Source organism: Butyrivibrio proteoclasticus, from assembly GCF_900115735.1.
Taxonomy (GTDB): domain Bacteria; phylum Bacillota; class Clostridia; order Lachnospirales; family Lachnospiraceae; genus Butyrivibrio; species Butyrivibrio proteoclasticus_B.
Window position 1 is genome coordinate 115343 of the sequence record NZ_FOXO01000005.1, and the last position, 57671, is coordinate 173013.

47 protein-coding genes and 2 pseudogenes (1 of these 49 cut by a window edge) are annotated in these 57671 nt (G+C 39.5%); 21 read left to right on the top strand and 28 right to left on the bottom strand.

Translation table 11 applies throughout. The features are described from left to right. On the top strand, positions 1-12362 hold the 3' portion of the coding sequence (locus BM146_RS04745) for a hypothetical protein (protein ID WP_074885112.1). The gene continues 3367 nt to the left of window position 1, outside the view; only the last 12362 of its 15729 coding nucleotides appear in the window; its start codon lies beyond the left edge, outside the window; its stop codon occupies positions 12360-12362. Between the two features lie 42 nt (positions 12363-12404). Here BM146_RS04745 and BM146_RS04750 read toward each other — a convergent pair whose 3' ends face one another. Further along, positions 12405-13004: a response regulator gene (locus BM146_RS04750; protein WP_074885115.1), complete on the bottom strand. Its 600-nt coding sequence runs from the start codon at positions 13002-13004 to the stop codon at positions 12405-12407. Between the two features lie 269 nt (positions 13005-13273). Here BM146_RS04750 and BM146_RS04755 point away from each other — a divergent pair, with 269 nt between their 5' ends. After that, the gene (locus BM146_RS04755; protein WP_242949341.1) at positions 13274-14851 is read left to right on the top strand and encodes a GH25 family lysozyme; all 1578 of its coding nucleotides are present in this window, start codon (positions 13274-13276) and stop codon (positions 14849-14851) included. Between the two features lie 118 nt (positions 14852-14969). After that, positions 14970-15215, top strand: a complete 246-nt coding sequence (locus tag BM146_RS04760) for a hypothetical protein (protein WP_074885117.1) — start codon at positions 14970-14972, stop codon at positions 15213-15215. Positions 15216-15242: 27 nt separating this feature from the next. Here BM146_RS04760 and BM146_RS04765 read toward each other — a convergent pair whose 3' ends face one another. Further along, complete coding sequence (locus BM146_RS04765; protein ID WP_074885120.1) at positions 15243-15899, bottom strand: Crp/Fnr family transcriptional regulator; 657 nt, start codon at positions 15897-15899, stop codon at positions 15243-15245. A gap of 444 nt (positions 15900-16343) precedes the next feature. Here BM146_RS04765 and BM146_RS04770 point away from each other — a divergent pair, with 444 nt between their 5' ends. The 15 genes from BM146_RS04770 (at position 16344) to BM146_RS20480 (ending at position 30805) form a co-directional block, all read left to right on the top strand. After that, positions 16344-17432, top strand: a complete 1089-nt coding sequence (locus tag BM146_RS04770) for an MFS transporter (protein ID WP_074885123.1) — start codon at positions 16344-16346, stop codon at positions 17430-17432. A 141-nt stretch (positions 17433-17573) separates the two neighbouring features. Beyond that, complete coding sequence (locus BM146_RS04775; protein ID WP_074885126.1) at positions 17574-18809, top strand: endo-1,4-beta-xylanase; 1236 nt, start codon at positions 17574-17576, stop codon at positions 18807-18809. Between the two features lie 283 nt (positions 18810-19092). Then, positions 19093-20304, top strand: a complete 1212-nt coding sequence (locus BM146_RS04780; protein WP_074885128.1) for a DUF819 family protein — start codon at positions 19093-19095, stop codon at positions 20302-20304. A gap of 1 nt (position 20305) precedes the next feature. Then, the gene (locus tag BM146_RS04785) at positions 20306-20947 is read left to right on the top strand and encodes a M15 family metallopeptidase (protein ID WP_083413398.1); all 642 of its coding nucleotides are present in this window, start codon (positions 20306-20308) and stop codon (positions 20945-20947) included. A gap of 78 nt (positions 20948-21025) precedes the next feature. Then, a complete protein-coding gene (locus tag BM146_RS04790; protein WP_074885131.1) occupies positions 21026-21418 on the top strand; it encodes a flavodoxin family protein in 393 nt (130 codons plus the stop codon). 643 nt (positions 21419-22061) lie between these two features. Further along, positions 22062-23069 (top strand): LacI family DNA-binding transcriptional regulator, encoded by a 1008-nt coding sequence (locus BM146_RS04795; protein WP_074885135.1) that lies wholly within the window; start codon positions 22062-22064, stop codon positions 23067-23069. A 14-nt stretch (positions 23070-23083) separates the two neighbouring features. After that, a complete protein-coding gene (locus tag BM146_RS04800) occupies positions 23084-24820 on the top strand; it encodes a glycoside hydrolase family 13 protein (protein WP_083413400.1) in 1737 nt (578 codons plus the stop codon). 13 nt (positions 24821-24833) lie between these two features. After that, the gene (locus BM146_RS04805; protein ID WP_074885141.1) at positions 24834-26171 is read left to right on the top strand and encodes an extracellular solute-binding protein; all 1338 of its coding nucleotides are present in this window, start codon (positions 24834-24836) and stop codon (positions 26169-26171) included. Between the two features lie 21 nt (positions 26172-26192). After that, a complete protein-coding gene (locus BM146_RS04810; RefSeq protein ID WP_074885144.1) occupies positions 26193-27077 on the top strand; it encodes a carbohydrate ABC transporter permease in 885 nt (294 codons plus the stop codon). Positions 27078-27086: 9 nt separating this feature from the next. Further along, positions 27087-27926, top strand: coding sequence for a carbohydrate ABC transporter permease (locus BM146_RS04815; RefSeq protein ID WP_074885147.1), 840 nt, complete (start codon positions 27087-27089; stop codon positions 27924-27926). Positions 27927-28115: 189 nt separating this feature from the next. Beyond that, positions 28116-28316, top strand: coding sequence for a hypothetical protein (locus tag BM146_RS04820; protein ID WP_074885150.1), 201 nt, complete (start codon positions 28116-28118; stop codon positions 28314-28316). 43 nt (positions 28317-28359) lie between these two features. After that, positions 28360-28851 (top strand): histidine-type phosphatase, encoded by a 492-nt coding sequence (locus BM146_RS04825; protein WP_330391736.1) that lies wholly within the window; start codon positions 28360-28362, stop codon positions 28849-28851. Between the two features lie 544 nt (positions 28852-29395). Further along, entirely contained in the window at positions 29396-29602 is a 207-nt protein-coding gene (locus tag BM146_RS04830) for a hypothetical protein (RefSeq protein WP_074885158.1), read from the top strand. Positions 29603-29854: 252 nt separating this feature from the next. Next, on the top strand, positions 29855-30535 hold the full coding sequence (locus tag BM146_RS04835; RefSeq protein ID WP_083413401.1) for a toll/interleukin-1 receptor domain-containing protein: 681 nt from the start codon (positions 29855-29857) through the stop codon (positions 30533-30535). 33 nt (positions 30536-30568) lie between these two features. Continuing rightward, complete coding sequence (locus BM146_RS20480; RefSeq protein WP_074885289.1) at positions 30569-30805, top strand: zinc-ribbon domain-containing protein; 237 nt, start codon at positions 30569-30571, stop codon at positions 30803-30805. 84 nt (positions 30806-30889) lie between these two features. On the opposite strand, the gene BM146_RS04845 is transcribed toward BM146_RS20480, so the two are convergent. From BM146_RS04845 to BM146_RS04915, 15 genes are all read right to left on the bottom strand, one after another. Continuing rightward, the gene (locus tag BM146_RS04845) at positions 30890-31942 is read right to left on the bottom strand and encodes a tyrosine-type recombinase/integrase (protein WP_074885164.1); all 1053 of its coding nucleotides are present in this window, start codon (positions 31940-31942) and stop codon (positions 30890-30892) included. A gap of 335 nt (positions 31943-32277) precedes the next feature. Continuing rightward, a complete protein-coding gene (locus BM146_RS04850) occupies positions 32278-32625 on the bottom strand; it encodes a type II toxin-antitoxin system HicB family antitoxin (protein WP_074885167.1) in 348 nt (115 codons plus the stop codon). After that, on the bottom strand, positions 32622-32882 hold the full coding sequence (locus tag BM146_RS04855) for a type II toxin-antitoxin system HicA family toxin (protein ID WP_074885170.1): 261 nt from the start codon (positions 32880-32882) through the stop codon (positions 32622-32624). Before BM146_RS04855 ends, BM146_RS04850 begins: the two co-directional genes overlap by 4 nt. Before the next feature lie 141 nt (positions 32883-33023). After that, the gene (locus BM146_RS04860; protein WP_074885173.1) at positions 33024-33749 is read right to left on the bottom strand and encodes a response regulator transcription factor; all 726 of its coding nucleotides are present in this window, start codon (positions 33747-33749) and stop codon (positions 33024-33026) included. 5 nt (positions 33750-33754) lie between these two features. Continuing rightward, positions 33755-35221 (bottom strand): sensor histidine kinase, encoded by a 1467-nt coding sequence (locus BM146_RS04865; RefSeq protein ID WP_074885176.1) that lies wholly within the window; start codon positions 35219-35221, stop codon positions 33755-33757. 105 nt (positions 35222-35326) lie between these two features. Then, positions 35327-36238 carry a carbohydrate ABC transporter permease gene (locus BM146_RS04870; RefSeq protein WP_074885179.1) on the bottom strand — a complete coding sequence of 304 codons (912 nt, stop codon included), beginning with the start codon at positions 36236-36238 and terminating at the stop codon, positions 35327-35329. A gap of 13 nt (positions 36239-36251) precedes the next feature. Then, a complete protein-coding gene (locus BM146_RS04875) occupies positions 36252-37187 on the bottom strand; it encodes an ABC transporter permease (protein WP_074885182.1) in 936 nt (311 codons plus the stop codon). Positions 37188-37200: 13 nt separating this feature from the next. Continuing rightward, positions 37201-37446 carry a DUF6171 family protein gene (locus BM146_RS20485; RefSeq protein ID WP_074885186.1) on the bottom strand — a complete coding sequence of 82 codons (246 nt, stop codon included), beginning with the start codon at positions 37444-37446 and terminating at the stop codon, positions 37201-37203. Continuing rightward, positions 37446-38924, bottom strand: coding sequence for an alpha-N-arabinofuranosidase (locus BM146_RS04885; RefSeq protein WP_074885190.1), 1479 nt, complete (start codon positions 38922-38924; stop codon positions 37446-37448). Before BM146_RS04885 ends, BM146_RS20485 begins: the two co-directional genes overlap by 1 nt. 19 nt (positions 38925-38943) lie before the next feature. Beyond that, positions 38944-40668, bottom strand: coding sequence for a type 2 periplasmic-binding domain-containing protein (locus BM146_RS04890; protein WP_074885193.1), 1725 nt, complete (start codon positions 40666-40668; stop codon positions 38944-38946). Positions 40669-41013: 345 nt separating this feature from the next. Continuing rightward, entirely contained in the window at positions 41014-41574 is a 561-nt protein-coding gene (locus BM146_RS04895) for an NAD(P)H-dependent oxidoreductase (protein ID WP_074885196.1), read from the bottom strand. 29 nt (positions 41575-41603) lie between these two features. Beyond that, on the bottom strand, positions 41604-43706 hold the full coding sequence (locus BM146_RS04900; protein ID WP_074885199.1) for a heavy metal translocating P-type ATPase: 2103 nt from the start codon (positions 43704-43706) through the stop codon (positions 41604-41606). A 6-nt stretch (positions 43707-43712) separates the two neighbouring features. Next, entirely contained in the window at positions 43713-43964 is a 252-nt protein-coding gene (locus BM146_RS04905) for a DUF6110 family protein (RefSeq protein WP_177201592.1), read from the bottom strand. A 147-nt stretch (positions 43965-44111) separates the two neighbouring features. Further along, positions 44112-44645 carry an SGNH/GDSL hydrolase family protein gene (locus BM146_RS04910; protein WP_074885203.1) on the bottom strand — a complete coding sequence of 178 codons (534 nt, stop codon included), beginning with the start codon at positions 44643-44645 and terminating at the stop codon, positions 44112-44114. 74 nt (positions 44646-44719) lie between these two features. Further along, positions 44720-45562, bottom strand: coding sequence for a hypothetical protein (locus BM146_RS04915; RefSeq protein WP_074885205.1), 843 nt, complete (start codon positions 45560-45562; stop codon positions 44720-44722). Between the two features lie 1176 nt (positions 45563-46738). Between BM146_RS04915 and BM146_RS19360 the strand changes: the two genes are divergently transcribed. Further along, positions 46739-46876 (top strand): hypothetical protein, encoded by a 138-nt coding sequence (locus tag BM146_RS19360; protein ID WP_177201593.1) that lies wholly within the window; start codon positions 46739-46741, stop codon positions 46874-46876. A gap of 251 nt (positions 46877-47127) precedes the next feature. Beyond that, a complete protein-coding gene (locus BM146_RS04920) occupies positions 47128-47346 on the top strand; it encodes a hypothetical protein (RefSeq protein WP_074885207.1) in 219 nt (72 codons plus the stop codon). 170 nt (positions 47347-47516) lie between these two features. Here the strand turns inward: BM146_RS04920 and BM146_RS04925 are convergent, their stop codons facing one another. The 4 genes from BM146_RS04925 to BM146_RS04940 all read right to left on the bottom strand — a co-directional run bounded on the left by BM146_RS04925 (position 47517) and on the right by BM146_RS04940 (position 50535). Next, the gene (locus BM146_RS04925; protein WP_074885211.1) at positions 47517-48188 is read right to left on the bottom strand and encodes an HAD family hydrolase; all 672 of its coding nucleotides are present in this window, start codon (positions 48186-48188) and stop codon (positions 47517-47519) included. A gap of 69 nt (positions 48189-48257) precedes the next feature. After that, positions 48258-48977 carry a sulfite exporter TauE/SafE family protein gene (locus tag BM146_RS04930; protein ID WP_074885214.1) on the bottom strand — a complete coding sequence of 240 codons (720 nt, stop codon included), beginning with the start codon at positions 48975-48977 and terminating at the stop codon, positions 48258-48260. A 168-nt stretch (positions 48978-49145) separates the two neighbouring features. Further along, positions 49146-50108, bottom strand: a complete 963-nt coding sequence (locus tag BM146_RS04935) for a DNA/RNA non-specific endonuclease (protein WP_074885217.1) — start codon at positions 50106-50108, stop codon at positions 49146-49148. A 241-nt stretch (positions 50109-50349) separates the two neighbouring features. Next, positions 50350-50535, bottom strand: coding sequence for a hypothetical protein (locus tag BM146_RS04940; RefSeq protein WP_074885220.1), 186 nt, complete (start codon positions 50533-50535; stop codon positions 50350-50352). Positions 50536-51287: 752 nt separating this feature from the next. Between BM146_RS04940 and BM146_RS04945 the strand changes: the two genes are divergently transcribed. Then, positions 51288-52994, top strand: coding sequence for a hypothetical protein (locus tag BM146_RS04945; protein ID WP_074885223.1), 1707 nt, complete (start codon positions 51288-51290; stop codon positions 52992-52994). Here BM146_RS04945 and BM146_RS20385 read toward each other — a convergent pair. The 7 genes and pseudogenes from BM146_RS20385 to BM146_RS04975 form a co-directional block, all read right to left on the bottom strand. After that, a pseudogene (locus BM146_RS20385) lies at positions 52970-53077 on the bottom strand (arsenate reductase family protein); the annotation flags it as partial. The gene BM146_RS04945 and the pseudogene BM146_RS20385 sit on opposite strands and share 25 nt — an antisense overlap. Positions 53078-53771: 694 nt before the next feature. Continuing rightward, entirely contained in the window at positions 53772-54320 is a 549-nt protein-coding gene (locus tag BM146_RS04955) for a GNAT family N-acetyltransferase (RefSeq protein ID WP_074885226.1), read from the bottom strand. Between the two features lie 908 nt (positions 54321-55228). Beyond that, a pseudogene (locus BM146_RS20490) lies at positions 55229-55306 on the bottom strand (DUF523 domain-containing protein); the annotation flags it as partial. A gap of 27 nt (positions 55307-55333) precedes the next feature. Beyond that, complete coding sequence (locus BM146_RS04960; RefSeq protein ID WP_074885229.1) at positions 55334-55711, bottom strand: zinc ribbon domain-containing protein; 378 nt, start codon at positions 55709-55711, stop codon at positions 55334-55336. A gap of 89 nt (positions 55712-55800) precedes the next feature. Next, positions 55801-56103, bottom strand: a complete 303-nt coding sequence (locus tag BM146_RS04965; RefSeq protein ID WP_074885292.1) for a Dabb family protein — start codon at positions 56101-56103, stop codon at positions 55801-55803. Positions 56104-56172: 69 nt separating this feature from the next. Next, positions 56173-56484, bottom strand: coding sequence for a hypothetical protein (locus BM146_RS04970; RefSeq protein ID WP_029231752.1), 312 nt, complete (start codon positions 56482-56484; stop codon positions 56173-56175). Between the two features lie 503 nt (positions 56485-56987). Continuing rightward, the gene (locus BM146_RS04975; RefSeq protein ID WP_074885232.1) at positions 56988-57329 is read right to left on the bottom strand and encodes an HAD family hydrolase; all 342 of its coding nucleotides are present in this window, start codon (positions 57327-57329) and stop codon (positions 56988-56990) included. Between the last annotated feature and the right edge of the window lie 342 nt (positions 57330-57671).

Genomic DNA, 57671 nt, shown 5'->3' on the forward strand with positions numbered 1-57671 from the left:
GATTCCCTGTACTTATATATACAGAAGCGATAGCAGGAATTTCAGATGCAAAGGATGGTTTTGGTGTCGGCGGAGCAGTCGCTGTTGATGTTGCAACAATTAAGAACAGAGCAATTGTAGGATCCAAGGCATCGTTTGATATTCAGGGAGAAGAATCAAGCATTAATGTAAAAGCTAATTCTGCTGAAACTATTAAGACAAAAACAAAATCAAATGTGAAAATCAAAGGCGACAATGCCAAACTTGGGGTTGGACCAGCAATCTCAGTGGCTGTAAATGGTATTGATGTTGTGGCCGCTGTTGGAGATACCAATGCAAGCGTATCATGCAGCAATGCGGATAGCATTTCTGTTACTGTAGATCATAAATTGGACGAAGCAGTAGAGGCAACTTCAGGTGCAGAGAGTGCTCTGGCAGTTTCACCTTCTGTAACTGTTGACGTATCAGGCGTGCATGCGGAGAGTTATACATATCTAAAGCCTTCAGATTCTGCTGTTACAATGATAGTTCTTCCCGGTAACTTTACGCAGGATGCAAAGAGTAGTGTAGAGCGTACTTTGTCTGCAGATGCAAGTGCAAAAGCGTCGAATTCATCAGGAACAACTACAGGAAGCGGAACTTTAATTGTCAGTGTATTAAATGACAGTACAGTGTCTACAGCTAAGAGCAGCTTAAAAGCAAACAATATCAGCGTTACAGCTACAGGAAAGAGCAATCTTAAGAAAGGTTTGTCAAGAGCAAGTTCACATGGTTCAAAACCTGCCAAAAAAGAAGAAGGCGGCTCTGATGGCGATGGCTCTGAAGAAGGAGATGCGGATAAACAAGCCGATGAAGCCATTGATGGTGCAAAGAAGCTTTCGGATAAAGTAGATTCTGAGAATGTCAATACAAGTACTGTTTCAGAACTTACAAATAACAGACAAAAGGGTCAGACTACCGAAGGAAATGTAAGTGTAGCTGCAGCTTTTGTTGTAAATATCTTTAAGAATGTTACCAAAGCAGAACTTATAGGTGACTTTATTTCAGCAACTACCTCTGAAGATGATGATAAAAACGGAAAGATTAAGGTCATTTCTACAAATGAAACTAATTCATATATTTTTGCAGATTCATCAGCTGTAGCTGCAAAGTGTGGTAGTGATGGTAAAGTTCAGCCTGGTGATGGAACAGGAGTAGGAGTTTCTGTTGCGATAGGTGTGATCACGGTTGAAAATAAGGCTGTTATATCCACAAAAAATGATCTTGAGGCCGGGGCAGTAACTGTTAAGGCTATTACTCACGGCACTAAGAAAGAAAAGGATGCCGAAGGAAAAGAAAAGGAAGTAAATAGCGAGAATACAATAAAGACGTACTCTGTTTCCGGAGCAGGCGCACCGGGAGTCGGAGTTGCAGGAAGCATTGCTATTTCCATATTATCAGGAAATACCGAGGCTTATATATGGTGCGAAAATAACGGTGTTCCTGTGAAGCTTACTGCTTCTGAAGGTAACGTAGAAGTTAATGCGAACATTATGCAAAATGAAGAAACAATAGCAACAGCTTCTATGAAGAAGAGTGGAGAACCTGATAAGAATGATTCGGATGAAGATAAGGAATCTAAAGAAGCAGATGAGGACAGCAAACAGGTTGAGGATCAGGAAAACGGCGAGCAGGTTGCTGAAGTAGATGATAACGACGAAAGTAACAAGGGCGGAGAAGATAAGTCATCAACTGAAAATGAAGCACCTGAGAAGGACGAAAATAATAACGCGAAGAACCCTAAGGACAAGGGAAAGTCAGAATCTTCATATACTGCTGTGGGTGTAGGTGCCTCTTTTGCCATGAATATTTCCAGCCAAAAAGCTTTGACTGAAATAAGAGCTAAGGAAATAAAAACAGAAGAGTTAACAATTGAAGCTAAAGAAGAGTTAAAACGAAACACCTATTCAGTAGCAGGAAATGATCCGTTATCTAAAGGAGCATCTGATGTTAAAGCCAATAAGGCAGTAGATGCATCTATAGCTCTTATGATATCAAAGGATCAGACGAAGACCATTATTGATAAGTATAATGCATTAATGGTTAAAGCCAGTGGAGATGTATCAATAAGTTCGACCCATAATTCAACAACTGTTACTAAGTCAAGCGGCTTTGCTATTGGCAATCAGTCAGCGATAGGAGCTTCTATTGCTCTTAATATTGCAAAGGCAGATGTTGTTACCTCTTTTGACGGAAATATCGAAGCTGAAGGAGAGATAACCATTGAATCTAATATAGAAGATAACGACCGCAGCGTATCTATGGCGACAGCTATGGGAACCAAGAATGACAAGGCAAAAGAGGACAGTGGTGATCAGCCTGAAAGTCGAAATGACAATAATGATACTGCAAAAACAGTTGTAAAGGAATTGAATGAAAACAAATCAGAAAAAGCAACCGGTGATGCGAAAGCTTCAAAAGCTTTTTCTACAAACGTTTTGAAAACTCAGGGGGCAAAGACTGAGTCTACTAAGGATGACTCTGAAGTAGGCAAAGCAATAAAAGAAGCTGAAGATACTGCAAATGAAGAGGCTACAAATAAAGACAAAGCCGGGGCAGGAAAGATTGAAGATGGAGTAACTGATCAGGAAGAGACGGCGGTAAATGTAGCTGCAGCGGTTGGTATAAATATTGTAATTCATAAGGCTAACACTAATGTTGCAGGACGTATAGTATCTCTTGGTGGAAAAGACATCTCAATAAAAGCATCAGGAAATGAACAGTTCTCTACTCTTGGAACTGCACTTACAATGACGCAGCTCCCGGCCAAGGGTGCTGTTGCTGTTGGTGTTGCAATTGCTATAAACAAAAATGAAGCAATTGTTAATCTTGGAAAGAAGGATAGTGTATTTATCGTTGGTACTTCCAGTGAAGACAAGAGAAGCAATATAACAATATCATCAGAGCTGGAGCAGAATAATGATAACTCTTATATGGCAACTCAGGCTGTGGCAGGAAGTATTGCTAAGAAGGCAGGAACTGATAAAACAAATATAGCTGCCGCAGGAGCTATAGCTATCCTTATTTCAAATTCACAGACTAAGGTCAGTACAAAGTCAAGAATTGAGGTAAATGGCAAAGCTATCGAGATAACCGCCCACGATAATTACAAATTGCAGATAAGGGCCGGTAGCCTTAACTATGCTAAAAAAGCAAATGCAGGTGTTGGTGCAGCATTTGGAATGCTCTATATTAATGACCAGATTAGCGTGGGATTGTTAAGTAATTCAACAATTGATGGGGCTAGTCTAAAAATTGAGGCTCGCAGGGATTATGAAGAGAACCAGATAAAAAAGCTTCTTGGATATATTGGCAAGGCAATGGATCTTTACAGCTCATATACTGACAATAAGGTTGTAAAAGAAAGCGTAAATGAAGATGGTTCAAAGGAAGTTAAACTTACTAATCCTGATCTTAAGAGCATGGATACAGGAAACATTGCGCTTAACGCCATCAATATATTTATTAATGATACATATCATATAGAATCGTTCTCCGGTTCTTATGCTGGAGGAGAAGGAACATTAAATGCTTCGGGAGCAGTGGCTCTTGCGTTTCTTAGATCAAGTGTAGATGTTTCTCTTGGAAGAAAAATAACTATAAATATTCATAAGATTGATGACAAGACTAAGTCAGGTGTTAGCATAAATGCCATTGACACAGCAAATTCTGCACTGTATTCGATAGGTGTGGCAGGAGGCTCTGCAAAGACAAATGCGGGAGCTTCCATAGCAGTTATTATTGATAACGGCAGAACTAGCACATCTATAGCTGACTCAAGCACAATTAATATTTCAAACGATGGAGGTTTTACTTTTTCAGCCAGGACAACACAAAATAATCTTGTTGTAACAGTGGCAGCTGCAGTTACCAATAAAGACAATGGCGTTGGTGGTAATGTCAACGTATTTGTAAGTAAGCATGATACAGAGGCAGCTCTTTCAACGCGCACCACAGTTATAGCAGATAAGGATGTTAATGTAACGGCCGATTATGACAGTAATGCACTTTTGATAGCTGCAAGCGCGCAGGGAAGCAAGAAGACAGCAGCAGGTGGAGTTATAAGTGTTGGCATATACAATGCTGCTACAAAGACCCTTGTAGGCAGGCGCGGGTCAGTTACTATTACTTCAAATAAGGGAAGTGTCAATATTAAGGCGCATGCAGCAGAAAAACTTCTTGCAATTGTTGCAAGTGCTTCTGCGGCAGTAAGCGCAAAAGCGGGAGTCGCAGCTGTTATAAGTGTACTTATAGGAAAGTCAGTTACCAGAGTAGAAACCGGTACGGCTAAAATAACAGCTAATGCAGGAGATGTAAATATAACAGCAGACAACACCTCAATTATGCGATATATTGATGCTGCTTTGGCAATTGCAGGTGGAGGTGTAGCAGCAGGTGGAGTTGTTTCTGTTATAGTACTCAAGAGAACAATTGAAACAATCATTGGCGACGGAAGTAAGATTACAACTGCCGGAAATGTACTTATCAGTGCAAATGCAGTTGATGAGCTTCTGGAGGTTTTGGCAAATGGTGGAGCCGGCAGGAACTCTTTCGGCGGAATAATTTCCGTTACTGTACAAAACAATACTGTAAAAGCTATGTTAGGTGAAATCACCAGCATAAATGCAAAAGGATCTGTAGGAATATCGGCATATCTTGATGCAGTTAATTATCTGATAGCCGGAGGTCTTAATGTTGGAACAAATAACTCAGTAGGTGGAATTATAAATACTGTTGTTATAACAAATACTATAGAGTCTTCAGTAGGAAACTATACAGATATTTACAGTGGCGGAGCCAAGGCACTGGTAATGCCATCAGTTTCAAATGGAAGTGATAATAGAAAAAGAAAGATACGAGGTGTGAGTGTTGATGCAGGCGAGAATGCGAAATCAAGAATCATAGGCATCAGTGGTGCAGGAAGCGGAAATATAGCACTCACAGGTGTTATCAACACTGTTGTTTCCAATAGTAAGGTGCGTGCACATGCAAGAAGTACCGGTACTAGTATTAAGGCAAAATCAGAAGGCGGAGCCAAAGATGCGGAGGTTCCTCTGGCCATAGAGGTTGTGGCATATTCTAATACGGATGTAGTAGATGCAGCAGGATCTCTTTCTGCAAGCGGTAATGTTGGCGTTGGTGTGTCTGTAGTAGTATTTACATATGCAGCTGAAGTATCAGCCATACTTGAATGTAAACAAGCTGAATCCGATGGAAATATAAGAGTTGAGGCATTTAAGAATGACAGACTGTTCCTTGTAGCAATAAGTCTTGCAGGATCAGGGTCAGTTGCAGTATCTGCAGCACCGGATATTCTTGTTTATAAGAATGTCGTTAAAGCGAGTGTTCCTTTAGGAACGCTTACAGCAGTTTCGGACGTAATAGTTAAATCCACTGCTACATCGGATATAAACATGATAGCAGCTGTTGTTTCAGGAAGCGGAACAGCTGCAGTATCACTGGCGGGAGATGTTATATACTTCTATAACGACAATCAGGCAATCCTTGGCTCAAATGCAAAGGGTGATGTAAATGCTAAGAATATCTATGTTTTGGCTATAACATCCGAAAAGCTTAATGCAGATGCAGCAGGGCTGGCTGGTAGCGGCGCAGCAGCAGTAGGCGGCGCAGCAGACATTGTAATAACTAATGTAATATCTAAAGCGATATTGGATGTAAAGACAGCTACAGCAGAGTATATTGAAGTATATGCATCCGATGATTATAACTTCCTTGCCATAGTAGGAACACTTGCAGGAAGCGGAGCAGCCGGTATTGGGGTGAGTGTACTTGTATCTGTATCACATAACACAATACTTGCGCAGATAGGACCGAATGCACAGATAACAGCTACAAATGATGTTATAGTTAAGGCCATTTCGAACAGGCAGATTCAGAGCTTTGTTGCTAGTATCGGCATTGGCGGCGGAGCAGGTATTGGCGGAAGTGTAGCAGTTATTGTTGCAGGAAAGGGAATTGATAAGGATTCTTCTGAAACAGTAACAAAAGCAAATCCTGAGAAACTTGTGACTGAAGCCTTTGCTAATTCAGATAATAGAGCTCAGAAGGCTGTTTCAGTAAGCGAGCTTAGAAGTGAACTTAACAGTTCTATATCTCCAAACAAGGGATCTGCAAAAGAACTGGCGGCTAAGGGCGGAGAAAATGGTAATTATGACAGCTACGGAAATGGTAATAAAAAGCTTTCTAATGATCTTGTAAGTCAGACATCATCTAATCTAAAGTCAGGACTAAGCGACAGTACTGACACAACTATGGCAATAGTTGGAGAGAATGCAAAGATCAAAGCTAATTCTGTAGAGGTTCATGCAAAAGAAAACGTCAGTGCAATGGGCGTAATTGCCGGTGCAGGTGGTGGAACAGCAGGAGTAGGAGCGAGCGTTGCAGTTGTTATTATAGGATCTAATGTAAAAGCAATTACGGCTAAGAATTCCAATATAACAACTACCGGAATAGTCAGGATCATTGCCGAACTTACTCATGAAAAGAAAGAATGGAATAACGATCTTACATACAGTCCTGCAGGTTCATCCAGCAAGTCCAACATGAAGGACGTAATCAATAAGAAAGAATCAGTAGAAAAAGAGTCAACCGGTTCTTCTAAGGCTTCAAATGAGTATGGAATTCTTTTGATTACAGGCGCTGTTGGTGCCGGAGTGGCCGGAGTAGGTGTAAATGTCGTTTATTTCAATAACACAGCGGATGTAGAAGCAATTACACAGGGAGTATTCAATTATACCAATTCAACGAAGAGTTCTGTTGAAATAACAGCTGACGCTGATATGGGAAATATTGGAGTGTTCTCTGTAACTCTTGGAGCAGGAGCAGTAGGTGTTGCAACAAGTGTTGCTATAGCAAATGCAGAAACAAAAGTAAGAGCAGCGTTTGACCCTGATAAGGACCAGGCTGAAAGCAATTTACAGAAGGCAGATCTTGTAGTTGACGCTAAAGCAATAGCAAATCTGACAACAGTAAATGCAGCTATAGGAGCTGGTGCAGTAGGTGTTGCAGCAATAGTTGCAATAGCAAATAATAGAATTGATTCTTCAGCTTATATTGGAAAATATGCAAAGATAACTACAAGTAACGATGGAAGAGTTACTGTTAATTCAGAAGTTAATGGTAATGTCAATGCATATATGGGTAATCTTACAGCCGGAGCAGTAGCTGTCGGAGTATCTGTAATAATTGCCAATAATAAGGCTGACAACAACGCTTATGTTGGTATAAAGGAATCTGAAAGTCAGCAGGGAACAAATGGTGCATATATCAATACAGGATATTTGGATGTAACTGCTACTTCAAAGGGCGATATCTATGTTGTTGGAGCATCAGTTGCAGCAGGTGCAGTAGCAGCAAATGGCACAGTCACCCTCGGAATACAGAATGTTACCAATGTTGCGTCTATAAAGAATATCGATCTTAGGGCTTCAATGGACTTGGCTGCTACAGCAAGGATGGATGGAAGTGTAAGATTGAATGTAGCTTCACTTAGTGCAGGATTTATAGGAGCCGGTGCAGTAGTAGCAGAGTCCCTTATTACATCAACCAATAAGGCATATATAGGTGGAGACGGTGAAATTCATGCCGGAGCTGTGCGTGTAAGAGCAGGTGGAGCGAAGAGCGATGATCTTTCAGATGAGTACAGCACAACCGCAGTTACAACTGTAGCAACAGGAGCGGCTGGAGCTATAGCAGGTGCATTTAACTATGCATATGCAGAAAATAATGCAAATAATATAGCTATCCTTGCTCCAAATGGGAAAGTTGAGGCGGTATCCGTAAGTGCTCAGGCTCGCGGAACAGCAACGGCACTAGCAGTAGCAGCAAATGTCTCGGTTGGTGGAGCAGCAATAAATGCTACATCATCCAGAGCAGAGCTTACGGGACTTAGCAAGGCTGAGATTGTGACCGGACCAAACTCTGAATTTAAGACAGAAACAATATATGTATCAGCAAATCATAATACCTCAACTACAAAAGCGGGAAGTATCTCCTTTGACGTAAAGGGAACAAAGATTAAGGTTGATCCAAAAGCAGCAGCTGAGGCATGGTTATTCTCAGGAGCAGCGGGAATTGCTGCTAAAAATGTAAATAAGGCATACGCAAAAGCTGATAATACAGTAATTGCTAATGCAGAGTTTAACGGAAAGAAATTAGAAATTCAGGCTTACAGTGCAGCCGGAACAGTAGTAAGAGTCAACGCAGCAAGTACCGCTTATGCAAAATCTACAAATATGGTAACTGCAGGCATAAGTGTTGGATTAGCTGAGGTTGAAGCGATAGCTGCCGGAAACTTCAAGGCTACATTTGTAAATAAGGCACTTGATAGCATAGTTAGATTTTATACCTTCATAATTGCAACAACATTTACAACACAAGCAACAAGCGAGTTAGAGCCTTCCAAATCCGGAGTTTCTTCATCTGTAGGCAGTGCTGAGGCTAACAGTGCAGTAGCTAAGGCCACAACAGTAGCTGAAGCATCCGGAAAAGGAAATATTACTCAAGTTAGAGACAAACTCACAATTAACAGCACAGGTACTGTAAATGCTAGTGCAAGAATATTCGGAGCAATAATAAATATATCCGGTGCAAGTCTTGCAGCTAACTTCGTTAACTCTGAAGTTAGTGTGAAAAACAAAGCTTTCTATGAAGGTATTGGTGGAAGTGTTACTGCCAGAAATATGGATGTTATTGCCAAACTTACAGATGTTACATCATATGCTCAGGGTGGCCCAAGCTCATCAGGACTTAACTTAACGCTTTTGGGAGCTGGCATTACAAAGATAACTGCGACATCAGACATAACTAATGAGGCATATTTAGTAGATGCTAATTTGTCAATTGAAGAGAGTTTGAAGGTGCTGGCAAATACCGGAAATCTGAATGATGCAGGCAATACGATGCAATCAAAGGCGGTTCATGTTTCAGCAATTGCAGATGCTCCTGATTACAGTGTAGGTGCTGCATCTGCTCAAGGTGTAATTGCTTATACAGATGAAAGCAGCAATATTTTTGCAGGAATCAGAGGTAAAGGTGTGATTTCAGCAGGAAGTATTGTTATTACTGCGGCAGAAAACAGTGAAGTTACTTCAAAAGGAAGTGCTCCAAAGGTTAGCGTTACGCTTTCATCCGGTGACAGTATAATCGTAATTACAGAGGCGGGCAAAAAGAAGGCAAGAGAAGTTTTAGTAAAGCTTGAAAATGGAACAATTATAAATACATCAGCTAAGAATTTTGAAGCTTACGCGCTTTCTGATCTTAGTATAGCTGCAAAGCTTAATCCTATGACTAATATAGGTGGCATTAAGCTTGGTTCTTATCATCTTGCTACAGATGTTGGCAAGTCAAGAACTGCAGTTGAAATAGGTTGTGATATTGATTCTTACAACGGAATCATAATTACAGCAAAAGATAACATAAATTCTATAATAGACAGAGTAGAAATAATAAATGGTGGTCTTATTGGAGGCACTGACTCAAGAGTTGAAGGGAATATCAGAGACCAGATTGCTGAAGTAATCATTGGAAAATCCAGTAATCAGATAAGATTAACTTCCGGACTGGATGACATCAAGATATATGCTATAACAGCAGCCAGGATGAGGACTGATATTACAAGCAGTAGCTATGGCCTTGGAACTAAGAGCAATATAGCTGCCAGAAATAATTACAAGAGAACCACAAGAGTGGCGATTACTGATGATGTCACTATTGAATCAAACGGAAATATTGAGATTTTTGCTGAAGCTCAAAATGCTGATATTGAGAGTAAAGCAATTGGAAGCGCAGGAGGTGGAGTTCAAAAAGCTATTCCTACAGCACAGATAACATATAATGCTGACACTATCGTTGATATTGGTGGAAATAACCAGTTGATATCACGATATGCTATGATCAAGATAATAGCACAGACAACATCAACACTTGTTTCAAAAGCAGAGTACACAATGACAGGTGGAATAGAATCCAACAGACCATCTGCTTCAATAACAAGTGTAGAAAATGTTAACGTAAATATTGCAAAGGATAGCAGCAAACAGACTATTATTGCAGGTGCAGACGTTGAAATTTCAGCATATGTTTTAAAGCAGAAGCATGAAGCCAACGCGAGAGCAATGACTATATCTTTTGCAACATATACAGAAGCAACAACAAAAATTGAATCCAATAATAATCTCAACATCGAAATTGGAAATGCTGATATTTCCGGATTTGAGACATTACACATTTACAGCCTTGTTCAGACTCTTAATGACGATTCTATAGCCTTTGGATCAATTAAGGGTGTTACCGGTAAGGTATACAGCAATTCGGATATTTCAGGTGGAACTGTATCAAATATCACAATTGGAAACGATAAGTACAGAGCAATATTACGAGGTCCTCAGATTATTGTTAACAATACCTTCTCTAGCGATTTTGACAGTAAGATCAACAGAGAGGCAGTAGCTGATGGACAGACTATCGTCAACAAGGTAACACAAGTGGTAAAAGAAGTTCAGACAGTGGTGGAGAAAATTACTTCATGGTTGCCATGGCCACTTAAGGATCTGATAAGATACATAACCAGAACTGTAACAAAATTTGTTACAAAGGTAATAGAAGTGGTTACTTATTCTGATTGTGAGGCTAAAAAGACAGGTACGTACACTAAAGACGGACTTGTAAAGGTGAATTTGGATCTTTACAGTGGAGAGTTCGGAGCAGGCGTAAATATCAGGCTTACTAATAGTTCACTGAATGTTACCGGAACAGGTAGTGTTAGAAACGAAGAAATAATAACTGTTAATCAAGATAGCATAACAGTGCATGATCTTAAGGCTACAAAGTCAGGTAAATTTACTATATTAGCCTTTGAAGATAAGGCAAAAGGAAATATTAAACTGTTTAACAGCTCATATATTCCTTCCCTCTTTATCGAGAATTTAACAAAAAAGACATTGTATCTTAAAGATATATTTATGCTGGGTGATACCAAGCTTAATGTACCGATTGAGATAAGGACACCTAAAGACATAGAATTCTCTTACGGAATGGGAAGCAGCCCTGTTGTGAATATAATCAGCATGGGTGGAAATGTTGTATTTGCTGTTGGCAAAGATACATCAAAGGGTGAAGGAATTGATCTTGATGTAGGTGAAGGTAGCCTGATAGTAAGTATGCATGGTGGTGGAAATGTGTACACCGAGAGTAAAGACGGTAAAAAAGCATTTGTAGCAGGTAACAGTATTTCAATTTACGGTGCCGAAGATATAGGAAGTGAGGACAATCCATTTAATGTATTCCTGTTTGATGTTGCGCCGTTTGATATCGGTGAAATACATCGTGACGGACGTCAGGCAAACCTGAATATGATTGCGGCAAATAACATATGGGTTGACCTTACACCGGTAAGAATGTTGGCAAATGCTGTTAAAGTGGATAGTGGTGATGCTACTTTCAACATTAATTCTCTTAATGCTAATAAAGTAGTACTTACGGTAAAACCATCGTACATAGCAACAGTAAGAGAAGAAGGTGGTGCTAAGCCAGAGTTCTATGGAACAATAAGAGCATATTGGAAAGGTCAGTTTAACGCTAACTTCCTGTTTGGAGATATTGTAGCAGGTCAGTTTAAGGTAGTATCCAACCCTAATGACATGTCATCATATTATTACAATAGTTTACCAAATACTAAGATGAATATTGGTAATCTTGAGACCATAATGAATGGCAAATCATACTGGTTTAAGAATGATTCAGGAAAAGGTGGAAGTGATACACAAAGTCAGGGTGGAAGAAGTGATGTTTTCTCTCCTTCGATTATAGAAAGACTGAATAAAAAGCCCATTATGAAACCTATAAAATCTATACCAATAATCAATTTGAGAAAAGAGTTGGATATTAGAAGGAAACTGACGGATAATTACATTAGAACAAGGGATAATGGCATATATCCTGGTATTAACCAGGTAATAGGAAGAAACATGAGACTACTTGAAAGCATAGATTATAATGGTATTATAAAAAATCTATTTGCAAGCAAGTTCTCAGCTTACAGTTTCTTCAGAGTTGTTCAGAAAAATGGTTGGAGCTATATTCTTGTAGCTGACAGGCCGGTTGTAGGCAGTATGCTGGAAAATCTCAGTGCAGGTGCTTTAACGCAAACAGTAAAAGAGACATTGGTTGGTAACATATATGCCAGCATAGCAGGTGTTATCATTAGTGGAAGTTTGTTGAGTGTAATATCCGGATTTAATATGCTTTACATTATGATAGCGATCATCATGGCATTGATTATCTTCCTAATATTGACAAGAAAGAAAAAAGAACGTGAAGAATAGGTAGTATAAAAAACTAAGCGCTTTAAGGATTTCTTAAAGCGCTTAGTTTATGTATGGTTTAATTGGAAAACGTAGATGCTCCAGTTGATTTTTTAATTTTTCTTTTGTCAGAGGTTTTATTACATAACCACTGCAGAATAGATTCAGAGCATCCAAAGCATATTCGGAATGCTCTGTTATGAATATTATGTTTACTTCAGGATATAAAGAAGTGAGTTTTTGGGCAAGTATAAGTCCATTTGATGCCAAAAGCTCTATATCTAAAAATGCAATACAGATATTATGCTCTTTTGCATAGTCATAAGCTTCCATAGAATCGGTAAAGCCTATTACCGGAATTTCCTTAATTGCTTGCTTTACTATATCAACGTATATGTCAAGCGTAGCCTTTTCTTCTTCAATAATTATGATTTTGAGGGAATCGGAAGTGTTCTCAATTGGATCTACAAGGTCGTTAAAATCAAAATGGAGAATATCTGCTATTTTCTTTAGAGTTTTTATGTCAGGCTTTCTGTGTCCACTTTCCCAGTATCCAATACATCTTCGGCTGACAAATAACAGTTCTGCGAGTTCACTTTGTTTAAGACCTCTTTTTTGCCGAAGTTCTTTTAACTGTAAACCAAGACGTCTGTAATCATCCATTGAATTTCACATCCCTTTTATGACAACAAATAGTTGTAATAACGTTCATGTTGCAAAACAATTATACCACAGGAAAGGCAAATTGACGTTATTTTCTTGATTCCGGAGGTTAATTGACCTTTTTATAGATTCAGATATGCGCCAATGTCTTCTTCCTTCATCATAGTCTTGTTCTCTTTTTTTCGAAAGTGTATATTATGTATGTGTACGATGTCTTTGGGGGAAGGCTCTGTATATGATAAGTTCTTGTTGTTGGGAGTAAGAAGTGTATGAAAAGTAATTATGGGGATCATGGCCGTCATCGCAGGAAAAGATATCCTGGTGGAATGACCGTAAAAATCGTTATTGCAGCGGTAGTAATCTGTATCTGTGCTGCAATTTTCCTGGTTAGATCATTTGTGAAAAGAAATGCTGATAATGAAGCATCTAAGCAAGTCTCCGTTTTGGAGCTGGAAGAAATAGAGGAGCCCATACCAGAGGAGGAGCCTGTGGTTGCAGCATCTATTGAAGCCTCAGTAAATGAAGAGCAGCCGGGAGAAGCGGCAGTTGAAGCTTCGTCTGAAGAAGAGGAATTAGATATTCAGATGGGAGCCGGGGCAGAGACCGGAGAAGATATTGATGTAGCAGATCTGGTGAGTGCCAGCAATGTTGGAGAGAATTCATCTATCACTTATGGTATTGATGTATCAAGGTTTCAAGGCACCATCGACTGGGCACAGGTTGCAGCCAGTGGTATTGACTTTGCAATGATAAGAGTCGGATATAGGGATTCTTCTACAGGTGAGCTCAAGGCAGATTCCAATGCCAGATTTAACATGCAGGAAGCAGAAAAAAATGGCATCAAGATTGGAGCATACTTTTTTTCCACAGCAGTAAATAAAGATGAGGCGGTGGCTGAGGCAAACTGGGTAAAAGACTACATTGCACAGTATCCGATCACCTACCCGGTAGGATATAACTGTGAAGGCTTTGATAAGGAAAGCAGCAGGCAGTACAGCCTTACTAAAGATGAAAGAAGCAGTATTGCTGAAGCATTTCTTGATCAGATCTATAAAGCCGGATATACGCCTATTTTTTACGCATCAATGGGAGAGCTGGCCGGAGACGTTCAGTGGAATACTTCACAGATAGAGAAATCATACAAAATATGGATGGCATGGTATAACCAAAACACGTCGAATATTGCGAATGGGCCTGCTTATGATGGACAGTGCGCTATGTGGCAGTACACTAATCAGGGAACTGTTGCAGGAATAAGTAAAAAAGTCGATGTAGACGTGGCCTATTTTGGATATAACGGTACGGAAACAGCCAAAGATACTTCAGAAAGGGTAACTGCCACAGCAGATGTGGAAGCCCTTATGAGTTTTGACACTGTTGATGAGACAGTTACTGCAAAAAACAGCACAAATCTCAGGGATAAGCCAAGTCAGGGCGATGATAGTAAGGTGGTTGTAACATTGCAAAATGGTCAGACAGCCCAAAGAACGGGCATCAGCTCCAGTGGCTGGTCCAGAGTGGTGCTTGAAGGAAGCACTTACTATGCAGTATCAAGCTTTTTGACTACGGATCTTACTGCTCCGAAGCAGGAAACAGAACAGCCTGTTACTACTTCCGGCTTCAAGACTCAATTTGCTGATTGCAATGAAACAGTAACAGCCAAGGATATTGTGAACCTAAGGTCAAAGCCCAGTGTCACTGACGAGGACTCAACAGTAGCTGCAACACTATCTTCCGGAGACACTGCAACCAGAACAGGTATAAATACTGATTATGGTTGGTCCAGAGTGGAATATAATGGCCAGACCTTATATTGCGTAAGCAGTTACTTAAGAGTTGTGGAGTAATGAATCTGCCCGAACCGTTTTCATGGCACCAATGTATTTTATTTAATTGAAAAAATGACTATAATTAGTATATAGACTGTTTGTAAATGTTTTTCAGCGGATATATCAGGAGATTTTTATGAGATCAGAAGCAGATATCATGAAAAGGATAAAAAAGATTCTTTTTAAGAGGAAAATGCAGAGGATTCTAAGGAGAGTCAAGAAGCATGCGGGTGTTATCTTGCTGTTCTTTTTGCCATTTATAGCTCTCTGTATTATTCATCATCTTAAGAAAAAAGCAAAAAAGAGAATAAAGAAAGCAGTAAGGGCTAAAATCCGAGAGGACTTTGATAATAGATTCCATAAGGATGAGCCTGAAGAGTAAAGGTTTAAATATATGTATCTTGAGGAGTCAGTGATCCAGCAGTTTGAAATGACTCTTTCTATACTCAATCAGCCCTTCATCCTTCATATGAGAGAGCTCTTTTGACATGTTGGTTCTCTCAAGATTAAGGTAGTCTGCGAGTTGTTGCCTGTTGAAGGGAATATCAAATTCTCTGGAGCCGGTCTGGAGTGCAGTGGCATTTAGATAGGATAAAAGGCGTCCACGGCAGCTTTTGGAAGATGTGTGGAAACTACGTCCGGAGAGAATAAGATTTTTTTGCGATGAAATAATAAGTATATTTTTGAGGAGCTTTTCCTTCCAGGGAGAGCTCTTTTTGCTGTCATCAAGAAGGTTTCTGATACTACAAAAGAGAATAGTACATTCTTCGTTTGCCCTGACATCAACAAGAAGAACCTCGCCAAGAAGAGCGTAGGTTTCGGCGAAGTACTGATTTTTTCCAACATGGCTTAAGACGGTACAGTTGCCCCAAACATCGTTGCTTTCAATGGTTACGCTGCCTGAAAGTACCATGCCAATCATGGAAGTCTGTTCTCCGGCGTGGAGAATAATATCATCTTTTTCAAATGTTTTTTCATGGGCGTCAAGAGCTGTAAGGCATGATTCCAGCTCTTTTGCCGTCATTCCAATGAAAAGTCTGCTTTTTTCTATATCTTTTATTTCCATTTTTGCTCCTGTAGTAGGTGCTCAGAGTCATAATTCTAATAAATATATCAAAATGTGGTTTAGGCAACAAACTTAGTAAAAATAGTATATTATACTGACACAATCAAAACAAGGATTGAAGAGAGGCAAAAGAAGGTCAGAAAGATAATAAAGATTGATAAAGAAAAGTGCAAGTGCCTGCCGGGCTGCCCTATGGGAGCAATTTCCCTTGAAGCAAAGGACAATAGTATGTTAGACTGAATTAATAACTTATGAAGAAAGGGGCACATGAATGACCTGGAAAACAATAAACATTCATATGATGAAAGGTGATGTTTTAGCTGTTTACGGGGATAGTGCGCTCTTTTTTAGGTAAACAGCTGCGATTTTATCGTTGAAGTTATATTAAAGAGACATTATCTCCTTACTCTTTTAAAACACTAAAGATTAAGGAGATTTTTTATTATGGAAAAGAAAATTGCAAGAAATCAGATTAAAAAGATACTTAGTATAGATGCTGTTTCAGGATTTGCCATAGGAGGAGCAGCGTGGGTGGCTCTATTGGCTGCAAGGGGCTTTAGTACAGTAGAGATTGGGCTATTAGAGAGTATATTTCATATTACAAGCGTGACTTTTGAGATCCCATCAGGAGTTATCGCAGATGTGTTTGGGCGCCGCAAGACGATGATTGCCAGCAGAGTTATGGTGATAATATCATCTCTATTGATGATTATTTCCCGTAATTTCTTTACAGTTGCTATAGCTATTTCGGCAAGTGCTCTTAGCTATAACCTGGCATCAGGAACGAGAGAGGCACTTGCCTATGATACGCTCAAAGAGGCAGGGCTTGAAAAAGAGTATGACAGGTTTGCTTCAAATGATCTTATGATCTATCAGATATTCAGCTCAGTAGGAACATTGCTGGCGGGAGTGGCGCTGGTGCTTGGATATAGGAAAGCTAATGCAGTTGACGCAGTGATCGGGGCTATTACCGTGATAATCGCCTTTACACTTACAGAAGTGCACACTAAACTTCACGATGTCACCTCTGTTTCGGAGCGATTCAAAGAAACGATCCAGAGCAGCACGTCTTTTATAAAGGAGAGTAGAAAGGCCAGGCTTATTATTCTGTTTAATGGCTTGGTTGGTGCGGTTGATGTACTTGTATTGTTCTTTTTGCAGGCTAAACTTCCGGCTGTTGGACTAAATAAACTGTGGCTTGGACCAGCTCTTTTTGCTATGGGAATAGGCGCAGCTGCAGGAGCCAAGGCAACGGAGTATTTTAATGAAAAGAACTACCGCAGGATCGGCGTTTTGTGCGCGGTAGGAGTATCATTGTCTTTCGCATCAGTGTTTACGGGGAACTATTACCTGATGATATTGGGAGGCGTTATCGGTGCGTTTTCAGATAATTTCCTTCAGGTCAGGACCGATATTTTTCTGAACAGCATGATACCTTCAGAACAAAGAGCAACTCTTATGTCAGTCAATTCTTTTGCATTTTCGATAATTATGATCATATTATCACCAGTATTCGGGCTGTTGTTTTCATGATTTCCAGAAAGAAATAAGAACTGAGATATAGCAATATGCTACATACAGTTCACAAGGAATGGTTAGTTGAGGACCCTTTTGTAGTCTATACTTTTAGAAAAGCTTTACTAATACTACTTAAGGAGACGACAGAACACCATTATGAAAAAGAGATCAATACTGGCAATTGCTTTAACTGCGGCACTGTTAACAGGCTGCGCAGGGGCACAGAATACAGCAGTAGAACAATCTCAAAACGCTTCTGTAGAGAACTCAACATCTGAAAGCGTTTCGGAGATGACTGCTGAAGAAATCACAGAATCATCCGATGATGTACCGCTTAAAGATTTATGCGCTGACAATTTTATGTTGGGAGTTGGAATAAACGGAAGTACCTTGGAAAATCAGACGCTAAATCTTCCTGAGTACATGGAACTATCAAAGAAACATTTTAATAGCTGCACTATGACAAATTTGATGAAGAGTGGTTACATTCTTGATCAGTGGGGATCAATTGAAAACCTTGAAAAAGGTGATGAAAGCCCTGCTCTTTTCTTTGGCTCAATTGATCCGACACTTGAGTGGTGTAAGGAAAATGGAATAAAAATGCGAGGACATACCCTGGTTTGGCACACCCAGGCTCCTAATTGGTTCTTTAGAGAGGGTTATAAGGATGATGGGGAGTACGTGGACAAAGAAACAATGCTGGCGCGTATGGAGAGCTATATTAAGCAGCTTATGACTCATGTTCAGGAAAACTATCCGGGCGTCATCTATTGCTGGGATGTGGTGAACGAGGCTGTGGAGCCTGACAGCTATGATCCTGAGAGCTTTTTTATGTGCAGAACTAAGTGCGGGGAGGATCCAAATCCATGGTATGAGACCATTGGTCCTGATTATGTAGAGGCCGCATTCACATATGCAAGGAAGTATGCTGATAGCGATGTTAAGCTTTTTTATAATGATTACAACACTTATCAGCCGGTCAAGACTAAGGCTATTTATGATCTGTGCGCATCATTAAAGGAAAAAGGACTTATTGACGGAATAGGAATGCAGGGCTATTGGGGACTTGATTATCCTTCAGATCAGATGATCGAGACTGCAATTCGCAAATTTGCTGAGCTTGATCTGGAAATTCACGTAACTGAATTGTCCATAGGCGTTGATGAAGAAACCCCTGAGCAATTTGATAAACAGGGTAAAAGATATGGAGATATTTTCAAACTCTTAAAGTCACTTGATAGTGATAATGACGGGCCTGCAAAGATTACAAGTGTTACGTTATTTGGCCTTATTGACCATTATAGAGAAGGAGATACCACTAATACACGTATCTTCTATAGTGATTACAAACCGAAGCCTGCATTTTATGATATTCAAGAAGCATTAAAATAAAAAGAAAGAGGATTCCTGCAAAGAGGATTTGCTTATGCAGGAATCCTTTTATTATATCATAGGAAATTGCTTCCTATGATATAATAAATCGCTCCACTAAGGAAGCGCACTCGCGCGATTGGAAGATGTTGCATAAATGCAACCGCGCTCGGCGCGAGCATGTTGCAGGCAACATGCTTTCTTAATGGCCCTCTAACCCATCCCTGTGGGTCACATTTTTTTAAAAAATACCTTATGTAAGGTATAATGTGATTAATAGTAAAAAAAAGGGGGGAATATCGTCATGAACACTTTAATAGCTCCAGATAATAATTGGGCACTTTTATCAATACTTTTTTTGTCCAGTTTTCTAGCAATTTACCTTGAGCAAACGTACAAATGGGCTGCCAAACTTACAGGTGCCATAATAACTTTGGGGATAGCTGTACTATTAACGAATTTTAGGGTAATACCAACCAGTGCTCCTGTTTTTGACGATATTGTATGGGGGTATGCAGTACCTTTAGCGATTCCATTGCTTCTTTTAGATGCCAATGTCATGAAAATATGGCGAGAGACGGGGAAGCTTTTGTTGGTATTCCTTATTGGTGCGGCAGGGACATTTGTTGGCGCTCTTGTTGGAACAGCGCTTTTGTCAGATCTGGTGGAAGGACTTCCTGGAGTTGCGGCAATGATGACTGGATCCTATATTGGTGGAGGCGTGAATTTTACTGCTATCGCGGATGCTTTTCACGTCAGTGGAGGTCTTATTTCGGCGACTACCGTGGCAGATAACCTGAACATGGCGGTTTACCTGATGATTCTTCTTGGCATTGCTTCCAACTCTTTTTTTAAAAAGCATTACACCCATCCTCACATCGATAGAGTGGAAAATGCAGGAGTTGATAAGGCGGGTGAAACCCTTGCTGCAAGCTACTGGGAGCGTCACGATATCTCATTAAAAGACATAGCGGCTTCTATGGCATACGCTGCAGTAGTTGTCACTGTTTCAAAGCTTATTGCAGCTTTTTTTGCCGGAGTTATTCCGGATAACAATGGGCTATTAAAGATGCTGAATACTTTTTTCGGAAGTCAGTATGTTTGGATAACTAACGTTTCCATGGTGTTTGCTTCACTCTTCGAGGATAAGGCAAAAGAGATGCACGGTGCCAAGGAGGTCGGGACCTGGCTTATCTATTTGTTCTACTTTGTTATAGGTGTACCTGCTTCTATTATCATGATCATTCAGAATGCTCCGCTTCTTTTTGTTTTCTGCTTCATTTTGGTAGTATTTAACATGCTTTTCTGCTTTGTTTTTGGCAAGCTTTTGCGGATAGATCTGGAGGACATCATCCTGGCTTCAAACGCTAATATCGGTGGGCCTACCACTGCAGCGGGAATGGCAATTTCTCTTGGCTGGACAAGGCTTGTTGGTCCTTGTATGCTTGTTGGAACTTTCGGCTATGTGATAGGTACATGGCTTGGTATAATCATTGGTTCAATTCTGGGAGCATAATATGAAACAACAAAAGAATTGTATAGGCACTATGGATTCGTCGGGATTTGTGGAAATTGCAGATGTAGTTCCCGATGTGATATTGGAAATACGGTACTATTCAACCTTCAATTTTATAGGAGACAGAATAGACGGATACCTTAAGCCAACAGTTTTTTTGACAAAAGAAGCTGCTGCAGCCCTTAAGCGTGCAAGCGATGAATTTGTCAAACAAGGATATCGCCTTAAGATTTATGATGCATATAGACCACAGATGGCAGTGGATCATTTCGTAAGATGGGCAAAAGACATAGAAGACCAGCGGATGAAAAAGGTCTTTTATCCGAAAGTTTCAAAGGACAAGCTTTTCGACCTTGGCTTTATCGCAGAGCACTCCGGCCACAGCAGAGGGAGCACGGTTGATCTGACTCTATTTGATATGGCTCGTGGATGTGATGTGGATATGGGTGGACCCTTTGACTATTTTGGTAATATCAGCCATTTTGAGAACGCCGACCTTACAGACGAACAGCGTGCCAATCGATGCCTATTGCGTGATGTTATGACATACGCAGGCTTTATTCCCTACGAAAAAGAGTGGTGGCACTTTACTTTAGCGGATGAGCCCTATCCAGATACATATTTCGCCTTTCCGGTAGAATAGGAGAATCAAAACTTGAAATTATTGGAGTTATGGTGTATTATAAATTGCATACAATTGAATTGCGAATAGGAGGTAGTCATGAGCGTAGCAGTTAGATATTATTCCAGATCAGGAAAAACACAGAAGGTAGCAGAGTATATTGCAGAAGCAGCGGGAGTAGATGCCATTTCAGTAGATGCTGAAGGAGCAGGACTTTCAGAAAAAGCAGATGTTCTTTTCATAGGTGGAGCACTTTATGCTTACGGTATTGATGATAATCTCAAGCAGTTTTTAAAAACTCTTTCAAGCGATAAGGTTGGAAAAGCAGTTGTATTTTCAACATCATGGCTCTCAAAGCATGCTCTTGATCTCATTAAAAATGAGTTGACGGATAAGGGAATCCAGGTTGAGAGTGATACCCTGTATTTCAAGAGCAAGGCAGTTGACGGCTGCAGAGATGAAGTTGTTAGATTTACTCAGAAATATATCTGATGAATTTTCATAAATGGAATGGGCGAAGTTCTGCCTATATCAAAGAATTTGTGAATGGGGCAGTTTATTTTTGGATTGGTGTTCTGCCTATATCAAAGGTATAGGGAATATAGGCAGTTTATTTTATAGTATTTTTTCTGCCTATATTGTAAAAAAGCTTTAGAGAGGCAGAAGAATAGGGCTAAAAATCACTGCCTAAATATATAAAAAGTAAAATAGAGGCAGAGTTATGCCTTCAAAATACACTGCCTAAATTACAAGAATAAGAATAGTGGCAGAAAGGAGTCAATTTAGGTAGTACGTTCTATTGGATTTAAATTATGCTTTTGGCGAGATAAAAAGGGCGTTTTCACTGTCAGTTTCGATGAGAGTGGGGCGCTCATTTATTATGTAATCACGCAAAGTATACCTGTTTGTAATCTTTCATTTGAGAAGAAATAGTAAAAATGTAAGGCAGAATAAAGATTTGTAAAGGAATGGAGCTGCATGAGCTTTTTACTGGGGGATTATTGAGCAAGATGGGCAATTTCAAATAATATATTGACAACAAAATGCTATAGCAGTATATTGAATATAGGCAATGCAAACGTTTGCATTGCCAAACTTTGAAGCATGAATGCAAACGTTTGCACAGGAGAACAAAATGACAGCTACGATCAAAGATATAGCAAAAGCCGTTGGTGTAAATCCTTCCACGGTATCCAGAGTAATAAACGGTACTGCCAGCATTTCAGAAGAGACCAAAGAAAAGATTATGCAGGCAATGAAAGAGCTTGATTATCATCCAAACAGTTTGGCAAGAAGCCTTGTAAATGGAAATACTTTTACTATTGGCCTCGTTATAGATGCCGGGAATAAGGATGCCTTCTCCAATGCTTTCTTTATACAGAGCGTGATAGCCATTGAGTCTGTGGCTCAATCAAAAGGGTACAGTGTGCTGATAACAAATCATTCTCTTTCTGACAGCAATAACATCAAAAATCTTGTGCAGGAGAGAAAGGTTGACGGGATTATCCTTCCGGTCCAGTGCATGACAGGAGAGCTCATAGACCTCATGACTTCAAGTAATTTTCCTTTCGTAGTGATGGGCGAACCCCAGGACAAAAGAGCTGATATCTGCTGGGTAGATGTGGACAATGAACAGGGCAGCCGCCAGGCAGTGGAATGCCTTATAAAGTCAGGATACAAGAGCCCGATGCTCCTTGTAGAGAACAGGAAAACTATATTTGAGAACAAGCGTATCAAAGGATTTGAAGATGAGTGCAAAGCTCAGAAGATAAAGACTTGCAGCATCCATACCTTCAGCGAAGAGAAGATTGAGAAACTGATTGATGAGATACAGAAAAAAGAAAGAGAGACTGACAGTGTTATCTGTTCTAACAATGTCATCGCATTCAAGGTATTAAAGGCAATCAAGGCAAGAAAGATCTGCGTACCAAAGCAGATTGGGGTCATCACTTTTGATAATTATCCTCTAGCTGAGTATATGGAACCAGCGCTTAGCGTCGTAGACGTTGATACATACAAGATGGGTGAGACAGCCGCAGAGCTCTTATTTAGGTCCATCAGGGGTAAAGAAAAGAAGATAAAGGGCAGGCTTGTTGATGTAGCCATCATTGAAAGGGAATCGACCGAGCGTAAAACAAAATAGGGAAAGGAGACACGGTGAAAAAGGAAGCGGTTTTGCATCTTAATACCGAAGACTTTATTTACCCAGTAGCAAGGAACAGACTTATTGTTAAGCTTCGTACAGCCAAAGGCGACATGTCAGATTGCAGGATCATATACTTCTGCAGGACCAAACCTGATATGAGAAATGATCTTGAGCTTGAGAAGAAATACAGCGATGACCTGTTTGACTATTACGAAGGGAAGATAGAGTTTTCCAAGGTTGCAAGATATCAGAAGTATTACTTTAAACTAACAGACACAGATAACAAAGACGAGTATTACTCCGCTACAGGCTTTTCAAAGGAAGTTCCAGGGGATGGATATTTTGAATTCTTATATGCCAACCGAGGCGATGTGATCGCATATCCGGAATGGGCAAAGGGCATCATCTATTATCAGATTTTTCCTGAGAGGTATGCTAACGGAGATACTTCAAACGATCCGCCACAGACAATGCCCTGGGGGACAGAACCCTCAAGGGAAAACTACATGGGCGGAGACATAAAGGGCGTACAGGACAAAATTCCATACCTTAAGGACCTTGGCATAGAAGTGATCTACTTCAATCCGATATTTGAAGCGGACTTCAATCACAAGTATGCGACCAATGATTACTACAGGATAGACCCAATCTTTGGAACCAATGAAGAGTTTGGATTCATGGTAAAAGAGCTGCATAAGGCCGGCATAAGAGTAGTTCTTGACGGAGTGTTCAATCACACTGGGATACATTTTAAGCAGTTCGAGGATGTAATAGAGAAGGGGTCACAATCAAGGTTCTATGACTGGTTCCTTCCAAGTAAGGAAAAAGACATCTCAATTACCCATAAAGACTACGAGTGCGTTGGAGCTTACAAGTACATGCCAAAGCTTAATTCATCTAATCCCGAGGTAAGAGCGTTCATCCTTGATGTGATGGATTTCTGGATCCGGGAATATGACATTGATGGCTGGAGGCTTGATGTGGCCGACGAAGTGGACTCAGCTGTCTGGCAGACAGCAAGGACTCTTTTAAAAGAAAAGTATCCGAATCTCATACTGCTTGGAGAAACCTGGGGCTATGGTGGAACCCTCGTTTCAGGAAAACGTCTTGATAGTGTGATGAATTATATGTTTAGGGATGCGGTAAGAGATTATTTTGGTTTTGAGAAGATAACGGCCACAGAGTTTGACACTAAGATCAACAGGATGCTAGCTCTTTATAAGAGCGAAACAACTGATGTTCTGTACAATCTGTTGGACAGCCACGATACTGAAAGGTTCCTGTTTTACTGCGGTGGTGATGTTAAAAGATTTAAGCTTGCAGTGGCATTTCAGCTCTTATTTAAAGGATCTCCGGCTATCTACTATGGAGACGAAGTGGGGATCACGGGAGACAATGACCCTGATTGCAGAAAATGCATGGAGTGGGAAGAAGATAGGCAGAACAAAGAGATTCTTGACTGGTATAAGATGCTGATAAAGCTCAGAAAAGACTACGAATGTATAAGGATAGGCTCTTACAGGACCATAAGCTGTAGTGATGAAGATGATATTTTGGTATTTGAAAGAGCTGATGATAAGGAAAAGATAAGAGTAATCATCAGAAAAGGATCATCTGATAAAGAAGTAAGGGTAGAAGGCCTTGAAGGAGCTATTGACCTTATCTCAAATGAAATATTAACAACAGACCCTGATGGCAAAACAGCCATTACCCCTTGCTCAGTCAAGGTGATAAAAGTTAAGAATTAAGGAGGAAATGAAAATGAAAGAGAGAAAAAAATTGCTGGCAATCATACTAGCATCTGTAACAAGCCTGGCAGCTATAACGGGATGCGGACAATCACCAGCAACATCTGAATCTGACTCTAAGAGCCAGGAAACAGCAACTGAGGCGCCTGCTTCAACGAATGAGACTAAAGAAGAGGCATCTACTGAGGAAGTTACGATTAACTTCTGGCACCATTATAGCGCACAATCACCAGAAAATGAAACATTAACCACAGTTCTTATTCCTAAATTCGAGGAAGAGAACCCTGGTATAAAGGTAAATGCAGTATCACACGAGTGGGCAGATCTTCATGACAAGATTCTTATCAGCGCACAGTCTGACACTCTTCCTGATGTTGCACGTCTTGACAGCGCATGGATCCCAGAATTTCAAAAGATGGGCATACTTGTTCCTCTTAACAAGGAAATGAGTGATTATAACGATATCGCCGGCGGTCTTCTTGAGAGCGCGATGTCCACAGCAGAGATTGGCGGAGATAACTATGGCCTTGCACTCAACACAAACACCAAGATCCTTTACTACAATGTTGAGGCACTTTCAGAGGCAGGAATTGCTGTTCCTAAGACCATGGACGAATTCGCTGATGCCTGCAAGAAGCTTTCAGGAACAAATGCAAATGGTCAGCAGGTATGGGGCTATGATGAACCCGGTCTTTCAGGATGGAATCTTTGCCCATTTATCTGGAGCATGGGAGGAAGCCTTACAAATGAGGATCAGACCAAGGCAACTGGATATCTTAATAGCAAAGAGACAGTTGCAGCAATTGAGATGTTTGCAAATCTTTACAAAGAAAATGCCATTACCGGATGGAATAGTGGTGATATCCCTATGACAGACGGCTTTGGAACAGGAAGATATGTAATGCTCCTTGAAGGCCCATGGAAGGTTGCAGAGCTTGCAGGCGCATATCCTGACTTTAAGTACGAGACAGCTCCCGTGCCTGCAGGAGATGGCGGATCAATATCTGTTCTTGGCGGCGAAGATATTTCAATGTTTAATTCTGCCAACAAGGATGCTGCTTGGAAGTTCATGAAGTTCATGACAAGCGAGTATGCGCAGGTTGAGATGGCTAAGTGCGGTCAGATTCCTGTAAACAAGACTGCTCTTGAGACAGATACAGTTAAGGATGCAGACTTTGCTCCATACATCGAGCAGCTTCAGACAGCTAAGTCACGTCCTACAGTAGCATGCTGGTCAGAGTTTGATTCTGAGCTTGCAGCTGCAGTTACAGAGGTTGTAAACGGTGATAAGACTGCACAGGAAGCTATGGATGAGCTTGCTGCAAAGGTTGACACACTTCTCGCTGAATAATAGACATTTTGGAGTAAGAAAATGAAGTTTAATGCTAAGAGCAGACTGCAGATACTACTTTTGCTATTGCCGGGGCTTCTGGTATTTGGGATATTTACGGTGTATCCCATAATCAGGCTTTTCTGGATGAGTTTCTTCAAGTGGGATTTTGGCTCATTTCTGGATCAGGAATTTATTGCCCTTGAAAACTACAGAACAGTATTAGCTGATGAGAATTTTAGAATTGCTTTTACCAACACCATTGTATATACACTCATCACAGTTCCTGCACAGATGGCGATAGGCTTGTTAGTAGCAATGCTCATAAATTCCATAAACCATGTGAAGATCGGCTTCAGGGTAGCTTACTATCTGCCTGTTATCACATCCTGGGTTATCGCATCACTCGTGTTCAAGTATGTATTCAATACGGAAGGTCTCCTTAACTATTTTCTTGCAAACGTTATCCATGTCACCTCACAGAACGTGAGGTGGCTGGATTCCAGATGGGGTGGTATGACAGTGGCCATGCTCCTTGGCATATGGAAGGGCATAGGTTGGAACATGGTCGTGTTCCTTGCAGCTCTGCAGACTGTTCCACTAGAATTGTATGAAAGTGCATCTCTTGATGGTGCCGGATCATGGCAGAAGTTTATCCATATAACACTTCCGGGTATAAGGGGTACGATACTTTTCGCTCTTGTAATGCTGACTATCGGCGGATTTAATGTTTATACATCAACAAAGCTCATTACAGGCGGTAAGCCCGGTCATGATACGGAAGTAGTACTTACATGGATGTATTACAAAGCTTTCAGTAATGGAAAGTTCGGATATTCCGCTGCGTTATCGTTCATTATTGCAATAGTGCTGGCTGTCCTTGCGGTATTACAGTTCAGACTCATGCAGAATAAGGATGAGGGGTGAAAAGAGATTATGTCGAAACGAAGATTATCCCAGCTGGTGATATATATTCTTCTTATTGCCGGTCTGATTATCGTGATGATGCCAATGATATATATGGTGAGCACCTCTCTAAAGCCCAATGGAGCACTTTATGAGTATCCGCCCAGGTTTTTCCCTAAGCTGAAAGAGATAACTTTAGAGAATTACGCATATATACTTGGTCAAAAGAAATTCATAGGAAATTTCGGTAACAGCATATTGGTCTCTACTTTGACGGTCGTACTGTCTGCAATCGTTTCATCCGCACTTGCCTTTTGTATAGCCAGGTTTAAGTTCCCCGGAAGGAGCTTGTTGTTTGGATTTATCATCCTTACAATGATCATTCCTGGAACTACAATGATTGTTCCGCAGTACGAGCTGGCTGTAAAGCTAAAGACCATCAATAGTATATGGGGGCTGATTCCGTTCTATGTTGCATGGGTTATTCCATACTCAACCTTTATGATAAAAGGATTTGTTGAGAATATCCCAAAAGAGCTTGATGAAGCGACATACATGGATGGTGGAAGCATTCTTGTTGTGTTCTTTAATGTTTCTATACCACTCGCAAAGCCCGGAATAGCATCAGTATCGATTTTTAACTTCCTTACGGCCTGGGAAGAATTCCCCTGGGCTAATACGGTCATCAATGATGATCTAAAAAGAACGTTGCCTATTGCTATTTCAGGGTTCTTTGGTCAGCATCAGTTCACACAGTGGGGATATGTATTTGCATTATCAGTACTCAGCTTGATCCCGATACTTGCTGTGTTCATCTCCTGCCAGAGGTTCTTTGTTCAGGGACTTACAGCTGGAAGTGTTAAGGGATAAAGCTTCAGAAGGAACAAGTTAATATCGTAATATGCACACGAAGCAGTAGATCAGAAAGAATGGTCTGCTGCTTTTTTATGCAAACAAATTTCTGAGCTTGAGTTTTTATACTTATTTAAGATTATTGCATGACGTAATAATGTAAAATTAAAGAAGTATTTGTGCGATTGGTTAAAAAGAAGGATGTTTATGAATAAAAAAAGAAGAATCGTAATGCTTTCGATAATCTTGGTGTCTGCGTTTGTTTTATCATGCGCAGGCATAAGCGGATGTGGAAACAGCGGCAGTAAAGAAAAAGCGGAGAATGTATTAACAACTCTTTCAAGGGATGGCTATTCTCTAGAACAAGTGGTGGTTCTTAGCAGACACAAAAGAGTCAGATCCTGTTAAGGCAGCCTTTGGTCATAATATTACCGAAGCAGAATGGGAGGCAATCTCTGAGGTTAAGGATGTTTACGGTGATGTTCTCTTTTCAGCTCCATCTGTTTCAGTTAATGTGGCTCATCCACTTCTTGAAGAAATTGAAAAAGAGCTGACTACAGAGGGCAGGCAGTTCACATTTCTGTGCGGACATGACTCAAACCTGGCAAGCGTGCTCTCAGCTCTTGAAATCCAGGACTACAACCTTCCAGAAACACTGGAAAAGACACCAATTGGAGGGAAAATTGTAGTCAGTAAGTGGAAAGACAAGGCTGGTCAGGAATTTATAAGCCTTGATATAGTTTATCAAAAAACCGGGCAGCTTCAGGAGATGTCTCTTTTAAATGACGAGAATCCCCCCGGAATCTACAATCTGAAGCTTAAGGGATTAAACGCCGATCCAAATGGATTGTACAAGGCAGAGGATGTAATGGATCGTTTTGACAAGGCGATTGGAGCCTATGACAGCCTGATAGAAGAATACGAGGCAAAAGATGCGGCTTAAAAGTAAATAATTATTGATATAATTTTATATTTGTAGTTTTGTTAGAGCTTTTCTATATTTTACTTGAATATGTCTAAAATTTAATTTTAGATATATTCAATGAATAGATTTAATTTATTGTATGTATTTTATCTATTATTTTATTTTGATTTGCTAAATTGAACATCTTAATAAAGTCTAGAATTATTTCAAAAACATAATAATTATTAGTCATAAACAAAACAATTCCAATTTACAATAGAAAAACTGTGAAGAGCGTAATGGTTTCCGGTTTTGTCAAAATTTATGTTTATTGAATATTGTTCGTATGTAGCAAGAGCTGTATTGTCGCTCGTGTTCAGGCCTTTATACTGCGAAATAGTTGATTAAGATATTATCAAAAATAATTTTCATTTTTTTGACACGAATTTTTTTGGTTCGTATAAATAATCAGAGATCAAAACAAAAATATACATTACTTTTTTGATAAGCTTATACTTAAACAATATTCAAGTATATACTCTACGATACTGGGATGTGTATACTCGAGAAAGGAAGGTATAATATGGGTAAAGAAAAAAGAGGATTAACAAACAAGGAACTTGGATTTGTAGCAGGTGGAAAAGATGAATGTGATGTACATGAACTGAGTGGCGAGGGTGGTCTTTTGGTTCCTACGAACAATTCATTTCTTTCGAAGGAATGGACATGTCCAATATGTGGAGCGAAAATAAAACAATATCAATCTTCTCACATTTGTACAGGTATTTGATTTTCTGACTAACGCTCCGCCTAATAGTTCCGATACCGGATGGGTCTGGGACATTATGCCACAAGTCCGGTACTTGCCGGATGATATACAGAGAATATCCATGTCATATCCACCTTTTGAGAGAAAAACATCACATTTTTCCATCAAAAATCGGTTTGTATGAATTTTTCAAGGAACAGATATGCTTATGCGAAAGGGCTTTTGACCCTTATATCATTACATTAAAACTTTATAAAAAAGCAGCTGTGAAAGATAAGATTAACTCTTAGAGACAAGCTAGGAGAGGATTATGAACCATATATATACGCTGCGTTAAGGTCAGCAAAGGTAATGATAGTTGTCGCTACTTCTGCAGATCATTTCGAAGCACCATGGGTAAGGAATGAGTGGAGTAGATTCCTCGCGTTCATGTCAGAAGATGCCGACAAAAGAATAATACCCGTCTATAAAAATATAACTGCATATGAGTTGCCAGATGAATTATCTTCTTATCAGGCTCAAGACTTAAGCAAGATAGGTGCTTTACAGGATTTGGTTCTTGGAATAGAGAGTCTTCTTCGCAACAGAGATACTACAAAGAAGACAATGTCTGAACAGGATGTCCTAAGTATTGTAAAAGAAAAAGAAGAACGTGAGCGTCTAGCGGCAAGCGAAGCAAGAGCAAAGATGATTAGCAAGCTCATGAAAGGACTACTTGCACTTATAGCAGCTTTTCTCATTATTATTGGTATGGTAAAGTTACTTGGATATATCAATAAAGGGTATCTGGCGCCAAGAAAGGTTTATAATACTGCTGTTGCTGAAATGAATAACGGAAACTATGATAAAGCGATATCTGCTTTCAGTACAATCAATGGCTTCAAGGATAGTGATGAGCTTTACAAAAAATGCTTTCAGCTACAGCAAGAAATAATCGTTGCATACATACTTTGAAAAGTTTTATGGCCTCGGAGTGAGCGTGTAAAAATAAGCGATGTCAGATATCCAGAATTATTAAATGAGTGGGATTTTGCTAGTAATTACCTGCTATGTAGCCCTTCGGAAATACTATCCTCATATTCTAAAAATGTATGGTGGAATTGTGGACTATGTGGTAGAAAATACGAGTTATCACCTAAAGCAAAGATACTATATCAAAAACGCAAAATGTTATCTTGTAAATATTGTAAGGGTTATCGAAGGAAGAAAGTACATTATTTCTAGATAAACTGATTGGTTTTTAATCCATTATGAGAATGTATAATGGAATTATATCTATTTTTTAATCATTATTCAAAAAATTTTTTTTTACTTTTCAAACAAAGAATTCTCTCCATATAAATCTACATCAGCAGCCTGCCTTTTGTGTTCTTCATCGATAGCAGCATAATGAGCTGCAGTTGTGTTAATGTCTGAATGACCAAGAACATCTGCAACCATATAAATATCACCTGTTTTGTTATAAAGCGCGGTGCCAAAGGTTCTGCGGAGCTTGTGAGGTGAGAGAGTAGTATTAAGACCTGAGCTCTTCCCGTACTTTTCGACCATCCTTTGTATGCTGCGGACAGACATACGGTTATGCTTTAGCGAGATAAAAAGAGCGCTTTCACTGTCAGTTTCAACGAGAGTGGGGCGCTCATTTATTATGTAATCACGCAAAGTATTACGGATAGGCTCATTGATCATGAGTTTGGACTCATTTCCACCTTTTCTCACAATTTTCAAAGTGTTATCTTTAAAGTCCACGTCGTCAATATCAAGTCCGGCGCATTCTGACACACGCATTCCTGTATGCAAAAGAAGCGTAATAATAGCCAGATCGCGTTTTGCGGTGGCTTCAGCGTAGATTTTAGCGTGTTCGGTAGCTACTTGGGAATTCTCCACAGCATTCACCAGGGATTTTACGTCATGTTGATCGAGCCTGGTAATTGTTTTCTTTGTTATTCTCTTATTTTTGGCAGCTTTCAAAGTAATATCTTCATCAAGGAATCCCTGCCTTGTTTCATAAGCAAAATAATTTCGAATAGCGGCCATTTTCCTAGCTGTTGATCGCTCATTCAGCTGTCTTGCAGTGATCAGGTGCGTTTGGTAAGCATCAATATCGCGGCTGTTTAATTTTTCAATTATTTCATGAGGAATTGCATTCAGTTTAATTTTTGCAATTATTGGATTGCATACATGGAGATATTCGTAGAAATCAAGCAGATCTCTGGCATACCCAAGAGCTGTTCCAATCTGATAGCTTAAAACACAGTTATCTATGAATGAATGCGTATGAACCGGTAACTGATCTTTGATTTCTTTGATGTATTCTGATTTTGTCTTTGTTAATTGTTTGTAGTATGCGGAGTCTTTACCCATATTGTTCTCCAATGCGTAAATTAAGCCAAAACAGTTAGTTTTTGTTTATAGCTATCTACACGACATAAAACTAGAATTTAACGTCGTGTTACAAATATATTACCATGTATAGTTATCTTCTGCAATATATTTCCTGTAATGAACCACTAGCAAAAAATATTTACCCCCAGTCTGCCAACTCATAAAAAAAGAAGCCCGGAAAATTGGGCTCCTGTATCGTTACTTGTTGGCAATATTTATAAAAAAAGGGACACCTTTCAATCATAAAATCCTATCTTTAATTATCAGCATACAATTCTTTGATACGTCAAATACCTGATTATTATGCCTTTTGATTAACCTTCCAGGATATCTAGCTCATCATCAATTGCTCTGGATACAAACTGGTTTATAGTAATTCCTTCATTAGCGGCATATAATGCAATTTTCTTATGCTGTTCAGGCTTAATGCGAACATTGAAGGAGCCTTTAAACTCACGCTCAGGATCTTTACCAATCTTTTTGCAATAATCAAGGTAATTATCTATGCAGTCATGCATTGACTGGGTAAGCTCTTTTACTGATTCTCCATGAAAGTTTAGGGAATCATTGATTCCAAGAACGTGACCTATGAATATCTGATCTTCCTGGTCAAATTCTACTTTTGCATGATATCCATTGTATTCCATCAGTGAACCTATCATTCTATCTCACCTACTTCCTTAAGAAATGTTATGACCATCTTTATATGATACCTATATAGTTCATTACCTGGGTGTGGACCGTCAAATTGAAGGATGCGTTTGGTTTCAACATGATAATAGCCTATTCCTGATCCTCTTCCGCCCTCGAACTTCTCGCAGCCACATTGCTTCATAAGTGCGTCCAGTTCTCTGATTGTAAAACTTGTCGGTGCTGGCTTTGATAGAAGTTTTTCCAATAATTTTGATTTTTTTGGCACAGTAATTCCTCTTGTAACTATTTTCTAGTTACAATATACCATCACATCTCCTTCCCGTCAATTAAAAGCGTACATGAACAATGTTGCTTAGGCTTAATGCGAATCTTGTTGGAATGTACTTGACCCCGTCCCTACGAACCATTATAAATTCTTTCGATATGCGGAGGCACTTATGCCGGTAGCTTTCTTAAAAGTTTTCATGAAATAGAAATAGTCATTATAACCAACCTTACCTGCTATTTCTTCAATGCTGTAATTTGTTGTTCTTAGTAATTTTTCTGCACTTTCTATTCTTATTTCCAGAAGATGGTCACTATAAGACCTTCCTGTTTGCTTTTTAAAAAGATTACTTATGGCACTTACACTCATATGAAATCTGTCGGAGATGACTTGCTGAGTTATATCAGAATAGTTCTCCTTCATATAGCATAATATATCCTGAAATATTTTTGATTCAGAATTATATAAACTAGACTCTTCTGATTTTTCTTTGTTTAGACGTTTTGCATTTATATTTCTTAATACTTGTAGCAGTTCATCCTCATCAACAGGTTTTATCAAATAATCACTGCAGCCATAATGAATAGCTGTCTTGGCATATTCAAATTCAGAATAGCCGCTAAGGATTATTATGTCAGTGTCCATTTTATCTTTTCTTATACTTTTAATTAGTTCCATTCCATCGATTCCAGGCATTTTTATATCTGAAATAACAACATCTGGTTTTAGTTTTTTAATTCTATCAAGCGCCTTGACTCCATCCGTAGCCTCACCACATATAACAAAACCTTCTTCTGTCCAATTTACTATTTTTTTCATACTGATAAGAATCCATGGTTCATCATCAGCTAAAAAAACATTAAGCATAAATCTTAATCCTCCACATCAGGTGGTAAAAGCAAAGAAAAGCATGTGCCTTTTCCTTCTGCACTCGTAACACTGATTGTAGCTCTATCTCCATAAAAAAGCGTGATCCTTCTACATACATTTGCTATTCCGATTTTTGTTCCTGCCTCATGTATGCCTGTTTGTCTGTATCTTCCATTGTGTATTATGTTTTTAACAGCCTCTAGCTGCTCCTCATTCATTCCACTTCCATCATCTGTGATGGTGATGCATATACTATTGTTACTACAGTTTCTAGAAAAATCAGCAACAGCTGTTCCACCTTCAACTTTTGATTCCAAACCATGGATTACAGCATTTTCTAATATTGGCTGAATCAGCATCTTAGGAATAAGGATATCATTTATTTCCTCAGACACATTTACAATAATCTTAATTTTACCCATAAACCTATAATCTATTATACGAGCATATTCGCGTAGATTTTTAGCAACTTCAGCGATAGTTACCAGTTCATCTCCTTTTACGTTATATCTAAACAGTTTTGAAAGAGACCCTGTTAATTTAGCGATTTCCGGTTCTTCTTTATATAGCGCCATACCACGTATACTTTCGAGAGTATTGTACATAAAATGAGGATTGATCTGGCCTTTGTAAGCTATCATCTCCGTACGTTTTTTTTCATATTCCAATTCCAATACTTCTCTTTCGCCTTTTAGCGCCTGACGAAATACAACCACAAACATAAGTGCAACAACCGCAGCCACTATAAAATACGTGATCTGGTTAACAAATCGAATCTCAATAGGAAATACTTCGAAGGAACTTTCCGGTATTATATTGACCAGTTTCCAACCACTGTTTGGTAATGTATCAATATAAACCACATCGTCTCTAAAACCATCTATATTTCCCTTTATTGCATCTGCATATTCTTCTTTGTAAATCCCGGAAGAAACAATAAAATCTCCATTTTTGTCTACAACAGCAGAAAAACTATCCTGTCTAATGCTTAGAACATCTACAATTTCCTGTAGTTTATGAGTATTATATAGAAGTGCTACCGATCCTATAGAGTAAAACGAGCCTTTTGCCTTAGAAAATACCCTGTTCTCTACATGAAAATAGGTATCTTCATTACTTGCAAGGACATTAGAATAAGTATCCCCATTGATAAGAAAAGACTTATCTTCAACTTGAAAGAACTTTTCTCCCAGCATTCCTACCAATGTGCCACTTTCATCATAAAAAACAATAGCACAGACGCCGGAATCTGTTTTGGTCAAACTACCAAAAAGCTGAGAAACTCTATTTCTTTGAGCCATTCTCGTTGCGAGATCTTCAGCTTCAAGGTAGTCTGATACAGTATCATTGAGAGTAACTAATAGTAGTAAATCTTCAACTTCCTTCTCTGTCTTAATCGCAGCCTGTATTTCCTGTTCAAATAAAGAATAAGAATCATCTATCTCATTTTTTTCATAATAGTTCTGCATTATTCCCCTTATGCCGGCAAAAGAGACAACTAGCACAATGGAAAGCAAGATAAATAGTAGTATGTATTTGTTTATACGGTCTTTTTTTAACATAAGCGAATTATATCATCCTTTGACAGAGCCTACCATTACACCTTTTTCAAAAAACTTCTGTGCAAAAGGATATAGAACAATCAGCGGGATAGCTGATAATACCATACACGAAAGCTCTATGGTCTTATAGTTTGAAGCTGACTTAGCCATAGTGGTCAAAATAGACGTTGCCGCTGTGTTCATATTCTCCCCAAGCTTTGCAGCTGACTCGGAAGACTTTGTAATAGACAAAGTATAATATGATAATGTCTGAAGGTTGCTTGATTTTGTATAATACAAAGTCTGAGTATAATCATTCCAGGTTCCTACTGCCGTAAATATGCCAAGGGCGCTGATTACCGGTTTTGAAAGAGGAATGACTATGGAAAAAAATATCTTGTACTCGCTTGCTCCGTCTATTTTGGCAGATTCATATAACGAGTCTGGAATAGCCTTGAAGTTGGCATTAAAAATAATAACGTTGTAGAAGCCACCAAAAAGGCATGGAATTATATATACCCAATACGTATTGTAAATATGAAATGCGTTAAAAAGTATAAAATATGCAATGACACCACCATTAAGGTACATACTAATAAATCCAAGGGTTGTATAAAACCGTTTGCCAACAAGGTTATTTCTTGAAAACCCATACGCAAACATTGCTGTAAACAATGTCTGCAGTATTGTTACAATAATCGTCCTGCTAAGTGTTATTAGAAAAGCATTAACAATATCAGGATTATTAAGTACTGCTTTCCAACTATCAAAAGAGAGTTGGTGCGGAAAAAATAGAGAGTATCCTGATCTGGAAATCTCTTGAGCATTTTCTAATGAGTTGATAATTGAAAACCATACAGGATAAACAACAAGCAGCATCAATACGACCATCAAGACAGTAAGAATAATTTGAAATCTTTGTTCTTTTAATGATTTTATCTTCATTGTGCTTCATCTCCTAGAATAATCCGCTATCGGTCAGTTTGTTAGAAACCTTATTAGCAATAAACAATAAGGCTATAGCGAGTGCTGACTTGAATATATTAACTGCCGCAGCCATTCCAAACTGTAATTGTTGCAGTCCAACCTTGTAAATATAAGTGTCTATCACTTCACTTCTTTCAAGGTTAAATGAATTTTGAAGCACATATATCTGATCAAAATTATTATTTAATATTCCTGCTACAGCAAAAATAATCATGATCATTATAGTTGATTTAATGCATGGAATAGTAATGTGGAGCATTTTCTGAAGTCTTGAAGCTCCATCAAGATTTGCTGCCTCATATAGCTCCTGGTCTACACCTGCTATAGCCGCAGTATAAAGAATAGTGCTCCACCCCAGTTCTTTTAACAGATTTGCTATTATAGCTATTGCCCAGAAAAATGCCGGTTTTGCAATAAATATTATCGGATCACTTATTAGATTAAGCTTTAATAGTATCTGGTTGATAACACCATCTGAAGACAGAATTATCATAACAATACCACCAAACACAACCCAAGAAATGAAATGAGGCATGTAAGTTACTGTCTGAACCACACCTTTAAATCTTACATTTGATATTTCATTGATTAGAAGTGCGAAAAATATTGCACAGAATATATTTATGATATTTCCTATAAGGTTCAGTCCTAACGTATTGACAAGCATCCTGCTAAAATCCAGATTTCCAAAAATCACTTTGAAATTCTGAAAGCCATACCATCTGCTTGTAAATACGCCAATTATCCCGTCTGTAACTTTATAATATTTAAACGCAAGCAACAGACCGAACAATGGAACTATACTAAAAAGTAAAAGTGATATTGTCCCGGGAAGCATCATGCTATGGAGTCTTAATTGCGTTCCCAGATCATATCCAAGCTTATAGTTTTTCTTCTTACTTTTCATTGTCTTAAACCGATCACCACTTCTTTATTGGACAATCAGAATCTATTTTTAGTGCCCTGATTTCAACGTAGCACCCACATTTTTGACATGTAGCTTCCAAAAGATTGTCACATTTCAAGCAAGTGGAAAGCCTTTCATGATATTTTTCTTGCGTTGCTTTCTCTTCTTTAGAAAGCAGCGCACGTACTTTTTGTACGTGCGCATAAACATTATCCTTATCTGCAAGTTCGGCTAACAAGCATCTTTTGCATTTATTCATCAATATACCTCTACGGCACAAACGCTGGATTTTGGCAGTCTGACCTTTAATTCCTTATTGTACTTATCAACAACGACGTCAAGATTAGTAATGCCAACCTTGTCTGGTGTCGTAAAAGTATTATGGTCAGAGATATTACCTGTTACACATGAAGCTTTAGCATCTGATGGATTAAATCCTGAAAGGTATACTGTTGTTTCAGCATCTTCATCTGCTGAAAGATTCACCATTGTGATCAGCAGTTTACCATCTTTTTCACTTGCAGATACCGTAATTCTTGGAACTTCCTCTTCATCATGATTTAGACGATCTGAATCCACATAACTTTCAAGGTGCATTGCATCCATATGTTTCTTATACAGGTAATATACAAAATACGTAGGTGTAAGTACCATCTTGTCACCATCTGTAAGGATCATTGCCTGAAGCACATTTATCATCTGCGCAATATTTGTCATAACGACAGTATCACAGTGATTGTTAAATATATTAAGGTTAATTCCTGCAAGAATTGCATCCCTGATAGTATTTTGCTGAAATAAGAATGCTGGATTTGTGCCATCCTCCACGTCGAACCATGTTCCCCATTCATCAACAATAAGTCCAATTTTGTGATCAGAGGTTTCATACTGTTTGATGATACTACTATGATTACTTACAAGTTCTTCCATCTTGAATGTATTATGCAAAAGACTGTAATATTCACTCTTTGAAAAATCAGTAGCCTTACCCTTGTGATCCCAATCGCTTGTAACAGTGTAATGATGAAGTGTAATAGCATCTATCATTCTTCCTGCTTTTTCACAGACAGTTTTTGTCCAATGATAATCCGCGTTATTAGCACCTGAAGCAATCCTGCAGATAGAGAAATCTTTATCATAATTTCTCATATATGTAGCATATTTCTTCGCCTCATCAGCGTAATAGTCCGCGCTCATATTTCCTCCGCAACCCCATGCTTCATTGCCAATTCCCCAGAACTTTACATTCCATGGTTTTTCTCTTCCATTTTTTCTTCTCAAATCTGCCATTGGGGATATTCCGCCCATATTGCAGTATTCAATCCAGTCTGCCATTTCCTGCACTGTTCCGCTGCCTACATTTCCTGAAAAATAAGCATCACACCCAAGCTGCTCTGCAAGTTCCATGAACTCATGTGTACCAAAGCTGTTATCTTCAGTTACTCCGCCCCAGCTGGTATTTACTATTGTCTTTCTACTCTCTTTTGGACCAATTCCATCTTTCCAATGGTAAGTATCAGCAAAGCAACCACCTGGCCAACGAAGAACTGGTACCTCAATCTTTTTCAGGGCATCCACCACATCTTTTCTGATACCATTGACATTTGGTATATTATCATCATCTTTTACATATAATCCTTCATAAACGCAACGCCCCAAGTGTTCACTGAACTGACCATAGATATTTTTGTTAATTATTCCTTTGCTGACTCTGCAATTTACAATTACGTGGTTCATTTGCTGATACTCTCCAAATTTAATATAATTTTGCGTTAACGTTTTCTACTGTTTCTCCATACGTTTCGCAATACTCTTTAAGCTTCTTGTCATACTCAGCATCAATATCATGAATTGAGTAGTCTTCAAGAGTCTTGATCATACTTTCATATTCCTTTTCAAAATCTGCATCATTTGTCGTTGATACGATCTTAGCCTTTTGTGACTCAAGATAGCTGTCAACCTGAGAAAGAGCAATTCCGAGGTCACTGGTAGGTTCAATAACCGTAGAATTCTCAAATCCAAATAAAGCAGCATCATAGATATATGTTGTTTTATACATACCAATTGCAGTGCTTACCTGGCTATAAACGTATGCGTCAGAATCTTCAGTAGGTCCGGCCTGTGTTCCCCATTCAAAGTTTGTATTGTTTATTGGCCACAACCACATATTTGACTGATAGTTTTCCTCGTATATCTTTTCTCCTGCTTCTGTTCTTACAGCAAGTCCGTTTTCATCCAGGGTGTAATCTACCCCCTCCACTCCGTATTCATTCAGATAAAGAGCTTCTTTTGTAGAAACAAAACTTAAAAGTTTAGCAAGTTTTTCCGGGTTTTTACAACTCTTTGAAACAAAGGTCTGAATCCAGCCTGTTCCAGCCTGCTGATTTATTGCAACTGTTGGTCTTGCCTCATTAGTCGCAAGGATAGGTCCGTATGATACCCATGGAATCTCATTTTTGTTGCTGCTGTTTGCAGGGTTTCCGATCCAGCAGAAAACTCTTCCTGTTTCCACATATGTCATAAGCGCAGGTTCATCAATTGTAAGCGTGTTTACATCAAGATAGCCTTTATTTAACATTGTCTGAACAAGTTTTAAAACGCCCTTGTATGCAGGATCTAATTCCTTATGTCTATATGCGCCATCAGCATCGACTGGCATAACACCAAATGACTGTGCCATAACTCCATCCATGGATGAATCAATCCAAGAATCACCATGAAGCATTACTGGATATATAGGTTGTCCATCAACTGTGTAGCCGGAGTTCTTTACAACTTCAAGTGTTTTTAGAAGTGCATCTTCAGTCTGCACATCTTCAGCTGTAAGACCAAGTGCATCCATGATAGTTTTATTAAATGCTACAGCAGTATTCTCACCATATTTCAGATTGTTTTCGTATGTATCACTGCTAGGCGGATAAACAGCCATATTGTTGTTTGAATTCATATGGCTGGGGTATGAATACCATGCCCCATATTTTCTAATAAGCGCCGTCTTTATATCTTCAGGAAAATCTTTTAAAAGATGTGAATCCGGATCATACTGAGTAAGTAGCTCATCTATTGTCCATACCTTGCCAGAATCTATAAGCTGTGTAATAGCATCCGAATTAGATATTGATATCAAATCCGGAAGATCATCTGAAGCTATCATAAGCCCAAGTTTTGTATCAGCATCTGTTGGTGGCTGCTCAATATTGAACTTTACTCCCACCTCAGACTCTATCGCATCAAGTACCGGAGAACTTGTAACTCCGTTCCAGTTAGCTGGTCCCCATCCACTAACATCCGAGAACCAATATACTTCTTCTACACTTTCTGCATCTGCTGTGCCTTCGGTTCCACTCGTCTGCTTAGCTGTGTCTTGCTGTGATTCTGTAGAATTCTGTACATTTCCAGATCCACATGCAATCGCCCCAAGTGATAGAATTCCGGCTAAAGAAATTGCTGATAATCTGCTTAATAATACTTTCTTATTCATACCCTCACTCCTTAATTGATTCTTCACTAAAGCTTGGCCAAAGCTTATCACTATCTGGATGATATACTTTTTTGCAAATGAAAAACATGAAATTTTTTTTGAAAATTGGTATTTTTTTATTCCAAAGTGTCTGTTTGATACAGCCAAATAAGGGTGCCACAGTATCTGGTGAAATCTTCCATCATCTACTGTGACACCCTTATTTTGATTTCTGATTATTTATACGAGCGAAAAAAATTTGTGGCAATATTTAGAAAGTGCAGTAGCTGTGCAACCTTTTGCCTTTAGACTGCCGTTAAGTAAATCATCCAATCAGAGGAGCTATTTGTCATTAAAAAACGCATGTTATATATTATAAATACACCCGTTGACAATACTCTCGACATCTGCGCCAACCACATCAAGTCCAACAGCCTGAATCTTTTCACAGTCCTGAATACCATAGAAGTTTTGGGCAAGCGTCTTGATGTATCCGTATCCAAACTCTTCCGGAACGAAGCAACCACCAGCTGTAGTAACATAATAAAGCTTATTGGCATTACAAAGAGATTTCGGATAGCCTTCATCTGTATATTCAAAGGTTATGCCTAAAACATTGATGTGCTCTACATACTGCTTAAGTGAAGCTGGGAATGATAAGTCATAGTACGGCGCTGCAATTACAATTGTATCTGCCTTTGCAAAGGTCTTTGCAAGGTTGAAATAATCATCTGAGAAGTCACCCCTTGCAATACAATCGTCTCTATATGCAAGGAATTTCTCATCTGTTTTAGGAAAAGAAATATTTTCAAGCTTTACTTCTAATATTTCTTCAGATGTTTTTTTACTAAGCTTTTCTATAAGCTTGTCAGCAATTCTTTTGGTTCTTGAATTCTTTTTTACACAAGCGTTAACTAATAAAATCATTATTTCTCCTCCATCTCAAGCAAAAGGATTCAGAAGATTTCTTCGCTTTCTGTCTCATTCTTAAGATTTGTCATGCTGTGAAGACCTAAGGCTATTGTAGAACCATTATGTAACATGGCACTTGTAGCAGGAGCTATGGTTCCCAGAAGCCCAAGGGATATCAGGCCCAGATTAAATCCAACAACAAAGCGATAGTTGAAATGAATCCTCTTCATAAGAAGGGTACTGAGCTCTTTTAAGGTAATAAGTTTATACAGGTCATCTTCAGATATCATCACATCTGCGATCTGGCGTGCAAGCTGTGAGCCCTCACTTATGGCAATTCCACAATCAGCCTCTGACAGCGCGGGAGAATCATTTATACCATCGCCGATCATTATGACTGTATGTCCTTTTGCCTTCTCCTGCTGTACAAATCCGGCTTTTTCTTCGGGAAGGACCTCTGCATAATATGAATCAACGCCAACATCTTGGGCAACTCTTTGGGCAGTATGCTTAGAATCGCCTGTCATCATGACAATGTTCTTAAATCCAGCTTCGTGAAGCTTTTTGATAACATCGGGTGCCTCAGGTCGCAGCGGATCCTCAAGACATATGACTGCTGCCAATTTTCCGCCTATTGCCAGGAACAATCTTGAATACTGCTTGGAAATACTATCCAGCTTGTCCTGCTCGCCCTCGGGGATGATACACTTTTCATCTTCCATAACAAAATGCCAGCTTCCGATCACAACCTTCTTGCCATCTATATCAGAGGCAATTCCGTGAGCAACAACATATTCAACTTTGCTGTGCATCTCATTATGCTCAAGCCCTCTTTCTGCTGCCTCAGCTACAACAGCATTTGCTATGGAGTGAGGGTAGTGTTCCTCAAGACAGGCTGCTATACGCAGCATCTCATCCTTGTCATTCCCCGAAAATGTAACAACATCAACAACCTTAGGCGTAGCCATTGTTAAAGTGCCGGTCTTATCAAAAACTATCGTATCTGCATCTGCAATTGCTTCCAGGAATTTACCGCCCTTTACTGTAAGGTGGTTGTCCTGGCACTCACGCATTGCAGACAGCACAGTTACCGGCATTGAAAGCTTTAATGCACAGGAAAAATCGACCATAAGTATAGATAAGGCTTTGGTCACATTCCTTGTTATCAGGTATGCGAGAATGGTTCCACCAAGTGTATACGGCACCAGCTTATCTGCCAAATGCTCAGCTCTTGATTCCACGCCTGATTTAAGCTGTTCAGAATCTTCGATCATTTTTATGATCTTCTCGTATCTTGTTGCTCCTGATGCTTTCTCGACCTTAAGTACAATGTCACCCTCTTCGATGACTGTTCCTGCATAGACGTAGGCGCCCTCTTTCTTTTCCACAGGTATGCCTTCTCCGGTGAGCGTTGCCTGATTTACCAACGCTTCTCCTAAAACGACAGTTCCATCAAGTGGAATAATGCTTCCAACCCGCACAGAGATCTCATCGCCCGGTGCAATCTGACTGATTGGAACCTGAACTTCAGTGCCATCTTTTTTTAACCAGACTCTGTCTGCTTTAAGAGCCATACTCCTTGCCAGATCGTCTACAGATTTTTTATGCGTCCACTCTTCAAGCAGATCTCCAACTCCCAACAGGAACATAACTGATGAAGCGGTCTCATAATCCCCTGTTAAAAGAGATACCGTTATAGCCGTTGCATCCAAAACAGAAACTTCCAGTTTTTTATTCTTAAAAAGACTCACAAGTCCCCTGTAAATAAACTTTGTGGCCATTATCCAGGCTTTTATCCTTCTAATTGGGGAAGGTAAAAATACTCTGCATCCGTAATGAAGGATTATCTTTGTAAAGAGCTTCTCTTTATAGGCAGCCATGAGTTCTCTGCCGGTACTCTCCGGCACAAGTGCCTTAACATGTTCCGAATCGGAATCAAAGGCGCAAATCTTTGAAAGCAGTTCTTTTCTGTCACCCTTATAAACGACAACTGCATCGGCGCTTCTCTCATAGACAGTAGCTTTTTCAACACCATCAAGAGAAAGCAGATAGTACTGTAGCCTATCTGCTTCTTCATAGGAAAAACGTCTTTTTGGCATGGAAAAGCGGATGCGCCCACTTATTTCATGTTTAATGACAATTTTCATATTCAATTACTCTCCAACTACGGCTTCGTCTTCCTTTGCCTTGCGATCAGCATTGATCTCTTTTGCCTCTGCAAGAATGTCATCACAGTTCTCCTGAACCTTGTTTGCAGTATCCATTACGCAGTCTTTTGCCCTGAGCACTGCAGCTGTAGTATGTGTGTAGCACTTCTTGGCGTCTTTACTTGAAAGCACCTTAACTCCTGCTGTTCCAAAAAGAACTCCGCCTAAAAACCATACACAATGATGCCAATTCTTCATAATGATCATCTCCTGTTCATATTCTTTTGTTCAAATTTCTTTTGTTCAAATGCAAAAACAAACAAATGCAGACTCCCCCACATTTGTTTGTTTTTTAGCATAGCACAATAAACAAAGTCACAAAATACACACAGTTGACAACTTTTCTCAATAAATATCTTTTAACGTCTCAAATATAGTCCTGGCTGCAAGCATAGAACCCGCGGGTGAAGCGTGCCTTCTGTCCTCAAAATACAGATCTGTCTCGGGATGAGCATGAATATGTTCCCACCATCTCTCACCTACAGGAGCCACAAGGCATCCATATTTTTCAGCCAGCTTTCTGTATCTTGCTGACATCTCCGTCTGAAATTCCTCGTTTCCTTCCTCAGTCCATGTCATGTAAAAGCAAGCTTTTGCCTTAGTCTGCCCAATCCATTCCATTATCCTGTCCGCTGCGTCTTCCATCACGGAAAACTCGCCCATTGGATGAGCTACATGCTGAAGAATTATAAAATCATAGTCCCCATAAAGAATATTAAACCTAGTCTGCTCATTGTCTGCATGATAGTCAAGTCCCATGCCGCCTTTAGTGAGCATAGTCACCTGCATATCAATGCCATTTTCTTTGCAAATGTCTTTGAACATCATGGGCATATCATTGAAATACGTGTGGCTGTTTCCGATAAAAAGTGTTCTCATTTCTCCCTCCAATATTCTAGTTGCTTCGTCAGCTCTTTTGCATTATAAAAAGAATATTAGCAATTAAAGGGGCTCTATTCAAGGAACGCAGTCACATTTTTCTTTACACGCTCGATATTTAATGGGCAGCCATCCACTTCATAAGTTAGAAAAAGATTTTTCGCCGTGTATATTCCGTTTTCTCTGTAGGCTTCAAGCTTTCTGAGGGCCTTCAAACGATATTTTTCATCGTCCAATCGCCCAAGATGCTCATGATAGATCAGCTGCCTCGTCCTTTTATTGAGCAGCGTGAAATCAGGATATACGCATTTACCATTCTTCAAAACAAGTCCGCATTCATACCTATACAGCGCGCCCATCTCATAGTACATGTCAGCCAGCATGGCCTCTGACTTTGACCTGACCATATCACCTTTCTTAGTGAGATAAATCTTCTCTGCAGGCTCATAGTCACTTTTAATATAATCCTTCTTCGCCCAGCAAAGCGCATTTTCTTCAGCATCAACCATAATCGGCGAAACCAGTTCTTTGCGCCCATCATGCAGATGAGAATAGACATCTTCCGCATTGATGCACTCGGTTCCAGCAAGATCATTCTTCCCATTATGATTTGATGTCAAAATACGAATACATCTTTCAATGTCAGCAAGCTCCTGTTTTATGGTCATGATCAATTTTTTGCAATAATACTTGTCCGCAAGCTTTTTTGCCGTCTTTAAATTGTCTTTATTTATATACTTCCCCCTGGTATCATCCGCGCTCAAAATCTGATAATATCTGCTTTTCTTTGATTTCACCGACACTCTAAGCTTGCCTTCCGGCGCGTTTCTGAGCCGCCTTTCGGCTTCATTTTTGGCTTTGCTGAGCTTTTCTTTTCTCTCGTTAAGGTCTTTAACTATTTCTTGCCTTGTTTTCATATTTTCATTATTTCCTTTTCTTGTTGTTATTTGCTTTTCTGTATGTTATTTGCTTTGGGTTGCGGCGTTTGGATGGGGGTGGTTTTGGGAATGGTGTTTTGATGGGGGTGATGGTTATCATTTTTGTATTTTGTTTTATTGAGGGCGGGTGGTGGAGGTGATATAGCGGCCTGGGGGGTGGCTGTGCGTACCGCTTATTGATCGTGGCCGCGGTATGCTGCCTATTGATGATGGCCGCGTAGGATAAAAGCAGTTTTTTTCATGTAATTATCCCACTGTGCCGCCCTTCCCGACTCGTTTTTATCGCGGGCTTGCTGATGGGTAGGATAAACGCTTGAGTTTTTCTCTTTTTATCCCACTGATGCTGCTTTTCAAAAGTAGGATTTTCTGGTTTGTAGGATAATTGTTGATTTTTTTCTCTTTTTATCCTACAAATTCCCCCTTCAAAAGTGAGGTTTTGATGATTTGTGGGATAATTGTTGATTTTTTGCTCTTTTTATCCTACAAATTTCCTCATTCAGAAGTGGGTTTTTGATGATTTGTGGGATAATTTTGGGACTTTTTCTCTTTTTATCCTACTAATTCCACTTTTCCGCATTTGAAATTCGTTGATTTGTAGGATAATTCAGTAAATTTTCTCGCTCTTATCCCACATTTCAGAAAATAGCCCTGTTAAAAGAGCTGAATTTGTAGGATAAATTCCGCAATTCTGCCTCGTTTATCCTACACACCAAACAATTACCACCATCAGCAATAATAACCAGGCAATTTCCCCCGCCAATCACCGCTCGTTCCCACTGTTTGATCAATAGATTCAATTGACCTTGCGCTTGATCACAACCGTATTCGTCACATGCCTATTTCAATTGTCACAACCTCACAATCTCATCCTCCATAGCCATTGCTCTCATCGCAAACTCATTCACAGCATTGCTGTTGCTCTGATCACAACTAATCCATTACAAAAAACATCTTGAATACTTCCCTTGAAATCAGGGATAAAGAGCGCTCACTTGCGCCTTAGAATGCACATTTTTACTAGTCTGCTACCAAGCTAGTAACATGCTAATATTCAGAATTTTTCAAAAACGCTAATATAATATACTTAATGAGCTGCTTAGTCAAATAAATTTTCTTCAGCCGTATATTCTTCCATGAACCAAATCCGTTATAATAATGATTAAGGCAGCAATATTAGGTGATACAAGCTATAAAAAGTGGCTTCTTGATCTGTACGGTGATGAATATGCAGAATACAAGCGTAATGTGAACAGATTAATTCCGTGGAAGCCACGTACTGAAAAACGCCAATAATCAAAATGAATTAAAGAGGGACTTGCAGAGGCAATTTCTTGAATGAAACAAAAAAAGATACAAAACCCACTTCTTCACCGAATCAACCAAGCCATTTATAGAAGACTAAATAACCAAAACACATAAAAGGAGCCAAAATGGATATATCGAAATTTAGTTGGACGAGGAAACCTAAAAGTTGCTATCTTCAGTGACGGTATGGAGTATAATGTATTTGATACAGTTGTTTATATTGTTGGAGGAGGTACAAAATGGGAGATATCACAGCGATACTCAAACAGATTAGTGGTAACAAGGAACTTATGACACAAATTGCCAAGGCTGATCCAGCTCAGGCAAAAGAGCTGCTTAAGAAAGCTAACATAGACGTTAGCGAAGCAGATATCAAATTGGTTCAGTCTGCTGTTGCAGATGGCAAGTTTGATCTTAATGATGTCAAGAATATTGCGGGTGGATTGTTCAAAAAGTAATGCATTCTTGAATCAACAATTCAAGAATGCATCAACCAAGCCAATTTAAATCGACTTTGTCAATGAGGCTTGGTTGACTCTTCACTCATATTCTCACGAAATCCGCAGTATATGCGGATTTCTGGAATTTAGTTCAAGATGTCATACAATTCTAAAGAGGTGAATTTCCTTCATTCCACTCTATTTTTAAAATAATCTATGACATCCAAAAGGCTCTCGCAGACTGTGTCTGCGAGGCCTCTCATTTCTGCGTCTGCGGGAATCATGTCTGGGACCATGATTGGCTTCATGCCGGCCGCATGGGCTGACCTGATCCCGTTATATGAATCCTCGATGGCAAAAGAGTCTGCGGGGTTTACTTTGAGTTTGTCGCAGGCAATGAGGTATATCTCGGGGTCAGGCTTTGATACCTTAACTGAGTCACCGCCAACTATTTCTTCGAAATAGTCTATAAGTCCTGCGTCGCGAAGCTCAGCCTCCACAACCGCTTTCCTTGTGGACGATGCAACTGCGCATCTAACATTCTCTGCCTTTAAGTACTCCAGAATTTCTTTTACGCCAGCCTTCATCGGGAGCCTGCCGCCATCATATTTTTCATGGAAGAGTCTGCTGCTCTCCGAAAGAAGTTTATCTGCAATACCTTCGCCAAATTCTTTTGAATAAGCATCCTCGACAATCTGCCTGGTCTGGTTCATATTCGTTCCGATGCATCTGTCGAACACTTCGCGCACGTTAGTTATTCCATAACCGGATGCCGCCTCTGTCCAGGTATAAAGACATGCTCTCTCTGAATCGAAGATAACGCCATCCATATCAAAAATTACATTATATCTGTTGTTCATTCCACTCTACCAACTCTTATAAGACTTCTAAAAAGTCCCACTATGTTTAGTCAATTTCTGTTTATTATATCATGCGACATTTGTAAAGATCAGCACCGCACCTGATAGGATCAAAAGAACTATCACTATCTTTTTCACTATGAGATCATTTATCTTACCGGCACTATACATTCCAAGGCCAAGCCCGATCAGCATGAATGGTGATAGCAGCAGTGCTTTTTTTAACATATCTATAGTCAGGATTCCGTAAAAGAGATACAGTCCAAGCCTAAATGTGTTCTCAATAATAAATACTGTGCAAATGTTAGCTTTAAAAGATTTTGTGTCCTCTGTTGTCCGCCCGATATAAGCACCAAGAAGCGCTCCAACTCCGTAAAGTCCGCACAAAAAGCCTGACAAAATGCCGATAATTATAAGCAGAACTTTAGAGTTCTTAGATTTCTTTTTGGTCAATTCTCTGAGCAGCATCTCTATGCCAACAAAAATAACCAATATCCCGAAGATTATTTTTATTACGGTAACATCTGTGTTTTTTAACAGAAAAGCTCCGACAGTGCTACCAATAATTACCATGATGGCCAGAGGCAGTACTACCTTTAGATCAATTGATCTTCGCTCCTTCCAGCTAATGATCAGGTTTGTCGGTAGGCCAAGAATCAGCTCCACCGGTGATATTTCTATGTTTGCAACAGCAAAACTCATTATTGAAGTAAAAACAAGCGTGTTCGCAAAGCCGCACAGTCCCTTTACATAAAACGCCGCCAATGATGCAAGTATCCAATAAAACATCTATATCTCTTTTCACATTTTAATTATAAAAAAATTCCTCAAAGCCGCGTCCATCAATCGCAGCAAAAATCCAGGCAGCTCCTGATCTTCGTCCATCGACGACTGATGACAACGCAATAGATTCAAATTATAGCAAGCATATAGTCGAGTTAATATAAAACAGCTACACTAGGGATTACAGCGCTTGCAGGGAGTTTTCCCTTCACTTATCAGCTCATCCCTTGTCTTGGTGCTATATTCCTTATTTTTCTCTTTCATATCGTTAACGCTATCGCAGCTCGGATAATGAAACTTACCTGAATTCTTGTTTACCACATATGTTGTTCCCGCCGGAATACCAGGATCATCGCTTCCTGCCGAAGATCTCACTGAGCCATTTCCGGAATCTCCGCCAGTTATTATAAAAGAATTGCTATCAGCTATCTTGCCCGCATCCGGCGCAAGCTCATTGCTGCCATCTGCATAATTAATCTCAATCCCTGGCTGAACATTGTAACAGAACACGTTAAAAGAAATTTCTTTTCCCTTATCTTCTACAGAATATGCCTCAATCTGCACTCCATCACAGAGGAGATTGTTTCCTGTAAATATCGGCGTAACCCTATACATCACATGGTTACCGGTGCTACTTACATAGTCAGCAACCTCATTCTCATATGGGAGCATGCCTTCAACATTCATGTACCTTGTCCCTGTGATCAGATTTTTTTCATTAGCATTTTCACCAGTCAACTGAAATCCGATCAAATGGCATCTATTAAAAAGATATGGTGGCTTCGAGTCCACAACGCCGGGATACTTGTTCTGTTTCCACCCTGTAGGCTTAACGGCAACTATGGACTGCCTTTCCTCTGTAGGCATCAGTTCCTGGCCAATGCAGGCTGTAGCCGCGGTACATCTTCCAAGCTGATCAAGCTCTCCATATTTTTCAAAAGAGCTGGTGGTGATCTCTTTATCCGTAAAGCCCGGAACATTATTATTCAAAGCTACCGACGGGCTTCCACTATAAGCCGGAACATCGTCCTCGGCGTGAGTTCCCACGCTCCAAAGCAGAAAAGAAGCCATACCCAAAGTAAGCGCCAAGACCAGCGCAAATATTCTGTTTGCAAAACTAGCTTTTGATTTTAACATGACATATTTCTTTCCCCCCTGATAAAATTACAGGTGTTTCTTTATTTCTTTTATAAGCCCTTCGTCTCTTTACCCTGCATCTATTCTATTTTTTCTTTAGTATTTATCAATAATTATCGTTATCTATCTAGCCTTTCTCTTAACTTGCTCAAAATCTCACGCCGCATATTTCGCAGGTGATCAGCTGATTAAACGCAAAGTCCTTTCTACCGGTTGACATTCCCCAGATCAAAAACATATCTTACACTCCCTCCGGCCACGCCTGGCCTACATCCAATTTATTTTCCACAAGCCATGCATCCTCAACGGATACATACCTCATCTCGTCATTCTCATTTACAACTGTCACTGACACCTTCGGCTTCTGCCCCGGCTGAAGCTCCTCACAGCCATAGTCACCGTCATATATCTGCTTAATAGTCCACATGACAAAAGCTCCTCCTCGGAATATTATACTATACTCGTCGATTTTCATATCTATTATTTCTCGGCTTTATAACTCGCCTCGCTTCACTTTGAGGGACTGCCGTGCTTAAAAGAAGAGGGGGCGCCTAGTGGTTCTTTGGCTGGGCGGATTGTTTGTGGCGTGGCGGGTGACCTTTGTGGCTGGGTTGGTAATTGACCACTGTAGGATAAAAACATTATTTTCTGCGGGTTTTATCCTACTTTTTTTCACTTTTATAGTGCCGTTTTACGGAAATGTGGGATAAAAAAGTGAAAAGAGCTGATATTATCCCACATTTTCAGCTCTTTATCACTACGATTTTGCTGAAATGTGGGATAAGAATGTAAAAAGTAATGTTTTTATCCCACAAATTGGTTGAAACGAAGCATTTGAAAATGAAATTTGTGGGATAAAATGGATCAGAAATATAGTATTTATCCTACTCCCCAACAAAAATCTCACTCTAAAAAGTGAAATCTGTAGGATAAAAAGAGTAAAAATCAAACAATTATCCCACAAAACAAAAAAATCAACATTCCCAGGACAGGCATAGTAGGATAATTTTACAAAAACAGCAGCGTTTTTCCTACTCTCCTCAAAGAAGCACCAACGTAACAATGCTACAATGTGCCAAGGCAGTAATGCTCCAATGTGCCGACTTATCCGTACCTTGCTAGAAACTCACTAGCGTAAAGTGATATTATATTAAAGACACTCATGGAGGCCTATCTGCAATGAACATAAAGAAATTATTACCAATACTATCTATTGCGCTCCTCATCACAGGATGCGGTAAAGATATTCAAACTGAAAATGCTGATTCCAGCTCAGCAAAAGAAGTATCTTTTACTGAAATACAATCCCAGGCAGACTCAGAAGAAGTGGCTGAGACAGCTTCTACCACCGAAACCTCTGAAATATCTGAAGAAGAGCTTAATGAGTTCACAGAACTGTTTAACACACCAGAATACAAAGGTTTCCTCATCGAGCCCTTTAATAGTCCTGATGACATAGATTTAAGCGCAGTATTTTATTATGGCGCTGGGATTGATGTTAAAGATGTTAGTGAAGATGAAATTAATGATTATCTGGCTGCAGCCGATCAGGCTCAGGTATATGGGGACCTGTATGTCATAAGGGCTGCTGACTTTAATGAGTTCTTTGAGACTCATCTTGGAACCAGCGCTCCCAATGAGCTTCCTGACTCTTATTGGACTTATGTAGCAGCTCATGATTCATATTATTACTACCATTGGGATTCTATGTATGATGGAAAGGATTTCGAATGCACTTCTGTGGAAAAAGATGGCGATAACTACACCCTTAGATTTGAGCTGAATACAGAAAAGCACTACGAAAGATACGCTGACAGAATAATAAAATTTACAAAATCCGATGATACTATCATTTTGAAATCCAATTCCATTCAGTGGGATGACAACTGTGATGAGACGCAGACCTTTGACGTTGAACTTTTCCCTTCTGAAACGCCAATACACTTTGTCACATATCAGCCAGATCCTGAAGACGGAATAAAAATAGCACTTATCAAAGATGGAAAGTTCCTGACAAATATAAACACCAGCATATTCAGAGGCAGTGACTACAATACCAAACTTAATAAGATTACTGCCGTTAGCTTTTTTGACTTTAATGCTGATGGAATAAAAGACATCCTTATAATTGGCGAATCTGACAAGGGTGAAAATATTCGTTTGGAAGAATCCGTTCCGAACGAATACTACTACGAAACCTGCTATGGAATAGATGAAAAACTTGAAGAAGAGCTTGCCAGTAACATTACAGTTAGTTCTATAAAGAGTGCCCTGCTAGGCAACAATCCCGAATGCAAGTTTGACAATTATAAAGATGCCTATGCTCATATAGCAGGGCTTTACAATATGTCCGGAGACAACTATGCTTATGCCCTCATAGATGCTGACGGTGATGATGTTCCTGAGCTCGTCATTGATTATCCGGGTTATCGTGTGTCTCTCTACTCATTTGAAAATGGACTCATCCACTGCCTGATGTATAAATGGGCTTACGGTGCCGGTGGTAACTACGGCTACATGTATGCTCCGGGAAAGGGATTGTATATCAACCACAACACTGACTATGCCGGAGCTGTTCAATATGATTCTTACATGACCAGCCATAATGGCAAAGAAATTGCGACAGACTTTTATGTTGAAAGTCTATACTTCAAAGATACTGATGGGGATAAAACTCCCTCAGAAGAGGAACTGTCTGCTACAGATGAGATGGATGTTTATGAGGCTTATTATCGCAACTGCACTGACAAAGAAATGTCCGAGGATGAGATCAAAGCTCATGTTGCTGAATACGATACTTATCAGTATGAAGAACTAACCGGGAACATGAGTTACGATGAATTGATCAGCAGCTTGATTTCTTTTTCCTTCAGGTCTATGAACTGAAACTTTATATTGCACTCTTTGAAGAAGCACTCCGCTTTCTTTGTATCATTGCACTTTTTGGTGCCCCAGATCTGTATGTTCATCTCTTTTTATAACTCCTTGTGTTAAAGCATCTGAAACTTTTTATATTCGTTTTTTATTGCAAACGCTGTGATTATGTCAACAATATACAATACATTTGCAACCAGATAAAATATCATTTTGGTTAGAGATATCTTTTTATCATGTGATAGCATCGAGATTATTCTATCTACCATTCGGGTGTCAGATCAAGCCTGTCTTTCTGCCTCTATCGTACTATTCACATATATAGGCAGTTCTTTTAGCCTTAGATATTCTGCCTATATCACATATATCTCAAAAGAGGCAGAATTTCAATTCAAATTTCAACTGCCTATATCAATAGCACTCTAAATAAAGGCAGAGACCATCCCGAATAATCAACTGCCCACATCTACATTACTCGTGATATAGGCAGAACTACGACCGCAATTTTAACTGCCACTATTTGAAACATACTGGATAGTGGCAGTTTTACACCAACTATCTCTTTAAAATTAGTACTTTTTTATCCTCATAAAATAATGATTCTCGTCTTCACCTGCTCTATATGCCCCATTATTCATCATATGAAACGCCGTGATATGTATTAGTTAACCCATTCTCATCGGTAGGTAGCTCTGTTATGTATTCCCATTGTGATCTGGCATCGTCAACGTTTATTCTTCGAAGTTCCATTACTGCTCCTCACTTTCCCGGATAACTGCTTATCTTGAATTATTGCAGTTTCTTAACCATATGAATATCATCTGCATAAGTACCGTCCTGATACTTGTTTGCCTTAGGTATCCTTCCGCACTCCTTAAAGCCAAGGCTCTCATAGAGGTGATATGCCCTGTCATTACCACCAACTACCGTAAGTTCTGCCTGCTCATATCCCAGCTCTTTTATTGTAAAAAGAAGCTGCTCCAGCATGAGACGTCCCAGTCCAAATCCAGTGTACTTGTGATAAAGAGCAATTCCGATATCTACACGATGCCTGGCCCTGCGTCTGCTTCCTATAGGCTGAAAAGAACAGTTGCCAGCATATTCTCCATCAACAAAAGCAAGCATCAGCATGGAATCCTCAGATGCATTCTTGGCATTGATAAACTCTACCTCAGACTCAGCCGTGTACTTTACTTCATCAGGGTCGCAGAGAAGAAACCTTGTTTCTCCGCAAACAGTCTTCAGATAATCAACCAAAAGCTGCGCTTCCTCCGGCTTAGCGTTTCGAAGCAATATTTTCTTTTCCCCGAGCATATACTCTTTTTCTTCAAAAACCATTTTTCCACCTCTTCTTTCTATATGTGCCTCTGCTAAAAAAGAATGTCGCTTGCGACATTCTCGCGCCGAGCGCGGTTGCATTTATGCAACATCTTCCAATCGCGCGAGTGCGCTTCCTTAGCGGAGCGATTTTTTATATCATAGGAAGCAATTTCCTATGATATAAAAATGCCCCATCAAACGACTGTCTGATGAGGCTCATATACCATAATTAAAATACAGCTATGCTCTATTGTAACTATTCCTCATCATGCATATCAAAAACAGATCCCTGATTGTATTTCACGGATTCATTATTGACCATATTAGAATTGACGAGGATACTCTTAATCATAGCTGCTCTCTTTCTGAAAATTATTAGTTGTTAGTATAATTATCTGACAACTTGCTGTCAATATGTTTTTTCATTTGACCTCAGAATTTCTTGGATTTCGGATAAGATTGGCTTTTATGAACCGATTTATCCGTACTTTTTCTAGGTTTTTGGTGGTTTTGATTCTTGTTTTACGGATAAGATTGGCTTTAATGAACCAACTTATCCGTACTTTTTCTAAGTTTTTGGTGATTTTGATTCTTGTTTTACGGATAAGATTGTCCTTAATGGACCAACTTATCCGTACTCATCATGCAAAAGAGATCCTGCAGAGCCAAAAAATACGGATAAAATCATGCTTTAAGACTAATCTTATCCGTATCTCGCTAAAACTTCACTCCAACTAGAACCTCACCCCAGCTAGCACCTCACTCCAACTAGAACCGCACTCCTAAAACAGCCGTAAAACAACTCTTTTTCCGGGGGATGTACGGACAAGGCACCTTTAGCATTATCTTAATCAGTCCATGTCCTCCACATCAATTAGCTTAATCTATGTTTCACTAACCATCTGAGCAAACACTCCCATGCCTGGGATCTTCTCGCTACAGTTATTCCCACCATTGTATTTGCAGTTTTCCCCCAAAAAGCATGCGCTAGCAGCTATGACCATTACAGTTTTCCATCCTTCTTACGTCTATCAAAACCTCGTTCCACATTTCGGACAAAAATCAAAATCCTCAGTTGTCTCGTATCCGCACTGCCTGCATCTCTTATAGCCAGTAGTAAACCCTCTTCCACTGCTTACCTGAGTCAGATGGCTTGGCAAGATCTCTACCTCCTCGTCCCTGGCAATCATCTTACCAATCTCCGGATCAAGCTCATAAACAGTTCCGCAGCAGCTAGTCTGCACATAGTAATGTCTGTTCCACTTGAAAGTCGGTATAAAGAAAAGAGACAGCACTGTATATGTCATAAACACATTGAAACGTCCATATTTTCCGCAGATGGAACAGGTGATCAGCTGATTAAAGTTAAAATCTTTCCTGCCATCTGTGATTCCCATGATAAAAAACATTTTTCTCTTCACCCCTGTTTTATATATTTTGCAAGCTCAGAGTTTTGCTGTAAAAAGAACTGATCTCTGACTATCTGCTTTACCATGACTTAAACCTCATAATCCAGACAGCTTCTTATCTTGGTATAAGGCCTTACCTTGGAATCAGCCACTGCTACATGCTCAGGATGCACAGAATATCCCTTGAGTGCCTCTACACTCTCAAAAGTTGAATCAAGCATCAGGTCTGCGTTAGAGGACTCAAGGCCATTTATGTTAACCTTGATATCAACGATCCCGGGGACCTTGCCCTTTAATCCCTCAAGCCCTTCTTTGATTTCCTGCTTGATAGCCACCTTCTCCTCTGCAGAAAGCTCATCCTTAAGTGTCCATAAAATCACATGCTTAACCATTTTCGCTCCCTTTATCCTTTCCATCAATTCCTTATTCCGCTCAATCGTATCCATTACCAAATATCCCTCTTAACACCCTTTCCTTCCACTTTTATGGTCTTCTATAGAGCAAGCATCAGGTGTTCCATATTCAATTAAGCCCACAACCGCAGGATCAAGAGTTATACTGCCATCTTCGAGAACAAAGGCCGGTATGCCAACATCGCCAATTTCCTTGGAATGATCGAATGCCGGATTGGTATCGCGAAGTCTGGTAAAAGCTCCCATGTTCCTGATATTCTCACCGATGTTAATATACTCAAATTCATTCTCACGTCCAATTATCTGCTCATGGATGTAATCGCAGTAGGGACATGTAGGCATTCCGTAAATCTTAATCATTGTTTTCCCTCCAAATATCAAATCAATCAAGAAGTCTTAATATACTATCAACTAATTATCTTGATATATTCCAATTGAACTTTCTAGTAGCTTTTGTTCTGCTACCATTCATATTCTTGTAATATAGGCAGTGTGTTTAAGAGGCATAGCTCTGCCTATATCGCATTTTTCTTAAATAGAGGCAGTGCTTTTTAGACGTCCGGTTCTGCCTCTATTATACTTTTTATAAATATAGGCAGAGAATTTTAGCCCTATTTTTCTGCCTCTCTAGCGCTTTTTACAATATAGGCAGAACAATTACTGCAAAATCAACTGCCTCTATTCCCTATCCCTTTAATATAGGCAGAGCACCAACCCAAAAATCAACTGCTCCATTCACAAATTCCTTGATATAGGCAGATTTTTTCCATTACATTTATCACTTACGCCGGCTCTTCCTATAAGCATAGCCATAGCAACACAAAATATTTTTCATATTATTCGCCCCATCTTCACATAAAAAATCAATAGTTACATTCTTCCAAATACTTCACTTCCTTGCCGTGATTCTTGGCATACTCTATCTCAGATCTGGTACTATCTCCGATATATCCACCTACATTGATAACGTAAATCGAGTCAGCCATATCTATCTTACGTTTGTGCATATCATCAAGCATTTCCTTAGTCTTTGTGAGAGTTCCTTCATCCATGTTCTCCCAGACTTCCTGATCACCAGAATGTCCAAAAAGACCTACACTGATAACGATGTTGCCTTCCAATGTAAGTCTCTTCTGCGCTTCCATAAATTCATTCTTAAAACGTGTGCTACCACACAAAGTTATTACTGGATATTTACCAACCATAGTCTTTTCCTCACTTATCTACCATTATATAAAATCCCACTTGTATTTGCTTTATTTTTCTTTCATAACATTTTTAATTTCAATTAAAGTTCAAATCTTAATATAAAGACATCAAGAAGAACACAACTTCTTGATCCCCACAAAATAATACTTTTTCATAACACACCCCTTCGGAGAATATCCGAAGGGTCCTTCCGTCTCAGAAATATGGATTAGATTTCTTGACTCTTTTCTTTTCCAATGCTCATTAATCTCCTTTCGGAGGTTTTCAGCCCATATAAACGCATCGGCGAATGGATTTGGCTTGAAATGTAGGACTGTCCCCAATATAATTAGATACGT

Excerpts from the sequence above, each read along its gene's own strand:
- BM146_RS04750 (WP_074885115.1), bottom strand. The coding sequence starts at position 13,004 with ATGGATGATTACAGACGTCTTGGTTTACAGTTAAAAGAACTTCGGCAA.
- BM146_RS04755 (WP_242949341.1), top strand. The coding sequence starts at position 13,274 with ATGAAAAGTAATTATGGGGATCATGGCCGTCATCGCAGGAAAAGATAT.
- BM146_RS04760 (WP_074885117.1), top strand. The coding sequence starts at position 14,970 with ATGAGATCAGAAGCAGATATCATGAAAAGGATAAAAAAGATTCTTTTT.
- BM146_RS04765 (WP_074885120.1), bottom strand. The coding sequence starts at position 15,899 with ATGGAAATAAAAGATATAGAAAAAAGCAGACTTTTCATTGGAATGACG.
- BM146_RS04770 (WP_074885123.1), top strand. The coding sequence starts at position 16,344 with ATGGAAAAGAAAATTGCAAGAAATCAGATTAAAAAGATACTTAGTATA.
- BM146_RS04775 (WP_074885126.1), top strand. The coding sequence starts at position 17,574 with ATGAAAAAGAGATCAATACTGGCAATTGCTTTAACTGCGGCACTGTTA.
- BM146_RS04780 (WP_074885128.1), top strand. The coding sequence starts at position 19,093 with ATGAACACTTTAATAGCTCCAGATAATAATTGGGCACTTTTATCAATA.
- BM146_RS04785 (WP_083413398.1), top strand. The coding sequence starts at position 20,306 with ATGAAACAACAAAAGAATTGTATAGGCACTATGGATTCGTCGGGATTT.
- BM146_RS04790 (WP_074885131.1), top strand. The coding sequence starts at position 21,026 with ATGAGCGTAGCAGTTAGATATTATTCCAGATCAGGAAAAACACAGAAG.
- BM146_RS04795 (WP_074885135.1), top strand. The coding sequence starts at position 22,062 with ATGACAGCTACGATCAAAGATATAGCAAAAGCCGTTGGTGTAAATCCT.
- BM146_RS04805 (WP_074885141.1), top strand. The coding sequence starts at position 24,834 with ATGAAAGAGAGAAAAAAATTGCTGGCAATCATACTAGCATCTGTAACA.
- BM146_RS04810 (WP_074885144.1), top strand. The coding sequence starts at position 26,193 with ATGAAGTTTAATGCTAAGAGCAGACTGCAGATACTACTTTTGCTATTG.
- BM146_RS04815 (WP_074885147.1), top strand. The coding sequence starts at position 27,087 with ATGTCGAAACGAAGATTATCCCAGCTGGTGATATATATTCTTCTTATT.
- BM146_RS04820 (WP_074885150.1), top strand. The coding sequence starts at position 28,116 with ATGAATAAAAAAAGAAGAATCGTAATGCTTTCGATAATCTTGGTGTCT.
- BM146_RS04830 (WP_074885158.1), top strand. The coding sequence starts at position 29,396 with ATGGGTAAAGAAAAAAGAGGATTAACAAACAAGGAACTTGGATTTGTA.
- BM146_RS04845 (WP_074885164.1), bottom strand. The coding sequence starts at position 31,942 with ATGGGTAAAGACTCCGCATACTACAAACAATTAACAAAGACAAAATCA.
- BM146_RS04850 (WP_074885167.1), bottom strand. The coding sequence starts at position 32,625 with ATGATAGGTTCACTGATGGAATACAATGGATATCATGCAAAAGTAGAA.
- BM146_RS04860 (WP_074885173.1), bottom strand. The coding sequence starts at position 33,749 with ATGCTTAATGTTTTTTTAGCTGATGATGAACCATGGATTCTTATCAGT.
- BM146_RS04865 (WP_074885176.1), bottom strand. The coding sequence starts at position 35,221 with ATGCAGAACTATTATGAAAAAAATGAGATAGATGATTCTTATTCTTTA.
- BM146_RS04870 (WP_074885179.1), bottom strand. The coding sequence starts at position 36,238 with ATGAAGATAAAATCATTAAAAGAACAAAGATTTCAAATTATTCTTACT.
- BM146_RS04875 (WP_074885182.1), bottom strand. The coding sequence starts at position 37,187 with ATGAAAAGTAAGAAGAAAAACTATAAGCTTGGATATGATCTGGGAACG.
- BM146_RS20485 (WP_074885186.1), bottom strand. The coding sequence starts at position 37,446 with ATGAATAAATGCAAAAGATGCTTGTTAGCCGAACTTGCAGATAAGGAT.
- BM146_RS04885 (WP_074885190.1), bottom strand. The coding sequence starts at position 38,924 with ATGAACCACGTAATTGTAAATTGCAGAGTCAGCAAAGGAATAATTAAC.
- BM146_RS04890 (WP_074885193.1), bottom strand. The coding sequence starts at position 40,668 with ATGAATAAGAAAGTATTATTAAGCAGATTATCAGCAATTTCTTTAGCC.
- BM146_RS04895 (WP_074885196.1), bottom strand. The coding sequence starts at position 41,574 with ATGATTTTATTAGTTAACGCTTGTGTAAAAAAGAATTCAAGAACCAAA.
- BM146_RS04900 (WP_074885199.1), bottom strand. The coding sequence starts at position 43,706 with ATGAAAATTGTCATTAAACATGAAATAAGTGGGCGCATCCGCTTTTCC.
- BM146_RS04905 (WP_177201592.1), bottom strand. The coding sequence starts at position 43,964 with ATGAAGAATTGGCATCATTGTGTATGGTTTTTAGGCGGAGTTCTTTTT.
- BM146_RS04910 (WP_074885203.1), bottom strand. The coding sequence starts at position 44,645 with ATGAGAACACTTTTTATCGGAAACAGCCACACGTATTTCAATGATATG.
- BM146_RS04915 (WP_074885205.1), bottom strand. The coding sequence starts at position 45,562 with ATGAAAACAAGGCAAGAAATAGTTAAAGACCTTAACGAGAGAAAAGAA.
- BM146_RS19360 (WP_177201593.1), top strand. The coding sequence starts at position 46,739 with ATGATTAAGGCAGCAATATTAGGTGATACAAGCTATAAAAAGTGGCTT.
- BM146_RS04920 (WP_074885207.1), top strand. The coding sequence starts at position 47,128 with ATGGGAGATATCACAGCGATACTCAAACAGATTAGTGGTAACAAGGAA.
- BM146_RS04925 (WP_074885211.1), bottom strand. The coding sequence starts at position 48,188 with ATGAACAACAGATATAATGTAATTTTTGATATGGATGGCGTTATCTTC.
- BM146_RS04930 (WP_074885214.1), bottom strand. The coding sequence starts at position 48,977 with ATGTTTTATTGGATACTTGCATCATTGGCGGCGTTTTATGTAAAGGGA.
- BM146_RS04935 (WP_074885217.1), bottom strand. The coding sequence starts at position 50,108 with ATGTTAAAATCAAAAGCTAGTTTTGCAAACAGAATATTTGCGCTGGTC.
- BM146_RS04940 (WP_074885220.1), bottom strand. The coding sequence starts at position 50,535 with ATGTGGACTATTAAGCAGATATATGACGGTGACTATGGCTGTGAGGAG.
- BM146_RS04945 (WP_074885223.1), top strand. The coding sequence starts at position 51,288 with ATGAACATAAAGAAATTATTACCAATACTATCTATTGCGCTCCTCATC.
- BM146_RS04955 (WP_074885226.1), bottom strand. The coding sequence starts at position 54,320 with ATGGTTTTTGAAGAAAAAGAGTATATGCTCGGGGAAAAGAAAATATTG.
- BM146_RS04960 (WP_074885229.1), bottom strand. The coding sequence starts at position 55,711 with ATGTTTTTTATCATGGGAATCACAGATGGCAGGAAAGATTTTAACTTT.
- BM146_RS04965 (WP_074885292.1), bottom strand. The coding sequence starts at position 56,103 with ATGGTTAAGCATGTGATTTTATGGACACTTAAGGATGAGCTTTCTGCA.
- BM146_RS04970 (WP_029231752.1), bottom strand. The coding sequence starts at position 56,484 with ATGATTAAGATTTACGGAATGCCTACATGTCCCTACTGCGATTACATC.
- BM146_RS04975 (WP_074885232.1), bottom strand. The coding sequence starts at position 57,329 with ATGGTTGGTAAATATCCAGTAATAACTTTGTGTGGTAGCACACGTTTT.